Source organism: Paracoccus pantotrophus, assembly GCF_008824185.1.
Lineage (GTDB): Bacteria > Pseudomonadota > Alphaproteobacteria > Rhodobacterales > Rhodobacteraceae > Paracoccus > Paracoccus pantotrophus.
Map to the genome: position 1 here is coordinate 57,672 of NZ_CP044426.1, position 56,097 is coordinate 113,768.

The 56,097-nt window shown below is 69.2% G+C and carries 52 protein-coding genes (2 of these 52 running past the window's edge); 32 read left to right on the forward strand and 20 right to left on the reverse strand.

The genetic code is table 11. The features are described from left to right. On the reverse strand, positions 1-1,574 hold the 5' portion of the coding sequence (gene recQ, locus ESD82_RS10725; RefSeq protein ID WP_024842700.1) for a DNA helicase RecQ. The gene continues 460 nt to the left of window position 1, outside the view; the window shows 1,574 of its 2,034 coding nt (coding positions 1-1,574); its start codon is at positions 1,572-1,574; the stop codon falls past the left edge of the window. Beyond that, positions 1,575-1,868: a YggT family protein gene (locus ESD82_RS10730; RefSeq protein ID WP_024842699.1), complete on the reverse strand. Its 294-nt coding sequence runs from the start codon at positions 1,866-1,868 to the stop codon at positions 1,575-1,577. A gap of 146 nt (positions 1,869-2,014) precedes the next feature. On the opposite strand from ESD82_RS10730, the gene ESD82_RS10735 reads away from it, so the two are divergent. From ESD82_RS10735 to ESD82_RS10760, 6 genes are all read left to right on the forward strand, one after another. Then, complete coding sequence (locus ESD82_RS10735; RefSeq protein WP_024842698.1) at positions 2,015-2,587, forward strand: acyl-CoA thioesterase; 573 nt, start codon at positions 2,015-2,017, stop codon at positions 2,585-2,587. Between the two features lie 77 nt (positions 2,588-2,664). Next, positions 2,665-4,023 carry an MFS transporter gene (locus tag ESD82_RS10740; RefSeq protein ID WP_147427387.1) on the forward strand — a complete coding sequence of 453 codons (1,359 nt, stop codon included), beginning with the start codon at positions 2,665-2,667 and terminating at the stop codon, positions 4,021-4,023. 11 nt (positions 4,024-4,034) lie between these two features. Beyond that, positions 4,035-4,907, forward strand: a complete 873-nt coding sequence (gene mepA, locus ESD82_RS10745; RefSeq protein WP_024842696.1) for a penicillin-insensitive murein endopeptidase — start codon at positions 4,035-4,037, stop codon at positions 4,905-4,907. Beyond that, on the forward strand, positions 4,880-5,848 hold the full coding sequence (locus ESD82_RS10750; RefSeq protein ID WP_147427386.1) for an esterase-like activity of phytase family protein: 969 nt from the start codon (positions 4,880-4,882) through the stop codon (positions 5,846-5,848). The genes mepA and ESD82_RS10750 overlap by 28 nt, the downstream gene beginning before the upstream one ends. Then, a complete protein-coding gene (locus ESD82_RS10755) occupies positions 5,845-6,978 on the forward strand; it encodes a serine hydrolase domain-containing protein (protein WP_147427385.1) in 1,134 nt (377 codons plus the stop codon). The genes ESD82_RS10750 and ESD82_RS10755 overlap by 4 nt, the downstream gene beginning before the upstream one ends. A 99-nt stretch (positions 6,979-7,077) precedes the next feature. Then, complete coding sequence (locus ESD82_RS10760) at positions 7,078-7,692, forward strand: VUT family protein (RefSeq protein WP_147427384.1); 615 nt, start codon at positions 7,078-7,080, stop codon at positions 7,690-7,692. Positions 7,693-8,094: 402 nt separating this feature from the next. On the opposite strand, the gene ESD82_RS10765 is transcribed toward ESD82_RS10760, so the two are convergent. Next, the gene (locus ESD82_RS10765) at positions 8,095-9,276 is read right to left on the reverse strand and encodes an acetyl-CoA C-acyltransferase family protein (protein WP_151208817.1); all 1,182 of its coding nucleotides are present in this window, start codon (positions 9,274-9,276) and stop codon (positions 8,095-8,097) included. A gap of 106 nt (positions 9,277-9,382) precedes the next feature. On the opposite strand from ESD82_RS10765, the gene ESD82_RS10770 reads away from it, so the two are divergent. From ESD82_RS10770 to ESD82_RS10790, 5 genes are all read left to right on the forward strand, one after another. Beyond that, positions 9,383-9,739 carry a winged helix-turn-helix domain-containing protein gene (locus ESD82_RS10770; protein WP_024842691.1) on the forward strand — a complete coding sequence of 119 codons (357 nt, stop codon included), beginning with the start codon at positions 9,383-9,385 and terminating at the stop codon, positions 9,737-9,739. 66 nt (positions 9,740-9,805) lie between these two features. After that, a complete protein-coding gene (gene modA / locus ESD82_RS10775) occupies positions 9,806-10,546 on the forward strand; it encodes a molybdate ABC transporter substrate-binding protein (RefSeq protein ID WP_024842690.1) in 741 nt (246 codons plus the stop codon). Continuing rightward, entirely contained in the window at positions 10,543-11,259 is a 717-nt protein-coding gene (gene modB / locus ESD82_RS10780) for a molybdate ABC transporter permease subunit (protein WP_024842689.1), read from the forward strand. The genes modA and modB overlap by 4 nt, the downstream gene beginning before the upstream one ends. Next, entirely contained in the window at positions 11,259-12,314 is a 1,056-nt protein-coding gene (gene modC / locus ESD82_RS10785; RefSeq protein WP_036747101.1) for a molybdenum ABC transporter ATP-binding protein, read from the forward strand. Before modB ends, modC begins: the two co-directional genes overlap by 1 nt. Positions 12,315-12,388: 74 nt before the next feature. Then, positions 12,389-12,967: a transglycosylase SLT domain-containing protein gene (locus ESD82_RS10790; RefSeq protein ID WP_024842687.1), complete on the forward strand. Its 579-nt coding sequence runs from the start codon at positions 12,389-12,391 to the stop codon at positions 12,965-12,967. A 13-nt stretch (positions 12,968-12,980) separates the two neighbouring features. Here the strand turns inward: ESD82_RS10790 and ESD82_RS10795 are convergent, their stop codons facing one another. Both ESD82_RS10795 and ESD82_RS10800 read right to left on the reverse strand, forming a co-directional pair. Next, on the reverse strand, positions 12,981-13,577 hold the full coding sequence (locus tag ESD82_RS10795) for a LolA family protein (protein ID WP_024842686.1): 597 nt from the start codon (positions 13,575-13,577) through the stop codon (positions 12,981-12,983). A gap of 89 nt (positions 13,578-13,666) precedes the next feature. Continuing rightward, entirely contained in the window at positions 13,667-14,926 is a 1,260-nt protein-coding gene (locus ESD82_RS10800) for a UbiH/UbiF/VisC/COQ6 family ubiquinone biosynthesis hydroxylase (protein ID WP_114669232.1), read from the reverse strand. A 96-nt stretch (positions 14,927-15,022) separates the two neighbouring features. Between ESD82_RS10800 and ESD82_RS10805 the strand changes: the two genes are divergently transcribed. The 3 genes from ESD82_RS10805 (at position 15,023) to ESD82_RS10815 (ending at position 20,361) form a co-directional block, all read left to right on the forward strand. Further along, positions 15,023-16,348: an amidase gene (locus tag ESD82_RS10805; RefSeq protein ID WP_024842684.1), complete on the forward strand. Its 1,326-nt coding sequence runs from the start codon at positions 15,023-15,025 to the stop codon at positions 16,346-16,348. A gap of 128 nt (positions 16,349-16,476) precedes the next feature. After that, a complete protein-coding gene (locus ESD82_RS10810) occupies positions 16,477-17,670 on the forward strand; it encodes an aminotransferase class I/II-fold pyridoxal phosphate-dependent enzyme (protein ID WP_024842683.1) in 1,194 nt (397 codons plus the stop codon). 3 nt (positions 17,671-17,673) lie between these two features. Then, on the forward strand, positions 17,674-20,361 hold the full coding sequence (locus ESD82_RS10815; protein ID WP_024842682.1) for a DNA translocase FtsK: 2,688 nt from the start codon (positions 17,674-17,676) through the stop codon (positions 20,359-20,361). A 63-nt stretch (positions 20,362-20,424) separates the two neighbouring features. Here ESD82_RS10815 and ESD82_RS10820 read toward each other — a convergent pair whose 3' ends face one another. From ESD82_RS10820 to ESD82_RS10850, 7 genes are all read right to left on the reverse strand, one after another. Continuing rightward, positions 20,425-21,303, reverse strand: a complete 879-nt coding sequence (locus tag ESD82_RS10820) for an alpha/beta hydrolase (RefSeq protein WP_147428248.1) — start codon at positions 21,301-21,303, stop codon at positions 20,425-20,427. Positions 21,304-21,410: 107 nt separating this feature from the next. Then, the gene (locus tag ESD82_RS10825; protein ID WP_147428246.1) at positions 21,411-22,493 is read right to left on the reverse strand and encodes an HlyD family secretion protein; all 1,083 of its coding nucleotides are present in this window, start codon (positions 22,491-22,493) and stop codon (positions 21,411-21,413) included. Further along, entirely contained in the window at positions 22,490-24,154 is a 1,665-nt protein-coding gene (locus ESD82_RS10830; RefSeq protein WP_147428244.1) for an efflux MFS transporter permease, read from the reverse strand. Before ESD82_RS10830 ends, ESD82_RS10825 begins: the two co-directional genes overlap by 4 nt. Then, complete coding sequence (locus ESD82_RS10835; RefSeq protein ID WP_024842678.1) at positions 24,151-24,582, reverse strand: MarR family winged helix-turn-helix transcriptional regulator; 432 nt, start codon at positions 24,580-24,582, stop codon at positions 24,151-24,153. Before ESD82_RS10835 ends, ESD82_RS10830 begins: the two co-directional genes overlap by 4 nt. Positions 24,583-24,697: 115 nt before the next feature. Next, positions 24,698-29,203, reverse strand: coding sequence for a translocation/assembly module TamB domain-containing protein (locus ESD82_RS10840; RefSeq protein ID WP_147428243.1), 4,506 nt, complete (start codon positions 29,201-29,203; stop codon positions 24,698-24,700). Then, the gene (locus ESD82_RS10845) at positions 29,203-31,089 is read right to left on the reverse strand and encodes an autotransporter assembly complex protein TamA (protein WP_147428242.1); all 1,887 of its coding nucleotides are present in this window, start codon (positions 31,087-31,089) and stop codon (positions 29,203-29,205) included. The genes ESD82_RS10840 and ESD82_RS10845 overlap by 1 nt, the downstream gene beginning before the upstream one ends. A 91-nt stretch (positions 31,090-31,180) precedes the next feature. Continuing rightward, positions 31,181-32,104: a glucokinase gene (locus tag ESD82_RS10850; protein ID WP_024842675.1), complete on the reverse strand. Its 924-nt coding sequence runs from the start codon at positions 32,102-32,104 to the stop codon at positions 31,181-31,183. A 155-nt stretch (positions 32,105-32,259) separates the two neighbouring features. Between ESD82_RS10850 and ESD82_RS10855 the strand changes: the two genes are divergently transcribed. The 4 genes from ESD82_RS10855 to ESD82_RS10870 all read left to right on the forward strand — a co-directional run bounded on the left by ESD82_RS10855 (position 32,260) and on the right by ESD82_RS10870 (position 35,086). Continuing rightward, positions 32,260-32,697, forward strand: a complete 438-nt coding sequence (locus ESD82_RS10855) for a hypothetical protein (RefSeq protein WP_231486578.1) — start codon at positions 32,260-32,262, stop codon at positions 32,695-32,697. A 69-nt stretch (positions 32,698-32,766) separates the two neighbouring features. Next, positions 32,767-34,158, forward strand: a complete 1,392-nt coding sequence (gene ahcY / locus ESD82_RS10860) for an adenosylhomocysteinase (protein WP_024842673.1) — start codon at positions 32,767-32,769, stop codon at positions 34,156-34,158. A 54-nt stretch (positions 34,159-34,212) separates the two neighbouring features. Beyond that, positions 34,213-34,647, forward strand: a complete 435-nt coding sequence (locus ESD82_RS10865) for an HIT family protein (RefSeq protein WP_024842672.1) — start codon at positions 34,213-34,215, stop codon at positions 34,645-34,647. A gap of 97 nt (positions 34,648-34,744) precedes the next feature. Beyond that, positions 34,745-35,086, forward strand: a complete 342-nt coding sequence (locus ESD82_RS10870; protein WP_024842671.1) for a DUF2853 family protein — start codon at positions 34,745-34,747, stop codon at positions 35,084-35,086. Between the two features lie 60 nt (positions 35,087-35,146). Here the strand turns inward: ESD82_RS10870 and ESD82_RS10875 are convergent, their stop codons facing one another. Further along, positions 35,147-35,764, reverse strand: a complete 618-nt coding sequence (locus tag ESD82_RS10875) for an enoyl-CoA hydratase/isomerase family protein (protein ID WP_024842670.1) — start codon at positions 35,762-35,764, stop codon at positions 35,147-35,149. A gap of 86 nt (positions 35,765-35,850) precedes the next feature. Between ESD82_RS10875 and ESD82_RS10880 the strand changes: the two genes are divergently transcribed. The 4 genes from ESD82_RS10880 to ESD82_RS10895 all read left to right on the forward strand — a co-directional run bounded on the left by ESD82_RS10880 (position 35,851) and on the right by ESD82_RS10895 (position 40,275). Further along, a complete protein-coding gene (locus ESD82_RS10880; protein ID WP_024842669.1) occupies positions 35,851-37,413 on the forward strand; it encodes a DUF2125 domain-containing protein in 1,563 nt (520 codons plus the stop codon). Between the two features lie 97 nt (positions 37,414-37,510). Further along, entirely contained in the window at positions 37,511-38,863 is a 1,353-nt protein-coding gene (locus ESD82_RS10885) for a TldD/PmbA family protein (RefSeq protein ID WP_024842668.1), read from the forward strand. Then, positions 38,850-39,671 carry a 3'(2'),5'-bisphosphate nucleotidase CysQ gene (locus ESD82_RS10890; RefSeq protein ID WP_024842667.1) on the forward strand — a complete coding sequence of 274 codons (822 nt, stop codon included), beginning with the start codon at positions 38,850-38,852 and terminating at the stop codon, positions 39,669-39,671. Before ESD82_RS10885 ends, ESD82_RS10890 begins: the two co-directional genes overlap by 14 nt. A 58-nt stretch (positions 39,672-39,729) precedes the next feature. Next, positions 39,730-40,275 (forward strand): flavin reductase family protein, encoded by a 546-nt coding sequence (locus ESD82_RS10895; RefSeq protein WP_036747078.1) that lies wholly within the window; start codon positions 39,730-39,732, stop codon positions 40,273-40,275. Between the two features lie 6 nt (positions 40,276-40,281). Here the strand turns inward: ESD82_RS10895 and ESD82_RS10900 are convergent, their stop codons facing one another. From ESD82_RS10900 to ESD82_RS22190, 6 genes are all read right to left on the reverse strand, one after another. Further along, positions 40,282-40,758 carry a DUF2867 domain-containing protein gene (locus tag ESD82_RS10900; protein WP_024842665.1) on the reverse strand — a complete coding sequence of 159 codons (477 nt, stop codon included), beginning with the start codon at positions 40,756-40,758 and terminating at the stop codon, positions 40,282-40,284. A 78-nt stretch (positions 40,759-40,836) separates the two neighbouring features. Beyond that, positions 40,837-41,487, reverse strand: a complete 651-nt coding sequence (locus ESD82_RS10905) for a PqiC family protein (protein ID WP_024842664.1) — start codon at positions 41,485-41,487, stop codon at positions 40,837-40,839. Position 41,488: 1 nt separating this feature from the next. Next, the gene (locus tag ESD82_RS10910) at positions 41,489-43,555 is read right to left on the reverse strand and encodes a PqiB family protein (protein WP_024842663.1); all 2,067 of its coding nucleotides are present in this window, start codon (positions 43,553-43,555) and stop codon (positions 41,489-41,491) included. Beyond that, a complete protein-coding gene (locus tag ESD82_RS10915) occupies positions 43,552-44,211 on the reverse strand; it encodes a paraquat-inducible protein A (RefSeq protein WP_024842662.1) in 660 nt (219 codons plus the stop codon). Before ESD82_RS10915 ends, ESD82_RS10910 begins: the two co-directional genes overlap by 4 nt. After that, positions 44,208-44,648 carry a paraquat-inducible protein A gene (locus ESD82_RS22185; RefSeq protein ID WP_244314567.1) on the reverse strand — a complete coding sequence of 147 codons (441 nt, stop codon included), beginning with the start codon at positions 44,646-44,648 and terminating at the stop codon, positions 44,208-44,210. The genes ESD82_RS10915 and ESD82_RS22185 overlap by 4 nt, the downstream gene beginning before the upstream one ends. Beyond that, positions 44,585-44,893, reverse strand: a complete 309-nt coding sequence (locus ESD82_RS22190) for a paraquat-inducible protein A (RefSeq protein ID WP_244314568.1) — start codon at positions 44,891-44,893, stop codon at positions 44,585-44,587. The genes ESD82_RS22185 and ESD82_RS22190 overlap by 64 nt, the downstream gene beginning before the upstream one ends. Positions 44,894-45,052: 159 nt before the next feature. Here ESD82_RS22190 and ESD82_RS10925 point away from each other — a divergent pair, with 159 nt between their 5' ends. From ESD82_RS10925 to ESD82_RS10945, 5 genes are all read left to right on the forward strand, one after another. Further along, positions 45,053-45,853, forward strand: a complete 801-nt coding sequence (locus tag ESD82_RS10925) for a flagellar motor protein MotB (RefSeq protein WP_024842660.1) — start codon at positions 45,053-45,055, stop codon at positions 45,851-45,853. A gap of 86 nt (positions 45,854-45,939) precedes the next feature. Continuing rightward, complete coding sequence (locus ESD82_RS10930) at positions 45,940-47,280, forward strand: flagellar hook protein FlgE (RefSeq protein ID WP_024842659.1); 1,341 nt, start codon at positions 45,940-45,942, stop codon at positions 47,278-47,280. Between the two features lie 52 nt (positions 47,281-47,332). Continuing rightward, the gene (gene flgK, locus ESD82_RS10935) at positions 47,333-48,790 is read left to right on the forward strand and encodes a flagellar hook-associated protein FlgK (protein ID WP_028709776.1); all 1,458 of its coding nucleotides are present in this window, start codon (positions 47,333-47,335) and stop codon (positions 48,788-48,790) included. After that, complete coding sequence (locus ESD82_RS10940) at positions 48,787-49,806, forward strand: flagellin N-terminal helical domain-containing protein (RefSeq protein ID WP_024844048.1); 1,020 nt, start codon at positions 48,787-48,789, stop codon at positions 49,804-49,806. The genes flgK and ESD82_RS10940 overlap by 4 nt, the downstream gene beginning before the upstream one ends. Further along, a complete protein-coding gene (locus tag ESD82_RS10945) occupies positions 49,803-50,903 on the forward strand; it encodes a flagellar basal body P-ring protein FlgI (protein WP_028709775.1) in 1,101 nt (366 codons plus the stop codon). The genes ESD82_RS10940 and ESD82_RS10945 overlap by 4 nt, the downstream gene beginning before the upstream one ends. A 96-nt stretch (positions 50,904-50,999) precedes the next feature. On the opposite strand, the gene ESD82_RS10950 is transcribed toward ESD82_RS10945, so the two are convergent. Continuing rightward, positions 51,000-51,650, reverse strand: coding sequence for a carbonic anhydrase (locus tag ESD82_RS10950; protein WP_024844046.1), 651 nt, complete (start codon positions 51,648-51,650; stop codon positions 51,000-51,002). Positions 51,651-51,795: 145 nt separating this feature from the next. Here ESD82_RS10950 and ESD82_RS10955 point away from each other — a divergent pair, with 145 nt between their 5' ends. The 5 genes from ESD82_RS10955 to ESD82_RS10975 all read left to right on the forward strand — a co-directional run. Then, entirely contained in the window at positions 51,796-52,173 is a 378-nt protein-coding gene (locus ESD82_RS10955; RefSeq protein WP_024844045.1) for a hypothetical protein, read from the forward strand. Between the two features lie 72 nt (positions 52,174-52,245). Beyond that, positions 52,246-53,643 (forward strand): leucyl aminopeptidase family protein, encoded by a 1,398-nt coding sequence (locus ESD82_RS10960; protein ID WP_024844044.1) that lies wholly within the window; start codon positions 52,246-52,248, stop codon positions 53,641-53,643. Continuing rightward, complete coding sequence (locus ESD82_RS10965) at positions 53,640-54,491, forward strand: C40 family peptidase (RefSeq protein WP_024844043.1); 852 nt, start codon at positions 53,640-53,642, stop codon at positions 54,489-54,491. Before ESD82_RS10960 ends, ESD82_RS10965 begins: the two co-directional genes overlap by 4 nt. Positions 54,492-54,515: 24 nt before the next feature. After that, positions 54,516-55,571: a saccharopine dehydrogenase gene (locus tag ESD82_RS10970; RefSeq protein ID WP_147428241.1), complete on the forward strand. Its 1,056-nt coding sequence runs from the start codon at positions 54,516-54,518 to the stop codon at positions 55,569-55,571. Between the two features lie 68 nt (positions 55,572-55,639). Continuing rightward, a protein-coding gene (locus tag ESD82_RS10975) for a PQQ-dependent sugar dehydrogenase (RefSeq protein WP_024844041.1) crosses the window boundary here: on the forward strand, positions 55,640-56,097 show its beginning. 730 nt of this gene lie beyond the right edge of the window; 458 of the gene's 1,188 nt are visible here — the first part of the coding sequence; it begins with the start codon at positions 55,640-55,642; its stop codon lies beyond the right edge, outside the window.

Below are 56,097 nucleotides of genomic sequence, written 5' to 3' on the forward strand. Positions count from 1 at the left end.
AGCGGCGCGTCCTCCTCGTCGACCTGTGTGCGCACCACCACGGCGGGGCGGGCGCGGGTCATGGCATCGCGGCGCAGGGTGATCCGCTCCTCGCCGCGCAGCACCGGATGGGCGGCGGCGGTGATGGCCAGGCCGCCATGGCGTTCCGGGTCGGGGCGGATCAGGTCGCGGCCCAGCATCTGCCGGATCACCGCCTGCCATTGCGCCTTGGACAGGTCGCGGCCGCAGCCGAAGGTCGGCAGCCGGTCATGGCCGCGTTGGCGGATGCGGTCGGTCATGGTGCCGGTCAGCACGTCGATGACATGGCCGGCGCCATAGGTCTGGCCGGTGCGCAGCACCGCCGACAGCACCTTCTGCGCCGCCTCGGTCGCGTCGAAGCATTCGGGCGGGTTGTCGCAGATGTCGCAATTGCCGCAGGGCGCGGCCTTTTCGCCGAAATAGCCCAGCAGGGCGACGCGGCGGCAGGCGGTGGCCTCGGCCAGGCCCAGCAGCGCGTTCAGCCGGGCATGGTCGGCGGCCTTGCGCTCGGGCGGGGCCAGCCCCTCGTCGATCTGGCCGCGGCGCAGGCGGATGTCGTCGGGACCGTAAAGCGTCAGCGTCTCGGCCGGGGCGCCGTCGCGCCCGCCGCGGCCGATTTCCTGGTAATAGGCCTCGATGGATTTCGGCAGGTCGGCATGGGCGACCCAGCGGATGTCCGGCTTGTCGATGCCCATGCCGAAGGCCACGGTCGCGACCACGATCAGCCCGTCCTCGCGCTGGAAGCGCGCCTCGACCTCGCGGCGCAGGTCGGGCTCCATGCCGCCGTGATAGGCGACGGCGGCAAGGCCGGCCTCGTTCAGCGCGCCGGCCAGCGTCTCGGTCTTGGCGCGGGTGCCGCAATAGACGATGCCCGACTGGCCGCGGCGCGCGGCGGCGAAGTCGAGGATCTGCCGGCGCGGCCCGTCCTTGGGCTGGAAGGCCAGGTGGATGTTCGGCCGGTCGAAGCCACGCAGGAAGATCTGCGGCTGCGCGCCGTCGAACAGGCGCTTGACGATTTCCTCGCGCGTTTCGGCATCGGCGGTGGCGGTAAAGGCGGCCAGCGGCACCGACAGCGCCCGGCGCAATTCGCCCACGCGCAGGTAGTCGGGGCGGAAATCATGGCCCCATTGGCTGACGCAATGCGCCTCGTCCACGGCGATGGCCTGCACGCCGGCGCGGCGCAGCATGGGAATGGTCGCGCCCGAGGCCAGCCGTTCGGGCGCCATATACAAAAGCCGCAATTCGCGGGCATTGAGGGCCCGCAGAACCTCGGTGTTTTCCTCGTCCGAATTGCCGCTGGTCAGGGCGGCGGCGGCGACGCCCGCCTCGGTCAGCGCCCGGACCTGGTCGCGCATCAGGGCGATCAGCGGCGAGATCACCACCGTCAGCCCGTCCCGCATCAGCGCCGGCAGCTGGTAGCACAGCGACTTGCCCCCGCCGGTCGGCATGATCGCCAGCACGTCGCGGCCGGCAGCGACGGCATCGACGATCTCTTCCTGCCCCGGCCGGAAGGCGTCGAAGCCGAAGACCTGCCGCAGAAGGGGCGCGGCCGACATCTAGAAGCCGTAGAACCAGGCCGCGTTATTGGCGAGCGCGCGCTGCAGGATGATGATGCCGATGAAGACCACCAGCGGCGCCAGGTCCAGCCCGCCCGTATTCGGCAGGATCGAGCGGACGGGGCCGTAGATCGGCTCCAGCAGGCGGTTGAGCCCGTTCCAGACCTGCCAGATCAGCGGCTGGCGCAGGTTCAGCACCTGGAAGTTGATCAGCCATGACATGATGATATGGGCGATCATCACGAACCAGACCACGTCGAGTATCAGCATCAAGGCTTCGTAGAGCGTGCCCATTCCATCCCCTTCCGGCTGTTCCCCGGACAGGTAAGGCAGGCATCCGCATTGCGCAAGGCGCAGCATCGCCGCCGCAGCGTTCCGATTGACGCGTCCCGGTGCCGCGGCTAGCCCCGCAGCCGTCCGCCAGGCAGAAGAGGTCGCCGATGTATCCCATGCTCCGCTTTGCCAAGGAGATGCTGAAGTTCCGCAAAAGCGCCCGGATCGGAGTGCTGGACGCGCATGTCTCGACCCATCGCTGCTGGCCCTGGGATCTGGACCCCTGGATCGAGCTGAACAACGGCCGCACCCTGACGCTTTACGACCTGGGGCGGCTGCCCATGGCGGTGCGCACCGGCATCATCGGCACGATGCGGGAAAACGGCTGGGGCATCACCGTGGCCGGAAACACGGTGCGCTATCGGCGGCGAATCAAGGGGTTCCAGCGTTTCACCATGATCTCGCGCACGCTGGGCTGGGACGAACGCTTCCTTTACATGGAGCAAAGCATGTGGCGGCGGGGTGAGTGCTGCAACCACATGCTGCTGCGCGGCGCCATCACCTCGGACCAGGGCATCGTGGCGCCGGCGCGGCTGATGCAGGCGGCGGGGCGCGATCCGGTCAGCCCGGACCTGCCGGGCTGGGTGCAGGCCTGGATCGCGGCGGATGCCCAGCGGCCCTGGCCGCCGGTGCTGCCGCCGATTGCCCCCGCCGACCGGAATGCCGACTTGCCAGCCTGACCGCGCTGGGGCCTTATGCGCCCCGAAAGGCGGAACACAGGGTGCGCTTCAGCGCACCCCAAGGGCGGGGAACCATCATGGAACGCAGACGCATCTGGGGCTGGTGGTTCTTCGACTGGGCCAGCCAGCCCTTTGCGACGCTGCTGATGACCTTCATCTTCCCGGTCTATTACGCCGAGATCGCCCGCCGGCACTATGTCGCGCAGGGCATGACGCCCGAGGCGGCGGGGGCGGCGGCGCAGTCGCTCTGGGGCTATGGCCTGGGCATCTGCGGCGTCATCATCGCGGTTCTGGCCCCGGTGCTGGGCGCCATCGCCGACAATACCGGGCGGCGGCTGGTCTGGGTCTGGATCTTTTCCGCCTTCTACATGGCGGGCGCCTGGGGGCTGTGGTTCCTGATGCCCGGCCAGCCGAACCTGCATCTGGCCATCGTCAGCTTCGGCATCGGGCTGATCGGCATGGAATTCGCCACCATCTTCACCAATGCCCTGCTGCCCGGGCTGGCGCCGCATGACGAGATCGGCCGCATCTCGGGCTCGGGCTTCGCCTTCGGCTATCTGGGCGGCGTCATCGCGCTGGCCGCGGTGCTGCTGCTTCTGGCCGAGAACGCGCAGACCGGCCGCACCATGCTGGGCATCCCGCCGGTGCTGGGCCTTGACCCGGCACTGCGCGAGGGCACGCGGGCGGTGGGGCCGTTCACGGCGCTGTGGTATCTGGTCTTCATGATCCCCTTCGCGCTTTGGGTGCCCGAGGCGCCGGGGCCGCGCCGCCCCCTGCGCCTGGGCGCGGCCATGGCTGAACTGGGCCGGCTGCTTGCCAGCCTGCGGCACCGGCATTCGCTGGCGGCCTGGCTGGCCTCGTCCATGTTCTCGCGCGATGCGCTGAACGCGCTTTACGCCTTCGGCGGGGTCTATGCCGGCACGGTGCTGGGCTGGCCGGTGTTCCTGGCCGGGGTCTTTGGCGTGGTCAGCGCCGTCTCGGCCGCCGTGATCAGCTGGATCGGCGGCCGCGCCGACCGGCGCTGGGGGCCCAAGCCGGTGATCGTCGCCTGCACGCTGGTCCTGATCGCGGTCTGCATCCTGCTGACCGGCATGAGCCGCCAGCAGGTGCTGGGCCTGGCGCTGGCCGAGGGCTCGCGCCTGCCCGATGCGCTGTTCTTCCTCTGCGGCGCGCTGATCGGCGGCGCGGGGGGCGCGCTGCAATCGGCCAGCCGCACGATGATGGTGCGCCACACCACGCCGGAACGGGCCACCGAGGCTTTCGGGCTTTACGCGCTGTCGGGCAAGGCGACGGCTTTCCTGGCCCCCCTGCTGATCGCCACGGTGACGGATGTGACCGGAAGCCAACGGCTCGGCATCTCTCCGCTCATCGTGATGTTCCTTCTGGCGCTGGTTCTGCTAGTTTGGGTCAAAGCAAAAGGAGAGGGCGCGCAGTGATCGGCAAAGCAGTGATCCGCAAATTCCTGACCGCCGCCGTGCTGGCGCTGACCGGGCTCGGCATGGCGCAACCGGCAACGGCCGACCCGCTGGCCCGCAGCGTCTTCGGTGCCGTCCCCGGCCCGACCGGGGGCGCCCCGGTCTCGATCGGGTTCTATTCCAAGGGCTGCGTCTCGGGCGCCATGCAATTGCCCGAATCCGGCCCGACCTGGCAGGCGATGCGCCTGTCGCGGAATCGCAACTGGGGTCATCCCGAGCTGGTCAGCTTCCTGATCGGCCTGTCGCAGGCGGCGCGCCAGGTCGGCTGGCAGGGGCTGTACATCGGCGACATGGGCCAGCCGCGCGGCGGGCCGATGACCTCGGGCCATGCCAGCCACCAGTCGGGGCTCGATGCCGACATCTGGATGCTGCCGCCGCAAAGCCTGCGCCTGACTGCCGCGCAACGCGAGAAGATCTCGTCGCAATCGGTGGTGAACAAGGCCGGCACCGCGCCCTCGGGCCTGTGGAGCGGCGGGCACATGGCGATCATGCGCGCCGCCGCCCGCGACCCGCGGGTCGAGCGCATCTTCGTCGATCCCGTCGCCAAGCTGGCGATGTGCCAGGCCGAGACCGGCGACCGCAGCTATCTGCGCAAGATCCGGCCGCTGGGCGGCCACGACTATCACTTCCACGTCCGCCTGGCCTGCCCGGCGGGCTCGGTCTGCCAGCAGCAGGACGCGCCGCCGCCCGGCGACGGCTGCGCCGAGGCGGCGGAATGGATCAAGAACCGCATCGACCCCAGCCGGGTCAAGCCGGTGCCGCCCGATCCCAACTATCGCCACCCCCGCAGCTTCCGGCTGAGCGAGATGCCCCGTCAATGCCAGGTCGTCGCCACCGCCCGCTAAGGCGCGGCGGCACGGCCGGTGGCGCGGCAGGGCGGCCCCGCCGCCTGCCGGGCCTTGCGCTGGCGCTGCTGCTTGTCTCGGCCTCATCGGCCTGCGCGGCCGATCCCTCGCCTTCGCCCATGCCGAAGGTGGAATATGTCGCGACCTATGTCTGGCGGATGGAGGACGAAAGCTTCGGCGGCTTCTCGGGCATCGAGATCAGCGCCGACGGCAGCCGCTTCACCGTGCTGTCCGACCGCGCCACGATCCGCTGGGGCAGCGTCCAGCGCGACGCGCAGGGCCGCATCCGCGGGCTGGAACTGGCCGGCCGCGCCCAGCTGCGCGACAGCGCCGGCAAGCCGCTGAAGCCCGGCTGGCAGGGCGACAGCGAGGGGCTGGCCATCGCCCCCGACGGCACGATCTGGATCAGCTTCGAGGGGCTGACCCGCGTCGCCCGCCACGACACGCCCGACAGCCCGGCCCAGCCCCTGCCCCGGCCGCCCGAGTTCAAGGCGATGCAGCGCAATTCCTCGCTGGAGGCGCTGGCGGTCCTGCCCGACGGCACGCTCCTGACCCTGCCCGAGCGGTCGGGTTCCCTGACCCGGCCCTTTCCGGTCTGGCGCTGGCGGAACGGCGCCTGGGACCAGCCCTTCGCGATCCCGCGCTCGGGCGACTGGCTGGCGGTGGGCGCCGATATCGGCCCGGACGGGCGCTTCTACCTGCTGGAACGCGACTTCAAGGGCCTCCTGGGCTTTCGCACCCGCGTCAGGCGCTTCGACCTGTCGGAAAGCGGCGTCTCGAACGAGCGGGTGCTGCTGGAATCGCGGCCGCTGCAATATGACAACCTGGAGGGCATCTCGGTCTGGCATGACGGGCAGGGCATCCGCATCACCCTGATCTCGGACGACAATTTCGGCTGGCTGCAACGCACCGAATTGGTCGAATACCGGGTGGCGGAATGAGCCCTGCGGCCTGCATCGCCGCGCTGGACCGCGCGGTCGAAAGCGCGCTGGCCGAGCGGCGGATCGTCGGCTGCGTGGTGCTGCTGGCCGAGGATGGCCGGCTGGTCCATGCCCGCGCCGCGGGCCTGGCCGACCGCGAGGCCGACCGGCCGATGCGGCAGGCGACCTGGCTGCGCTATGCCTCGGTCTCGAAGCCCTTCACCACGGTCGCGGCGCTGCGGCTGATCCAGGCGGGGCGGCTGTCTCCCGAGGATCCGGTGACGCGCTGGCTGCCGGATTTTGCTCCGGCGCTGCCCGACGGCAGCCGCCCCGCGATCACCGTGGACCAGCTGATGTCGCATCTGGCGGGGCTGGACTACGGCTTCAACCAGCCGCCGGACGGCCCCTATGCCCGCGCCGGGGTCTCGGACGGGATCGGCGACAGCGGCATCTCGCTGGCCGAGAACCTGCGCCGCATCGCCTCGGTGCCGCTGGACCGGCCGCCGGGCACGCGCTGGCGTTATTCGGTGGCGACCGATGTGCTGGGCGCGGTGATCGAGGCCGCAGCCGACATGCCGCTGCCCGAGGCCATGGCCCGGCTGGTGACGGACCCCTTGGGCATCGAGGCCGGCTTCCAGGCCCCGGACGCCGTGGACCTGGCCGCGAATTACGCCGATGCCCGCCCCGAGCCGCAACGGATGCGCGGCCCGACCCGTGTCCGCAATCGGCTGCAACCTGAGCAAAGCTATGCCTACCTGCCCGAGCGCATCCGCGACCCCTCGGCCTTTCCCTCGGGCGGCGGCGGCATGGCAGGGACGGCCGAGGCGGCGCTGGCGCTGCTGGAAACCCTGCGCGACGGCCCTTTCCTGGCCGAGAACCTGCGCGCCGAGGTCCGCCGCAACCGCATCCGCCAGCGCCATCCGCTGCGCGGTGCCGGCTGGGGCCATGCCTGGGCGGGCGCGGTCGTCACCGACGCGGATGCGGCCGGCATCGGCTTGCCGCAAGGCTGCCTCGGCTGGGGCGGCATCTACGGCCACAGCTGGATCGTCGATCCCGCGCGCGGCCGCAGCCTGGTCGCGCTGACCAATACCGCGGTCGAGGGGATGAACGGTGCCTTTGCGGTGGAAATCGCCGCCGCGGCCGCGCAATAAGCCCGCGCAAGGCCGTTGACAGAATCTGCAGACGGCCTTATGCGGCCTTGCCCCGACGGGGCCGAGTCTCCGCGACCTTGCCAAAACGGAAAACCAGACATGTCCCGCATCCTTCCCGGCGTCATCGCCATGGCCGCCGTCGTGGTGGCCTCGAACATCCTGGTCCAGCACCTGCTGGGCGCCTGGCTGACCTGGGGGGCGCTGACCTATCCGGTCGCCTTCCTGGTGACCGACATCATGAACCGGGTCTATGGACCGGCCGCCGCGCGCAAGGTGGTTTATGCCGGCTTCGTGACCGGCGTGCTCTGCTCGGTCGTGGCCGCGGGGCTGGACAAGACCACGCTGCGCATCGCCATAGCCTCGGGCGCGGCCTTCCTTTCGGCGCAGCTGATGGACATCTCGGTCTTCAACCAGTTGCGAAAATACAACTGGTGGCTACCACCCCTGGCGGCCAGCGTCGCCGGCTCGATCCTCGACACTGCCGTTTTCTTCAGCATCGCCTTTGCCGCACAGCTGACGCCAATCTTCCCGGCGGACGATGTTTCCTGGGCAAATGAGCTGGTTCCGCTGCTGGGCCAGGGCCCCGTCCAGCCACTATGGGTTTCGCTGGCAGTCGCCGACTGCTCGGTGAAGCTTGCGCAGGCAGTGCTGGCGCTCGTGCCCTTCCGCATCGTCGTCGGAAATTTGATCCAGCGCCGCGCGCAAATTCATTGACTGTCAAGGGTTCTGTGGCAGGCTGGACCCCATAAGGCAACTTATTGAAAGGAGGTGGTCCAGTGTCGAGAGTGATATTGGAGAGAGGTGTCGGGACAGTCAGGGGGGTCGTGGCCTGAGGGCAGCCCCAAGGGTCGTAAACCCTGACTGGGACGGTGGGCACCAACCCTAACCGGACCATCTCCGTGGATCTCGCGGGCCGTTCTCCAGGGGGGCGGCCCGTTCCATTTTCTGCTGCTTCGGCATTCGTGCGTACAGGGCATGCGTGGCGAAGCGTGAAAGGCGGTTCGGGTATTTATGGAACGAAGAAGCCGGGCCTGCGCTTCTTCGTTCCCCAAATACCCATGCGGCAGCGCAGCCGAAGACCCGACCCCGGTTGGGGGCCGGGTGGTTGCAGCAGGCTCAGATCCGCTCGATGGCCAGCGCGATGCCCTGGCCGCCGCCGATGCACATGGTGATGAGGCCCTTGCTGCCGCCGGTGCGCATCAGCTCATACATTGCCTTCACGGTGATGAGGGCGCCGGTCGCGCCGACCGGGTGGCCGAGCGCGATGGCGCCGCCGTTCGGGTTCACCCTGGCGGGGTCGAGGCCCAGCCCCTTGTTCACTGCCAGCGCCTGCGCGGCAAAAGCCTCGTTCGATTCGATCACGTCGAAATCGCCGGCCGTCAGGCCGGTGCGCTTCAGCAGTGCCTCGACCGCCGGGACCGGGCCGATGCCCATCACCTCGGGGCGCACGCCGGCGACGGCATGGCCAAGGATGCGGAACAACGGCCTGGCGCCCGCCGCCTGCGCCGCATCGGCCCGTGCCAGCACCAGCGCCGCCGCACCGTCGTTGATCCCCGAGGCATTGCCTGCCGTCACCGTGCCGTCCTTCTGGAACACCGGCTTCAGCCCGGCCAGTTTCCCGGCATCGGTCGCCTTCGGATGCTCGTCCGTGTCGAAGGCGACCACGCCCTTGCGGGTCTTGATCTCGACCGGGACGATCTGCTCCCTGAAGCGGCCCTCGGCGATGGCGGCGGCGGCGCGTTTCTGGCTTTCCAGGGCGAATTCGTCCTGCGCCTGGCGCGAGATGTCATGTTCGCGCGCGACATTTTCCGCCGTCACCCCCATATGGCCGGTGCCCATCGGGCAGGTCAGCGCGCCGACCATCATGTCGAGCATCTGCACGTCGCCCATCTTGGCACCGAACCGCGCCGCGGGCACGGCATAGGGCGCGCGGCTCATCGATTCCGCGCCGCCCGCCACGGCGAAATCCGCATCGCCCAGCATCAGCGCCTGTGCGGTCGAGACGATGGCCTGCGCCCCCGAGCCGCAGAGCCGGTTCACGTTCATCGCCGGGGTGGTGTCGGGCACCCCGGCTTCCAGCATCGCCACGCGCGACAGATACATGTCGCGCGGCTCGGTGTTCAGGACATGGCCGAAGACCACGGTGCCGATGCGCTCGGGGCCGATGCCGGCGCGCTCGATCGCGGCGCGGGTCGCGGTCGCAGCCAGCTGGATCGGCGGCACGCCGGCCAGGCTGCCGCCGAAGGTGCCGATGGCCGTGCGCGCCCCGGACAGGATGACGATTTCATTCTCGGACATGATTTCCCCCGATTGCCGTTGGCATGATGTTATTGCTAGAGCCGCGATAGCCCATCGAAAAGACCCGCCCCCTTGCGACCTTGCGGAAAGACGGCAGAATATGGCCATGACCGAGGATCCCCGCATCAGCCTGCGCCTGCATTTCGAATCCGGCCTGACCTTTGGCCGCGGCAAGGCCGACCTGCTGCAAGCCATCGACGACGAGGGCTCGATCTCGGCCGCCGGGCGGCGCATGGGCATGAGCTATCGCCGCGCCTGGTCGCTGGTCGAGGAAATGAATGCGCATTTTGCCGCACCCCTGGTGGACAGCAGCCGCGGCGGCGCCCATGGCGGCGGCGCCCAGCTGACCGCGCGTGGCCGGCAGGTGCTGGCCGATTACCGCGCGCTGGAGGCGCTGCTGCGCGACCAGGGCGCCGGGGCTTTGGGGCGGCTGCGCGCGGGGCAGCGATCTGCACCGGCGTAAATAACGGTTGCCAGCGCGGGCAAGGGTTGGTTATGTCCGTCCAGACACAACGAATGGACCAGCCCGATGCGCCTGTCTTTCCTTGCCGCCGCCCTGATCGCGCTTGCCCCCGCAGCCCAGGCCGACGAGATCACCATCTTCGCCGCCGCCAGCCTCAAGGACGCGCTGGACGAGATCGCCGCCGACTGGCAAGCCAGCCATGGCGATACGGTGGTGATCTCCTATGCCGGCAGTTCGCAGCTTGCCAAGCAGATCCAGGAGGGCGCGCCGGCCGACCTGTTCATCTCGGCCTCGACCGCGTGGATGGATGCGGTGCAGGATTCGGGCGACATCGACCCGGCGACGCGCCGCGACCTGCTGGGCAATACGCTGGTGCTGGTCGGTACCGGCAAGCCGGCCGAGGCGGCCGTGACCGAATTGCCCGGCCTGCTGGGCGACGGCAAGCTGGCCATGGCGATGGTCGATTCCGTCCCTGCCGGGCAATACGGCAAGGCGGCGCTGACCGCGCTGGGCCTGTGGGAGCAGGTCGAGGGCCAGGTCGCGCAGGCCGACAACGTCCGCGCCGCGCTGAAGCTGGTCGCCACGGGCGAGGCGCCGCTGGGCATCGTCTATGGCAGCGACGCCGTGGCCGAGCCGGGCGTGGGCGTGGTGGCGACCTTCCCGGCCGACAGCCACGAGCAGATCACCTATCCCGCCGCCGTGACCAGGGCCGCCGATACGCCGCAGGCCGCCGCCTTCCTTGACAGCCTGTCGCAGGAGCCGGCAAGATCGGTCTTTGAATCGCAAGGCTTTACCGTCACGCAATGATCCCGACCGATTGGCTTGGCCCCCAGGAATGGCAGGCCGTGCGGCTGTCCCTGCGGGTCGCCGCCGTCGCCACGCTGGCCGGCCTGCCGCCGGCCGTCGCCGTGGCCTGGCTGCTGGCCCGGCGGCGCTTTCCGGGGCATGGGCTGCTGAGCGGCATCGTGCATCTGCCGCTGATCCTGCCGCCGGTCGTCACCGGCTACCTGCTGCTGATCACCTTCGGCACCCAGGGGCCGGTGGGCAGCCTGCTGAAACCGCTGGGCATCGTCTTCGCCTTTCGCTGGACCGGCGCGGCGCTGGCCTGCGGCATCATGAGCTTTCCGCTGATGGTGCGCGCCATACGCCTGGGCTTCGAGGCGGTGGACCCCAGGTTGGAACAGGCTGCCGCCACATTGGGCGCGCCGCGGGCCTGGATCTTCCTGACCGTGACGCTGCCCTTGATCCTGCCCGCGATCCTGGCCGGGGCCACGCTGGGCTTTGCCAAGGCAATGGGCGAGTTCGGCGCCACCATCACCTTCGTCTCGAACATTCCGGGCCAGACCCAGACCCTGCCCTCGGCCATCTATGCGCTGTTGCAGGTGCCCTCGGGCGAGGCGGCGGCGCTGCGGCTGGTGCTGGTCTCGGTGGTGATCGCCATGGCGGCGGTGCTGGTCTCGGAATGGCTGGCCTGGCGCATGGCCGCGCGCATGAACGGGCGCGCCGAGGGGCGGGCGTGATGCTGGAGGTCGCCTTTCGCCACAATTTCCGGGGGCTGGCGCTGGACGTGGCCTTTCAGGCGCCCGGCGGGGTGACGGCGCTGTTCGGCCCCTCGGGCTGCGGCAAAAGCACCACGATCAACGCCATCGCCGGGCTGATGCGCCCCGAACAGGGCCGCATCGCGCTGGACGGGCAGGTGCTGTTCGACGGCGCCACGAACCTTGCGCCGCAGGCCCGGCGCATCGGCTGCGTGTTCCAGGACGCGCGGCTGTTTCCGCATATGACGGTGGCGGCGAACCTGCGCTATCCTTCGCGTTGGCGGCGCGGGGCGGCGCGCGATTTCGACCGCATCACCGGGATGCTGGCGCTGGAGCCCTTGCTGCACCGCCGCCCCGGCACGCTGTCGGGGGGCGAGCGCCAGCGCGTGGCCATCGGGCGCGCGCTTCTGTCTGACCCGGCGCTCTTGGTGATGGACGAGCCGCTGGCGGCGCTGGACGAGGCGCGCAAGGCCGAGATCATGCCCTGGCTGGAGCGCCTGCGCGACGAGATCCGGCTGCCGATCCTTTATGTCAGCCATTCGGTGCCCGAGGTGCTGCGGCTGGCGACCACGGTGGTGCTGATGCGGCAGGGGCGGGTGGTCCATTCCGGCCCGCTGGCCGCGATCCTGGCCGATCCCGAACTGGCCCCGCAGCTGGGCGCGCGCGAGGCGGGGGCGCTGATCCGCGCCACGGTCGAGGCGCGCGAACCCGACGGCATGACCCGTGTGGCCACCGCCGGCGGGCCGATGCTGTTGCCCGGCATGGACCTGGCGCCGGGGCGGGCGCTGCGGCTGCGCATCCTGGCGCATGAGGTGATCCTGGCGCGCGAGGCGCCGCGGGGCCTGTCGGCGCTGAACGTGCTGCCGGTCGCGGTGACGCGCATCGAGGGCGGGCTGGTGCAGCTGGCGCTGGGGCAGGGCGCGCAGCATGAGCGGATGCTTGCGCAGGTCACGCCGCGCTCGGTCAAGGCGCTGGAATTGCAGCCGGGAACCGCCTGCCACGCCATCGTGAAATCGGTCTCGGTCCTGCCCAGCTAGGCCGGGTCGAGCCTTTGTCATTTGCGCCCTGTCCCGGATTCCGCTTATCCTGCCGGCAAAAACATGAGGGCAGTATGAACAGGTTTCTCAAGCTCGCCATCGTCGGGCTGGTGGCCTCTTGCGGAGGGGGCGGGAACTACAAGGCACCGCGCAATCTGGAAAGCGCCTGCGCCATCGCGGCAGAGCGGCCCGCCTACATGCGCGCGATGAAGGCGACCGAGCGGCGCTGGGGCGTGCCGGTGCATGTGCAGATGGCGACGATCCACCAGGAATCGAAATTCATCGGCAATGCCCGCACGCCGCATCAATATGCGCTGGGCATCATTCCGATCGGCCGGCAAAGCTCGGCCTATGGCTACAGCCAGGCGCTGGACAGCACCTGGGACGATTACCGCAAGCAGACCGGCAACCGCCGTGCCCGGCGCGACAATATCCGCGACGCCACCGACTTCATGGGCTGGTACATGAACGATTCGGCGCGGGTGCTGGGCATCTCGAAATGGGACGCCGCCTCGCAATACCTGGCCTATCACGAGGGCCGCTCGGGCTTTGCCAGGGGTTCGCACAATTCGAAGCCCTGGCTGCTGGGCGTGGCGGGCAAGGTCCAGGCCAGGGCCGAGGTCTATCGCAGCCAGCTTGCCTCCTGCCGCTGACCGTTTCGCCCGCCTATTGGCGGCGGGCGATCTCGTTCTGGATGGCGAAGGTCGAGGCGGGAAAGCTCATCCCGGTCTGCATGTCGCCCAGGATCACCGTGGTGCGCTTGCCGGTGTCGTCGGTCACGACCCATTGCCGCAGCTGGGTCGGGTTGGCGGTAAAGACCATCTGGATATTGCCGTATTCCGGGTGCTGGGGATCCTGCGCCGTGACCACGGTGGTGTTCTTCTTTTCGGCATAGCCGGTGACCATGCGCGCCCGGCTCAGGTCGATGTTCGGCGCCAGGATCAGCGACAGCGGCGTCTTGGACAGCGGATATTGCTGCGGCGCGCCGCGCGTCTTGCCGTCGAACACGGCGACGTTGCCGGCCGAGGCCATGACCAGCGTGCGGTCGCCCTTGTATTCGAAGCGCACCCGCTGCGGGCGCTGGATATAGACCACCCCGGTCGAGATCGAGCCGTCGGCATTCACCTGGGTGAAATCCGCCTTGGCGGTCTTGAGGCTGTTGAGATAGCGCGAGATCTCGTTCAGCGGAATCTTCTCGGCCAGGGCGGGAAAGGCCATGGCCAGGCACAGGACGGGCGCAAGGGCGAGCGTTTTCAGTTTCATGGGCGGAATGATACCGATCCTCCAAAGACTTGCACATCACGTTCGCTGGATGCGCGGTGCTTCAACGCTGACGGCGGCGTGAGCGTTCCCTAAAGCCGCCGCCCGGTCAGCAGGCGCGGCATCGGCTCAAGGCTCAGCCCCGCCGCCTGGCGCATGAAGCCGCGCCGCAGGGGCGGGATGGCATCGACCAGACCCATGCCGATTTCGCGCGCGGCGCGCAGCAGCGGATTGGCGTTGGAAAACAGCGCGTTCACCCCGTCCATGCCAAGCGCCAGCGCCGTCGCATCCGGTCGGCGCCAGTCCTGGTAGCGTGCCAGCACCAGCTCGGCGCCGATATCCTCGCCGCGGCGGCGGGCGGCGACGACGACCTCGGCCAGCGCGGCCACGTCGCGCAGGCCCAGGTTCAACCCCTGCCCGGCGATGGGATGCACGCCATGCGCCGCATCGCCCACCAGCGCCACGCGCGCATCGACGTAGCGTTCGGCCAGGGTCAGGTTCAGCGGATAGGAAAAGCGCGGCCCGGCCAGTTGGATTTCGCCCAGGAAATCGCCGAAGCGCGGGCGCAGCACCGCCAGGAACTCCGCGTCCGGCAGATCCATGATGGCGCGGGCCTGGGCCTCGGGCTCGGACCAGACGATCGAGCTGCGATTGCCCGGCAGCGGCAGGATCGCCAGCGGCCCGGTCGGCATGAAATACTGATGCGCGGTGCCTTCGTGCGGCAGTTCGTGATCGACCGCCGCGACCAGCGCGATCTGGCCGTAGTCATGGCCGATGCGCCGGATCCCGGCCCGCGCCGCCACGCCCGATTGCCGCCCGTCGGCGCCGACCAGCAGCCGGGCCTTGATGCTGCGCCCGTCCGAAAGGCTGGCGCGGATCCCTGCGCCCTCGGCCTCTTGCCCGGTGACGGACAGGCCGGGCAGATGCGTGACCCGGCCCCGCATCGCGGCCAGCAGCGCGCGGTAAAGGAAGCGGTCCTCGAGCATATAGCCCAGCCGGCCTTCCTCGATCTCGGCGCCGTCGAAATGCAGGCCGAAGGGGCCGGCGCCTTCGCCCGGCACGCCCTGCGTCGCCTCGACCTTGCGGATCTCCTGCGCGTTCGGGGCCAGGTCGTTCCACAGCCCCAGCGCGGCCAGCAGCCGTTGCGAGGCCAGCGCCAGCGCATAGGCGCGGCCGTCGAAGGCGTCGCCGGCGCGGGCATCGGCGGGGCGGGCATCGGCCACCGCCACCGACAGGCCGGCATCGGCCAGGGCCAGGGCCAGGGCCGGGCCGTTCAGCCCGCCGCCGGCAATCAGGATGTCGAAATCGGTCCTCATGGGACGCAATATGACCTTCGGCCGGGCAATGTCCATGCGTCACGGCGGCCGCCAAGCGCATTGCGAGCCAGCCCGCGCCGGGATAGCCTGTGTCTTATTTGGTATCTGGATATTGTCGGTCGGGGGAAGGGCATGGATTGGCTCAGGGCATCTGCGGCGGAACAGGGAAGGGCGATCCTGGCCGGGCTCATCAGCCCGGTCGAGCAGGCCGAGGCCTATCTGGACGCCGCGGCCCGCCATCCCTATGGCGACCGCATCTATGCCCGGCTGACCCCCGAGCGCGCGCGGGCCGAGGCCATCGCCGCCCATGACCGCGCCCGCGCCGGGCTGCGCCGCGGCTTGCTGGACGGGGTGGCGATCAGCTGGAAGGATAATATCGACAGCGCCGGCATCGCGACCGAGGCCGGCTCGCGCCTGCTGCAAGGCCGCGTGCCCCGCCAGGATGCCGCGATCCTGGCCGGGGCGACGCTGGACGGGCTGGTCTGCCTGGGCAAGACGCATATGACCGAGCTGGCCTTTTCCGGCCTGGGGGTGAATCCCCGCACGGCGACGCCGCCCAACAGCATCGACCAGGAACTGGCGCCGGGCGGGTCGAGTTCGGGCGCGGCCGTCTCGGTGGCGCTGGGGCTGGCGGCGGCGGCGGTGGGCTCGGATACCGGCGGCTCGATCCGGGTGCCGGCGGCCTGGAACGGGCTGGTGGGCTTCAAGCCGACCACGGGCGCGGTCAGCGGTGCTGGCATCGTGCCGCTGTGCCGCCGCTTCGACGTGGCCGGCCCCATCGCCCGCACGGTCGAGGATTGCGCCGAGCTTTTCGCCGTGCTGCGCGGCGAGCCGGCAGCCGACCTGGCCGATGCCAATCCGCGCGGACTGCGGCTGATGGTGCTGGACGGTGTGCCCTTCGAGGATGCGCGCAAGGAGCCGGTCGCCGGCTTCGAGGATGCGGTGGACCGCCTGGCCCGCGCCGGTGCCCGCATCACCCATGCCGCGCCGCCCTGCGTGGCCGAGGCCATGGTGCTGGCGCCGCTGCTGTTCGCGCCCGAGGCCTATGGCATCTGGCGCGAGCAGATCGAGGCGGCGCCCGAGTTGATGTATCCGCCGATCCTGGAGCGTTTTCGCGGCGGCCAGTTCGTGCTGGCGGCCGATTACGTCGCCGCCTGGGAGGAGCTGGCCCGGCTGCGCGCCGACTGGGCGCGGCTGGTCGCGGGCTTCGACGCGGTGATCCTGCCCACGGCGCCGATCCTGCCGCCGCCGGTGGACCGGCTGCTGGCCGAGGAAGAGTTCTTTGCCCGCGAGAACCTGCTGACGCTGCGCAATACCCGCATCGCCAACCTGCTGGACCTGCCGGCGGTCAGCCTGCCGACCGGCCATCCGGGTTGCGGCATCATGCTGATGGGCCGCGCCGGCCAGGACCGCGCGCTGCTGGTGGCGGCCGCCGCGGCCGAGGCGGCGCTGCGCTGAAGCGTGGTTTTTCCGGGCAAATCCGGCACGGACGGGGGCAATCTGGTGGTGAAACTCTGGACGCATGGGGGGATTGCCGGTAGTCTTGCGGCAAAACGGGGCGCGACGACCCCGACTGAGAGGCAGTCATGGCAATTCCCGAGCGGTTCTCGAACCTGCCGGATTACGCGTTTCCGCGCCTGCGGAAGCTTCTTTCGGGCATCGAGCCCGGCGGCGAGCCGCTGATCCTGACGATCGGCGAGCCGCGCCATGCCTTGCCGGATTTCGTCGGCCCGGTCATGGCCGAAAGCATCGCCGATTTCGGCAAATATCCCTCGAACGAGGGCACGGCCGAACTGCTGGCCGCGATCTCGGGCTGGCTTTCCCGCCGGCACGGGCTGGAGGTCGCGCCCGAGCGGATCATGGCGCTGAACGGCACGCGCGAGGGGCTGTTCAACGCCGCCCTGGCGCTGGCGCCGGAGCGCAAGAACGGCCAAAAGCCTGCTATTCTGGTGCCGAACCCGTTCTACCAGGTCTATGCCGTGGCCGCCGCCGCCGTGGGCGCCGAGCCCGTCTTCGTGCCCGCCACGCCGGAAACCGGCCACCTGCCGCGCTTTGCCGACCTGCCGGCCGCGGTGCTGGACCGCGCCGCCGTGGCCTATCTGTGCTCGCCCGCCAATCCGCAGGGCAGCATCGCCTCCGAGGATTATCTCGAGGAGCTGATCGCGCTGGCCGACCGGCACGATTTTCTGGTCTTCGCCGATGAATGCTATTCCGAGATCTGGCGCGACGCCCCGCCGCCCGGCGCGCTGGCGGTGGCTGCGCGCATGGGGCTGGCCGACCGGGTGGTGATGTTCAACTCGTTGTCGAAACGCTCGAACCTGCCGGGGCTGCGCTCGGGTTTCGCGGCGGGCGGCGCGGCGCAGATCGCGCAGTTGCGGCGGCTGCGCAGCTATGCGGGCGCGCCGCTGCCGCTGCCGGTGCAGCGGGTCAGCGCCATGGCCTGGGCGGATGAGGGCCATGTGGACGCAAGCCGCGCACTCTACCAGCAGAAATACGCCATCGCCGATCGGGTGCTGGGCAATGTGCCGGGCTACCAGCCGGTGCAGGGCGGCTTTTTCCTGTGGCTGCCGGTCCCGGAAAGCGTCGGCACCGGCGAGGACGCGGCGAAAAAGCTGTGGGCCGAGGCGGGTATCCAGGTGCTGCCCGGCGCCTATCTGGCCCGCGACGGCGAGGCCGGCAATCCGGGCCGGAATTTCATCCGCGTGGCGCTGGTTGCGCCGGCGGAGCAGACCGAGGCGGCGCTGAACCGCCTGAAAATGTGTTTGTATCAAGGGGGTTGACGCATGGCGAGCTGGCAGGCGAAACACCGCGATCCGCTGTTTGACCAAAACACGCAGGCGGCGCTGGAGCGGCGCGGCAAGGAATTGCTGGGCGCGGGGCTGGTCATCCTGGGCGTGCTGATCGCGATGATGCTGGTCAGCTATTCCCCCGACGATCCCAGCTTCCTCTCGGCGACCGACCAGCCGGCGCAGAACTATCTGGGCCGCTTCGGCGCCTATGTCGCCTCGGCGCTGTTCATGATCACCGGCTACGGCACCTGGGTGCTGGTGGTGGGCGCCGTGGCCTGGGGCCTGCGGCTGATGCTGCACCGGGGCGAGGAACGGCTGATGCGCGGCATCTTCCTGCCCATCGCCATGGTGCTGGTGTCGATCTATGCCACCTCGATGACCCCGCCGGCGGCCTGGACGCAAAGCTTCGGCCTGGGCGGGCATCTGGGCGACATGCTGATGGGCGGCATGCTGTCGGCCATGCCGATGAAGGCATCGGTCGCGATCAAGCTGCTGGCACTGTTGACCGCCATCGGCACCGTCGCCTTCCTGGCTTTCGTGCTGGGCTTCGACCGCAAGGAACTGACGACCATCGGCACCTTCCTGCGCGAGGGGCTGGCCACCGCCCGCGTCCTGGCGCTGCATGCGGTGGATCGCGGCGCAAGGCTGTCCTCGGGCGCGGCGCGCGGGCTCAAGAGCCGCAGCGAGGCCCGGCGCGAGCGGGTCGGCCGCGCCGCATCCGCCGCCCTGCCGCAGGCGCCCCGCGGCGGCCTGCCGGGCCTGCGCCCGGCGCCGGCGCCCCTGGGCGATGATCGCGACTTCGCCCCCGAGCCCGAGTTGATCGACCCCGAGACGCATTATGCCGAGGATGACGAGCCGCCCTCGAACGCCGCCGTCAGCGCCCGCATCACCGATGCGATCCGCAGCCGCGCGGAAGGCGCCCGGTCCGAGGGCAAGGGGCTGCTGTCGGCGGTGACGGCGCGGCTGACCGGCGCCCGCGCCGCGCCCGCCCGGCACGAGCCGCCGCTGCGCGCCGGCGAGGATGAGGACGGCGAGGATTTCGCCGAACCCGTCACCGCCGCGCCCTTCGGCGCCGAGACGCCGCGCGTGGTGGTGCCGCCCAAGAAGCCCGCCCCCTCGCGCCAGGCGCAATCCGAGGCGCAGCCGGCGCTGCGCTTCGACGACGCGGCCAGCCATTACGAGCATCCGCCGCTGTCGCTTCTGACCGCGCCGACCACCGTCGAGCGCCACCAGCTGTCGCAAGAGGCGCTGATGGAAAACGCCCGCATGCTGGAGGCGGTGCTGGACGATTACGGCGTCAAGGGCCAGATCACCGAGGTCCGCCCCGGTCCGGTGGTCACGCTTTACGAACTGGAGCCGGCGCCGGGGCTGAAGGCCAGCCGGGTGATCGGGCTGGCCGACGACATCGCGCGGTCGATGTCGGCGCTGTCGGCGCGGGTCTCGACCGTGCCCGGCCGCTCGGTGATCGGCATCGAGCTGCCCAATGCCCGGCGCGAAAAGGTGGTGCTGCGCGAGATCCTGGCCTCCAAGGCCTATGGCGACGGCACCCAGCCGCTGCCCTTGGCGCTGGGCAAGGATATCGGCGGCGGGCCGGTGGTGGCGAACCTGGCCAAGATGCCGCACCTCTTGATCGCCGGGACCACCGGCTCGGGCAAGTCGGTGGCGATCAACACCATGATCCTGTCGCTGCTCTACAAGCTGACGCCCGAGGAATGCCGGCTCATCATGATCGACCCCAAGATGCTGGAACTGTCGGTCTATGACGGCATCCCGCATCTGCTGTCCCCGGTCGTCACCGATCCCAAGAAGGCCGTGGTGGCGCTGAAATGGGTCGTGGGCGAGATGGAGGAACGCTATCGCCGCATGTCCAAGATGGGCGTGCGCAACATCGAGGGCTATAACGGCCGCGTGCGCGAGGCGCTGGACAAGGGCGAGCTGTTCAAGCGTACCGTGCAGACCGGCTTTGACGAGGATACCGGCGAGCCGGTCTTCGAGACCGAGGAATTCCTGCCCGAGACCTTCCCCTATATCGTCGTCATCGTCGACGAGATGGCCGACCTGATGATGGTGGCGGGCAAGGAGATCGAGGCCTGCATCCAGCGCCTTGCGCAGATGGCGCGGGCCTCGGGCATCCACCTGATCATGGCGACGCAGCGGCCCTCGGTCGATGTCATCACCGGCACGATCAAGGCCAACTTCCCGACCCGGATCAGCTTCCAGGTCACCTCCAAGATCGACAGCCGCACCATCCTGGGCGAACAGGGCGCCGAGCAATTGCTGGGCCAGGGCGACATGCTCTACATGGCCGGCGGCTCGCGCATCACCCGCGTCCACGGACCCTTCGTCAGCGACGAGGAGGTCGAGGAGGTGGTGAACCATCTGAAAAGCTTCGGCCCGCCCAGCTACATGTCCGGCGTGGTCGAGGGCCCGGACGAGGAGCGCGCCGACAGCATCGATCAGGTGCTGGGCCTGTCCTCGGGCGAGGGCGGCGATGCCGAGCTTTACGACATGGCCGTCGCCATCGTCGCCAAGGACCGCAAATGCTCGACCTCGTATATCCAGCGCAAGCTGGCCATCGGCTACAACAAGGCGGCGCGGCTGGTCGAACAGATGGAGGAACAGGGCGTCGTCACCCCGGCGAACCATGTCGGCAAGCGCGAGGTGCTGGTGCCGGAGGTGTAAGCCGGCCGCATCGGGATCGGGGCCGGGCCGCTGCGCCCGGCCTTTTTCATGCGGCAGCCTAGCCTAGCCCGCCCGCCGGCCCAGGTGCAGCGCCAGCGCCTGGCGCGCGGCGGGGCGGATGACCGAGCCGTGGTTTTCCTGGGGGTGCGGGCGGTGGACCAGCTCGAGCCCCGGAATCCCGGACAGCAGCGACAGGATCGGCGGCGGTTCGGTTCCCGAACTGGCAATCAGCAGCGGCACCGCCGGGTCCAGCCGGCCGCCCGCCGCCAGGATGCCGCCGCGAAAGGCGCGGGCCTCGCGCAGGGGTTCGCCGGCGTTCCACCAGGTCGAGGGATCGGCCGCGGCATAGCGGGCGAACAGGCGCGGGCGGGTGAACAGCGTATTCAGCACGAAAAGCCCGCCCAGCGAATGACCGAACAGTGTCAGGTCGCCTGTATCCAGCGGCAGGCGCCGGCCGAGTTCGGGCAGCAGCTGCGCCGCGATCATCCGAAGAAAGGCATCCTGCCCGCCGGTCGGCCGGTCGCCGGGACCGCGCAGCCCCTCTTGCGCCGGGACCGGCTGCTTGCCGGGCGAGGTCAGGTCGAACCAGCGGCGGGCCGGGTCGAAGCGGGTCTCGACCGGATAGCCGATGCCGACCAGCGCCACCGGCGCCTCGGGCGCCAGTTCCTCGCGCAGATGCCACAGGATCGGAAAGGTCGCGTTGCCGTCCAGCGCCAGGATCGCGGAATAGCCGCCCCGCGGCGCCGGAACCTGCGGCAGGCCCAGGAAGATGCGCCAGGGCGCCTCGGCCGGGCCAAGGTCGAAATGGCTGGCGCGCGGATGCTCGATCCGCTCGGCCGGCTCCAGCCCGCGCGGCCTGCCTTCCTGCGCCCGTGCCGCGCCGGCGGCCATGGCGACCAGCGATACCGCCAGAAAGCCGCGTCGGGAAAGGGGGATCTGCATCTTTGCCTCCGGTCCATCGGCGGGCTGGCGGAAGCGGGCTTGCCCTTGCCCGCATGGCCTAGCGGCCACCGGCCCGGGGCGCAAGCCCGGCGGCGCTGGCGCTTGGCTCAGCCCTCGTGTCCCATGATCGGCCGCGCCTGGGCCGAGCGATCGGCGTTCGAGCCCTCGTCCACCGTCACCACCACCGACAGGCCCGGCTCAAGATACTCGGCCATCTCTTGCCCCGGATCGATCGCGATGCGCACCGGCAGGCGCTGCGCCACCTTGGTGAAATTGCCGGTGGCGTTCGAGGCCGACAGCAGGCTGAACTCGGAAGCCGTGGCGGGCGAAAAGGCCTCGACCCGGCCGGTAAAGGCGCGGTGGCGCATGGCGTCCACGGTGAAGGTGGCGCGGTCGCCGATGCGGATGCCGTGCAGCTCGGTCTCGCGGAAATTGGCGATGATCCAGACTTCGGGGCCGACATGGCTGACCAGCGCGGTGCCCGCCGTGACATATTGGCCCAGCCGCACCCCGACCTGGCCCAGCCGCCCGTCCGAGGGCGCGCGGATCACCGTATTGTCCAGGTCGATCCGCGCCAGTTCCACCGCCGCCTGGGCCGAGGCGATCTCGGCGCGTTTCGCGGCCAGCCCGACCTCGGCGCCCTTGACGTTCTCGCGCGCCACCGCGATGGCGCTTTCGGCCTGGGTGACGGCGGCCTCGGCCTGGCGCAGCGCCAGCTCGGTCTGGTCGGCCGAGCTTTGCGCCGTCACGCCGCGCGATTGCAGGGCCTGCGCCCGGTCCCAGGTCGAGGCCGCCGTGTCCCGCGCCGCCCGCGCCGCGGAAAGCGCCGCTTCGGCCGATTGCAGGCTGGCCTGGGCGGAATGGACGCCTTGTTCCTGGATCTTCAGCGCCGCCTCGGCACCTTGCAGGGTGGCCTGGGCCTGGGCAAGCTTCTGCCGGTATTGCCGGTCGTCGATGCGGGCGATGACCTGACCCGCGGTCACGGGCTGGAAGTCCCGCACCTCGACCGCCGCGACATAGCCGGACAGCTGCGGCGCGACGGTGGTCAGCTGGCCGCGGATATAGGCGTTCTCGGTCTGCGGATGGGCCGGGCGAAACGGCGGCAGGTGCCAGGCGTAAAGCACGATCAGCAGGCCGGCCAGGCCGGCGGCCAGCGCGATCAGGGTCGGGATCAGGTGGTTTCTGGTCATGTCTCGGGCTCGGGATGGGTCTGGGCGCCGGCCGGCAGCGGCGCGCGGCGCGCCGCCAGCCAGTCGCGGAACAGATGCAGCAGCAGCGCGCAAAGCGCCGCCGCCGCCAGCAGGAAGGTCAGGAAATAGGCGTCGTTATAGGCCATCACATAGGCCTGGGCGCCGGCATCCTGGGCGATCTGCGCCACCGCCTGCGCCTGGCGCTGCGCGGCATCGGCGATCTGCGGCGTCAGGGCGGCGCTGCGCTGCGCGATCTCGGCCGCGACCAGTGGGTCGGTGGCGGTCAGTTCCTCGCGCAGCACTTGCAGATGCAGGGCCTGGCGGTGGTTGATCAGGGTCGAGAACAGGCCCGATCCCATGGCCCCGCCCAGGGATTGCGTGGACAGGAAGACGATGACAAAGGACAGGATGTAGTTCGGCCCGCGCGCCAGGGCCGAAAGCAGCCCGCGCATCATCGCCGGCGCCAGGAAGAACGAGCCGGCAAAGGCGATCATCGCCTGGCTCAGCATCATCTGCGCCGGCCGGGTGTCCAAGCTGGCATGGCTGTCCATGAAGGCGCCGGCGGCGATCAGCGTCAGCGCGATGATGTGGAACAGCGGCACCCGCTCGGGCTTCATGAAGGGAATCAGCGCCAGCCCGCCCAGCACCGAGGCCACCGAGATCATCGCGAACAGCGGCACCAGCTGGTCCTGGGTCACACCCAGCACCTGGAACATGCGCGGCGCGCCCGCGCTTTGCTCGGACAGCACCAGGCGAAAGATCAGCAGCGTCGCCGTCAGGTGCAGCATCGCGGGGCTGGCCAGCCAGCGGATGTCCAGCAGCGGCGCCTTGCGGTGCAGCTCGATCACCACGGCCAGGGTCAGCGCCACGATGGACAGCGCCAGCACCCAGCCCAGCCAGGCCACGTCGGTCCACCAATGGATCGAGCCCATGATGAAGCCCACCGTCAGCCCGCCGAAGCCGGTGGCGATCAGCAGCCAGCTGACCAGGTCCATGGCGGCGATCACCTTGACGCGCGGTGCCGAGGTCAGCGGCAGGGCATAGACCAGCCCCAGCGACACCGCCGCCAGTCCCAGCGCCATGTAATGCAGCCCGTCCCAGCCGTGATCGCCCATCAGCGCGGGCGAGATCACCCGTGCCAGCATCGGCCCGGTCGCAACCATGGCCAGCACCATGGGCAGGCCCAGCCGCATCTTCCATTGGGGCGGCAGCGGCTCCAGCATATACATGAAGGCCAGCGTGGACAGCGGCGCCGAGGCCATGCCGGCGACGAATTGCACCGCCACCGCCGAGCGCAGGTCCGAGATGGCAAAAGCCGCCAGCGATACCGCCAGATAGACCAGGATCGCCACCTCGGCAAAGCGGCGCAGGCCGAACTGGGTGCGGATCTTGATCAGCAGCAGCGGCATCGAGGCGCGCGGGATCATGAAGGCCGCCATCAGCCAGGTCGCCTGGGTGGTGGTGGCGCCCAGGTCTCCGGCGATCTGCGGGATGTTGGTGCTGACGAAGCCCTGCGCCAGCCCCTGCGTCAGGCCGATGGTGATCGAGGCGCCGATATAGCCCAGCGTGGCCGGCCAGGACATCGGCACGAAGGGCGGCGGCGCGGGCGCGGCCGCGGCGGGGGGCGCAGGCGCCGCGGGGGCGGCTGGGGATCGGCTCATGCCTGCCGCAGCCCTTCGGCATTCCGCGCCATCCGTGCCAGCGTCCGGCGCGTGACCGCCAGATCCTCGGGCGCGATGCCCTGGGCCAGCGTGGCATCGACCTCGGCGCGAAAGCCCAGCAGGGGCGCGATCCGCGCCGCCTCGGTCAGATAGACGGCGTGCTTGCGGCCATCCTCGGGGATCGGGCGGCGCTCGGCCAGGCCCTGATCCTCCAGCGCGTCCAGCAGGCGCTTCAGCGTCGGCGTCTCGATGCCCAGGATCGCGGCCAGCTGGGCCTGGCTGGCGCCCTCGTGGCGGCCGATGGTGGTCAGCAGCCGGGCGCGCGCAAAGGTCAGCCCGTATTGCTCGACGCGCTGCTCGAAGGCGGCGCGCAGGGTCCGGGTCAGTTCGATGAGCGATTCGACGAGCGTGAAGGGACGGTCTGGCATGGGTTTCCCGCTGTTCCGCGAATTTCATTAGCAAGCTAATGAATATGTCGCAGCTATGCAAGGGGCGCCCCGGCCGCCCCGCGCCACCGCGGCGGCGGGCGGGGCGGGGCCGGGGTCAGTAATCGCGTTCGTAGAACAGGCCGATGGTGCTTTCGCCTTCGCTGTCGACCGAGCCGCGCGCGGTCAGCGTCGGGGAAATGTCCAGGTTCAGGTTCAGCTTGGTCTTGCCGTCGCCGCCGACCTGCACGTCGGTATAGAGGTTCTCGGACAGGTATTTGCCCGCCCGGACCGAGACATTGCCCTCGTCGTCCGTCGCCAGGTCCAGGTCGTCGAGCCCGGTCGAGGCCCGCAGCCGCCCGACGATCCCCTCGCCGCCGCGCCCGGCCAGGGTCGCTACGGCGCTGGCCAGCTGCGCGGCCTGAAGCGCGCTGATATTGTCCAGCCCCCGGCCGAACAGCAGGTGCGACAGTACCTCTTCCTGCGGCATCTCGGGCGAGGATTCAAAGGTGATCTCGGGATCCTGCGCCTCGCCGTCGATGATGATGCGGGCGGTGATGTCGTTCTGCACAGTCTCGGCCACCAGCCGGATCACCGGGATCATGCTGCCCTGCAACTCGATCAGCCCCTCGGTCATGTCGAACCGCTTGCCCAGCAGGTCGACCCGGCCGCGGATCAGCTCCAGCTGGCCGATGGGGATGGGTTGGCGGGCATTGCCGGTCAGGCGCAGCTCGCCGCCCAGTTCGGCATCGACGCCGCGGCCGCGGATGAAGACCTGCGACGGGGCCGAGACCAGCAGGTCGAAGCGTGCCGGATTGGCCGGCGGCGTCGCCGGCGGCGCGGCCATGCCGGCCTGGCGCGAAGCCTCGCTGGGATATTCCAGCAGCCCGGCCTTGGCGCGGGTCTGGCGCTGCGGCGGGCGTTCCGAACGGTGGATGATGTCCGGGATCGCCTTCGCCCCGCCCAGCCCGGTCGAGGGGATGCGCAGTTCCGTATGGCCCATGTCGATGCGGCCCGAGACCAGCGGCCCCTGTCCCACCGTGCCGGCGACGTTGATCGCGCCGTTCACCAGCGTCTCATAAAGGTTGGGGTCGCGCAGCACCACGTCGGACAGCCGCACGTCCAGGTTCATCTGCCGGTCGCCGACCAGGCTGACCGGGCCGCTGACGGTAATGGTGCCGCCGGCCTCGACCGCGCCGCGCAGATCGACGGCGATGCGGCCGGCGTTGAAATCGGCGTTGGCGTTCAGGCTGCCCACGGCCAGGCCGAAGCGCGGCTCGGCCAGCCGGCCATTGGCCAGCGCCACCCGCCCGGACAGCGATTCCAGCGCCGGCCGGCCATTCAGGCGCAGGTCGAAGCTCAGCGGCCCCTCGACCGAGCGGGTGCGCAGGAAGGGGTTGGCGGCGGCGGCATTGGAGTTGCCGCTGACCGCGATGTCGGCCGTGGACAGGTCTGTCGCCGCCGTGCCGGTCACGCGGGCCTGGGTATTGCCGGGTCCGGTGGCGGTCAGGTTCACGTCGTAGCTTCTGCCCAGGTTGCGGATGGTGCCGGCGACCGTCGCCGGGCCGGGAAAGCCCGGCACCACCAGGGCCAGGTCGTTCAACCGGGCGTCGAGGTTCAGCCCCTCGGCCGGGCTGCCGTCGCCGGTGACGCTGAACTGGCCGTTGCCGGCGCGCAGCCGGCTGACGGTCAGGCCGCCGTCCGGACGCTGCGCGGCGGCAAGGTCGAAGCTGGTCTCGCCCGCCAGCACGGCATCGGCCTGCGGGTTGCCGATGCCCAGCCCGCGGGCCAAGCCGCTGGCGGTGATCTGCCGCCCGCCGCCCTGCTGGTCCACGACATGGCCCGAGGCATTGACCGCGCCCCGGAAACCGCGGCCCAGAAAGCGCAGGTCGTCGGCGCGCAGGGTCGCGGTCAGGTCGGTGGCGCCCTGGCCCAGCCGGCCCTCGGCGCCCAGGTTCAGGCGCGGGTTCTCGACGGTCGCGGTCTCGATGGTGAAGACGCCGTCGCGCTCGATCCCGTGCAGGGCCAGCCGGGTCTCGCCCGCCAGCGCGCCATCGACCTGCGCCTGGCCAAAGGACAGGTCGGTGCCGGTGCCGGTCACCTCCAGCCGCCGCCCGCCCGAGCCGTCGTCCTTGAAGCTGCCCTGCGCGTTCAGCGCCCCGCGCCAGCCGCGGCCGAAGCTGGCCAGCGAGCGGATCTCGACCCGGCCCTGCATGTCGGTGTCGCTGGGGGCGATGCGGCCCTGCGCGGTGGCCAGCATCTGCCGGTTGGTCAGGTCGAAGCCATGCACGATGATCTCGTCGCCGCGCTGTTCGGCTGAAAGCCGCAACTCGGTCACGCCGGTCAGCGCCCCGTCCACGTCCTGCTGGCCCAGGCGCAGGTCGGTGCCGCGCCCGGTCAACTCGATCCGGCGGGTGCCGTCCTGCTCCACCGCCGTCGCCTCGGCGGTCAGCCCGCCCGAGAAGCCGCGCCCCAGCACCGCCAGGTCGGGCATGGACAGGTTCAGCGTCGCATCCATCGCGCCTTGCGCGAAGCTGCCCCGGCCCTCGGCGTCGATCTGCGGGTTGGTCAGCCGGAAAGTCTGCACCTCGAACCCGTCCCGTGCCTGCGCCGCCTCGACCAGCAGGTCGGTTTCGCCCTTCAGCGCGCCGTCCAGTTCGGCGATGCCGGTGACCAGATCCTGCGCCTTGCCGGTCAGGGTCACGCGGCGCGCGCCGGCGGCGCCGGTGGCGCGAAGCGCGCTGCGGACCGAGCCCGACATGCCGGGATCGGCCACCGACAGGTCCGGCATCTCGATGGTCGCGGTCAGGGTGCTGGAATAGCTGTCCAGCCGGCCCTGCGCCTCGGCCGTCAGGTTTCGGGCGCTCACCACCAGCTTGCGCAGGTTGATGCCCGAGGTGTCGCGCCGGGCGCTGAGTTCGATGCGCGACTGGCCCGCCAGCATGCGGTCGGCATGGTCCTGGCCGACGCGGATGTCGTTGCCCAGCACCTCTGCCTCGACGTCGAAGCCCTTGCCCAGCAGCGCGTAGCGACCCTTGATACGGGCATCGGCGGTGCCGCCCAGCTCGCGCCCGGCCAGGGCCGAGAAGCGTGCCACATTGCGGTGCTGCGCGGTGATGTCGCCCGACAGCGTGATCCCGGTGCGCAGGCCAGAGACGGTGGTCTCGCCCTTGAAGCCGAAATCCTCGCCGTTGATGTTCATCCCCCAAAGCTGCAGCGCATTGCCGGGCGTGAAGGCAAAGTTCAGCCCGCCGTTCAGCACCCGGCCCAGGGCCTGCGCCAGGCCCGGATCGGCCGGCACCAGGTCGTCCATGCCGAAGGCGATCCAGCCGCGCACCTCTTCCAGGGCCTGCTCGGCGGTCAGGGCGACGCGGCCGCGCCCGTCGAGCCGCAGTTCCGACAGGGTGATGTCGTCGCGGGCGATGTCACCCACCACGCCCTTGAGCACCCAGCCCGAGCCCTGCGCCGCGTCGTAATCCAGCCGCAGGCTGCCCGAGCGCACCGTGGTCGGGCGGTCGGCCCAGGGCAGCCGCACCGGCAATTGCGCCGCCCCGGCGTCCTCGCCCAGCAGCAGCGTCAGATGCGCGCTTTCCGGTGCGCCGCGGCTGGTGGTGGCCAGGTTGCCGTCCAGCCGCAGCGCCTCGGTCGCCAGCCGCAGCGAGGGGACGACCAGCCGGCCGTCCTGCCCGCGCCAGCCCTCGGCCAGAAGCTGCGATTGCGTGCCGAAAAAGGCGCGGTGCTGCGGCGGCACCAGCGCGGCCACGTCGCCGCCCAGCTCGGCGCGGAAGGCGGTGCCGGGGGCGCCGTCGCGCTCGGCCGCATCGACCGAGACGGTGCCGGTCACGCGCGGCTGGCCGTCGGTCGCCAGCTGGATATTGGCGGTGAAATCCGACATCGGCCCTTCGCCCGCGATCTCGGCGGTAACGGCGGGGCGGTCGTGCAGCTTGATCGCGTTCGCGAACAGCCCGTTGCGGTCCTCGTCCAGCCTCAGGTCCAGGCGCAGCACGCGGGTCTCGTTGGAAAAGCCCGCGTCCAGCGCGAACTGGCCGCGCGGCCCGTCCACGCGGTCGATGGTCAGCCTGGTCTCGCCCTCGCCGCCCGACAGGTTCATCGAGCCGTCGATGGCGATCACCGCCTCTTGCCCCATCACCGGCTGGCCCAGTTCCACCCGGCCTACGGCGATGCGGGCGATGTTCACCCCCACCGGCAGCTGCGGCAGCGAGAACTCGCGCGCCTCGGCCTGGGGGGCGCTGTCGCCGGTGCCGGGCAGGCGCGGCAGGATGATGCGCTCGGCCGAAAGCTCGTTGATCTCGACCCGCCGCGCCAGCAGCGCCGAGCGGGTCCATTGCATGGCGCCGTTTTCCAGCGTGATCCAGACGCCGTCGTCGTCGGCGATGGTCATGCGCTCGAAGGTCGCGCGCGAGGACAGCGCGCCGCGGAAGCCCTCGATCACCACCTGCCGGCCGGCGCCGGACAGCTTTTCTTCCAGGAAACGGGTGATGAAACCGCGGTCGTCCTCGACCTCCTGCGAAATTTCGGCGGCGGTATCCTGCGCCAGCGCGGCCAGGGGCGCGGCCAGGGCCAGCCCGAATGCCAGAACGAGACGATAAGCCAGATCACGCATCAGAACGCCTGCCCCAGACCGATATAGACCTGCACCCCGCCGTCGTCGCCATCGCCGCCGCCGACCGGGGTGGCGATGTCGAAGCGCAGCGGCCCGACCGGGGTGCGATAGCGGATGCCCGCGCCGGCCCCGGCCTGCCAGCCGCTGGCGCCGGACCAGCCGCTGTCCTCCCAGACCCGGCCGGCATCGGCGAACAGCGCCAGGCCGATGCGTTCGCGGACCTGGATGCGGGTCTCGGCGGTCAGGGTGACGATGGACATGCCGCCGGTGCGCACCATGCCGCCGCTGTTGTCGGGGATCACCTCGACGCCCAGCGATTCATAGGAATGGCCGCGCACCGTGCCGCCGCCGCCGGACCAGAACAGGTAATCGCGCGGGGTTTCCCCGATCTCGGGGCCGACCACGGTGCCCAGCCGCGCCCGGCCGGCCAGGGTGAAGCGGTCATCGGTGCCGAAGCTGTAATAGGCCCGCCCCTCGGCCAGCACCTGTGCGCCCGAGCCGGTTTCGTCCTGCAAGCCGACAAAGGGCGTGACCCCGCCCGACAGCCAATAGCCGCGCTTGGCGTCGGTCGGCTCGTCGCGCTTGTCCCAGATCACGCTGGTAGGCAGCGCGAAAAGCCGGAAATCGGTGCGGCCGCTGTCGTCGTCGACGCGCAGCGCCCGGTATTGCAGGGCGATATCGGCGGTCAATTCGTCGCTGGGGATCCAGGTGAAGCCCAGGCCGAAGGTGCCGGACTTGAGGTCGTAATCCTCTTCCTGCAGGCTTTCGACCTTGGCCAGCACATAGCCGGTGGTGTCGGCGGTGATGGTGGCGGGCCGGTCGATGCGCAGCCCCAGGCTGTAGTCGCGCCCGCTATCGCCGCCGATATCCGAGACGCCGGCATCCACGCGCAGCCGCTCGCCGCCGCGGAACAGGTTGCGGTTGATCCAGTAGGCGGTCAGCGACAGCCCGTCGGTATTGGAATATTCGAAGCCGGCACCCAGCCGGCGCAGCTTCTGCTCGGCCACCAGCAGGTCCACGTCCAGCGTGTTGCCGGGGCCGATCCGGTCGGCCTCGGTCAGGGTGATGGCCGAGAACACGCCCGAGCGGCGCAGGCGCTTCCTCACATTCTCGAGCTTCTCGGGATCGAAGCGTTCGCCCTCGGGGAAGCCGGCGATCTTGCGCAGCCGGCGCGGGTCCATGCGCTGATGGCCGCGGATGGTCAGCTGGCCAAAGCGCAGCTCGGGGCCCGGCGCCAGGCGGATGCGGCTGTCGATCAGGTTGGTGGCGTGGTCGGCGATGATCTCGGTCTCGGCCACCTCGGCCTTGGCGTGGCCCACGTTGCGCCAGCCCGCCACGCCGGCGGTGGCGGCGTTCTTCATGTCGCCGGTGCGGGCGATCTCGCCCCGGCGATAGCTGCGCGGCAGTTCGGTGCCCGGCGCCACCGGCGCGATCTCGGCCCGGCTGTAGCGAAAGCGCGGGCCGGGCTGGACCGAGACCACCACCCGGTGCACCACCTTGGGCGCGTCGAGCGGCGCGATGCCGGCAGCCTCGACCCCGTCCAGGGTGATGTCGATGACGCCCGAGTAATAGCCCTGGTCGTAAAGCACCCCCAGGATGCGGGCGTAATCGCCGCGCGCGGCGGCCAGCATGTCCTGGCCCGTCACCCGCCCCTCGTCCTGGGCGCTGACCAGAAGCGAGGTCTGCCGGATCGCCGGAAGCAGGGCGTCGTCGCCGCCATCGACCTGGAAATCCAGGTTCACGGGCGAGCCGTCATTGCCGTCCCGGCCGAACCAGCCCGAAAAGGGCGAGGAGGAAGGCGAGCCCGAGGACTGCGCCCAGACCATGCCCGCGCCGGTTGCAAGCACGATTGCGGCAGCCGTCCCTGCCTTGATCCAGCTTTTCATTGCCTGATTGCCCTGCTTCTGGCGGTTTTCCCGCAAGCATTGCAGGGCACGTCAACAAAATCCAGCGCAGCTGCCCAAATTCGGGCGATTTTCAGCGGATTGCGGCCAGACAGCCATGCAGCGCCGCCATGTCGTCCCGGATCACGCCGATCGGAACCGCCTGCGGAATCCGCGCCATCAGCGGGTCGGAAAGGAAGGCGCGCTCGAAGATTTCGAACCGATCGGTGCAGGAACGCGCGACGCTGCCGGCCAGGAACATGCCCTCCATCGGCATGAAACGAAAGGCAAGTTCGCGGCAGAACAGCCCGAACAGCCGGGCATAGAGCGCCAGCGTTTCCTCGGCCGCCTGATCGCCCTGGGCCGCGTCTGCGACCACGGTTTCGGCCCGGCCCTGCGGCAGGCCCATGCGCAGCGCGTGCAGCCGGGCAAGGCCGCGGCCGGCGAACAGTTCCTCGACCGAATCAATCGCCCGGCCGGCTGCACCAAGCGCCTCGGCCAGCGGCTCGGCCACGGAAAGCGGCAGGCGGGTATGGCCCTCCTCGGCCTCAAGGCAGGCGATCCCGCCGTCCGGCAGCACCTTGACCGCGCAGACGTTGAAGCCGGTGCCGGCATTCACCACCAGCCGCTGCCCGTTCGACAGCGCGCCTTCGGGCGCCGCGCGCAGGAAGCCCGCCGCCTCGCCGTCCAGGGCCGGCGTGGCATAGCCCAGGGCGATCAGGTCGTTGATCAGCCGCGCGCGGGGGGCGCCGGACAGCGTGCAGAGCCGTGCCGTGGAAAAGCTCCAGTCGCGGTTGGTCAGCCGCGCCTCGTCTCCCCAGACCGGGCCGGCGACGGCGACGCAGACCGCCTCGATCTGCGGGCTGCCCTGCTGGGCGAGGAACTTGGCCACCACCTCGTCGAATGTCGCATGATCGTCGCCGCGAAACCGGGTGATGGTATCGGCGACCAGCGCGCCGTCCCGTGCCAGCGCCATCCGCGCATTGGTGCCGCCCACATCCGCCAACAGGATCGCCATGTCTTCCCCCTTTTCCGCGCAGCCTCGTCCCGATCCTTCTAAGCCATTCCAGAGAAAGCTGCTACCGCTCACATTTGCGACTGGATCGGAACCTTTCGCGAACCCCGGCGGTTTTCCCCGGTCACCCGCGCAAGCGAAAGGTTGAGGCAATGCACATGACCCCGGCTTCCCGCATCGCAGCCGCCCTGCTGGCGGTGCTTCTGGCCCTGCCGGGCCAGTCCGCGCAGGCGGCGATCCAGACCCGCGAGGAGAACCTGGCCCATCCGCGCGGCTGGTCCGCCATCGCCGGCATGGACCCGCGCGCCGTGCGCGAGGTCGCCCGCACCCTGCCGCTGTCCGAAGTGGCGGTGGAGGACCAGCCCTGGTGCGACCGCAAGGCGGAACTGGAGCAGACCCTGCGCCAGGATTTCGGCGAGGCGCGGATCGCCACCGGGACCGATGGCGTGACGCTGTGGGGCTCGGACCTGATGGGCACCTGGACGGTGGTGTTCGAGCGGCCGGATGCGACCAGCTGCGTCATCGCCTCGGGGATCGGCTTCAGCGACGCGACCAGCCCGCAGGTGTTCTTCGTCAAGGCGGGCTTCAACGGCTGACCGCTTGGGTTTGCAGGACCGCGCCGGGGATGCTAAGGCCGCGCCAACAGCACAAGGCGCGAGGGCCCCATGACCGATTACATCATCCGCGACATCGCCCTGGCCGAATACGGCCGCAAGGAGCTGGACATCGCCGAGACCGAGATGCCCGGCCTGATGGCCCTGCGCGCCGAATATGGCGAGACGAAGCCGCTGAAGGGCGCCCGCATCGCCGGCAGCCTGCACATGACCGTGCAGACCGCCGTGCTGATCGAGACGCTGGTGGCGCTGGGGGCCGAGGTGCGCTGGGCGTCCTGCAACATCTTCTCGACCCAGGACCATGCGGCGGCGGCGATTGCGAAAGCCGGCATCCCGGTCTTTGCCGTCAAGGGCGAGACGCTGCCGGAATACTGGTCCTATACCGACCAGATCTTCCAGTTCGCGGAAGGCACGGCGAACATGATCCTGGACGACGGCGGCGACGCGACCATGTATGTGCTGCTGGGCGCGCGGGTCGAGGCGGGCGAGACCGGGCTGATCGACGTGCCGACCAGCGAGGAGGAGGAGGCGCTGTTCGCCCAGATCCGCAAGCGGCTGGCGGCCTCGCCCGGCTGGTTCACCCGGCAGCGCGATGCGATCCGCGGCGTCAGCGAGGAGACGACGACCGGCGTGCATCGGCTTTACGACCTGCACAAGAAGGGGCTCTTGCCGTTCCCGGCGATCAACGTGAACGACAGCGTCACCAAGTCGAAATTCGACAACAAGTATGGCTGCAAGGAATCGCTGGTCGACGGCATCCGGCGGGCCACCGACGTGATGATGGCCGGCAAGGTCGCCGTGGTCTGCGGCTATGGCGACGTGGGCAAGGGCTCGGCCGCGTCGCTGCGCGGTGCCGGCGCCCGCGTGAAGGTGACCGAGGTCGATCCGATCTGCGCCCTGCAGGCCGCCATGGACGGCTTCGAGGTGGTGCTGCTGGAGGAGGTGGTCGCGACGGCCGACATCTTCGTCACCACCACCGGCAACAAGGACGTGATCCGCATCGAGCACATGCGCGAGATGAAGGACATGGCCATCGTCGGCAATATCGGCCATTTCGACAACGAGATCCAGGTCGCGGCGCTGAAAAACCACAAATGGACCAACGTCAAGGACCAGGTGGACATGATCGAGATGCCCTCGGGCAACCGGATCATCCTGCTGTCCGAGGGGCGGCTCTTGAACCTGGGCAATGCCACCGGCCACCCCAGCTTCGTGATGTCGGCCAGCTTCACCAACCAGGTGCTGGCGCAGATCGAGCTGTGGACCAAGAACGACGCATACGCGCCGGGCGTCTATATCCTGCCCAAGGCGCTGGACGAAAAGGTCGCCCGGCTGCATCTGGACAAGATCGGCGTCAAGCTGACCAAGCTGTCCAGCGAACAGGCCGCCTATATCGGCGTGACGCCCGAGGGCCCGTTCAAGTCCGAACATTACCGCTATTGAACGCGTGGGCGCGGCTCGACCGGGGCCGCGCCGCAAGCCGGGAAGGGGGACCGGATGTCCGACGATTGCCTGTTCTGTCGCATCGCGCGCGGCGAATTGCCGGCGCATCGGATCTATGAGGACGAGCATATCCTCGCCTTCCTGGACCTGCATCCCATCCGTCCCGGCCATTGCCTGGTCATTCCCAAGCGGCATTACCCCTGGTTCGAGGATCTGCCCGAGGATCTTGCCACCCGCATCACCGGTTGCGCGCAGCGCCTGGCCCGGCAGATGAAGGCGCTTTACGCGGTCGAGCGGGTCGCCCTGTTCTATACCGGCATCCATGTCGCCCATGCCCATGCGCATGTCGTGCCGATGCATCATGTGCATGACGTCTCGTCGCAGGCCTATCTGAAGGACGGCATCGACAGTTTCGCGGCGCCGCCGCAACTGTCGCCCGAGGAAGGCGCCCGGATCGCCCAGGCGCTGGCCCCCGCCTTCGCGGGATAGGCACGCCGCGCCGCAAGCGTGCGGTTTCAGTTGATATTTGCCCGCCCGGCGCTAGGCTCTCCCCTGGGATGAACCAATCCGAAGGGGGGACAGAGCAATGAGCAAGCGCGACGATCTGATCGCCAAATACGCCGCCGACATGAAGGACAAGCTGGGCGTCACGCCCGACATGGACCTGCTGACCAAGGTGGTCATCGGCTGCGGGCCTTCGATCTACAACGCCGACGGGGAAACCGTGGCCGGATCGGACAAGGCCGAACTGGAGCGTATCAGGACCAACTACCTGATGAAAAAGCTGGGCCTGCCCGACGGCCCCGAGCTTTCCGCCGCCATCGACAAGGTGATCGCGAAATACGGCAGTTCCAACCGCAACAAGTATCGCGCGGTGGTCTATTACATGCTCTGCATGCATTTCGGCAAACAGGCGGCCTATGCCTGACGGCGGTGACGCAACGTCACGAAAGGCCGCGGCCAGGCGCTGAACGCCGGGCGGGCGCCGTCAATCCAGCATCCGCTTGATCGCCGCGACATGGCCGGCATCGGCGGCGCAGGCGTCGGCGGCCAGCGCCGCGGCCTCGTCCAGCAGCGCCTCGGGCGCGACCAGCCGGTCGATCAGGCCCCAGGCCAGCGCCTCTTCGGCCGGGATCTTTTGCCCGGCCATCAGGATCATCTTGGCGCGCGCCGGCCCGACCAATGCGCGCAGGCGCAAGGGATCGCTGGGCTGGGGCAGGAAGCCCAGGCGCATGACCGGATAGAAGATTTTCGCACCCGGCACCGCCAGCCGCAGGTCGCAGGCCAGCACCATGCCCAGGGCGCCACCCGCCGCCGTGCCGTTCAGCGCGGCGATGGTCAGGCAAGGCATCGAGGCCACGCGGGACGACAGCCGCTCCCATTCCGGGGACAGGGCCAGCCCGGCGCGGGCCTCGTCCAGATCGGCCCCGGCGGAAAACACCGCGCCCTCGCCGGTCAGGATCACGGCGCGCAGGGCGGGCTCGGCGGCCAGCGCGTCGAAAGCGGCGGTCAGCCCGGCCAGCATGGCGCCGGTCAGCGAATTGGCCTTGGCCGGGCGCGCGATGGTGATGCGTCCGATCCCGCCGACGATTTCCCTGGTGATCATCATTCCCTCCTTGGACCCGCGCGCTGGCTGTGGCAAAAGCCGGATCGGTGTTTCTTATGCAATTCTCGCCGGAAAGGTGTTATGAAATGAACCTGCGACTGACAAGCTCGGCCCTGGCGCTGGCCGCGATGACGGCCCCGGCGCTTGCCGATGTGACTTCGGAACAGGTGTGGCAGTCCTGGGTCGATTACTACCAGTCGCTCGGTTACAGCGTGACCGAGGGCAAGCGCGACAAGGCCGGCGACACGCTGACGCTCAGCGACATCGCCATCAGCGGCGGCGTGCCCGACAGCCAGGTCAGCTTCAGCATTCCCCAGGTCACGCTGAGCGAGGGGGCCGACGGCACGGTCAAGACGGTCTTCGCCGACCGGATGACCGGCGAGGCGCATGGGACCGATCCCGACGGGCAAAGCTACAGCCTGCCCTTTACCGTGGACATGCCGGGCAATGCCATCGTCACCTCGGGCGCGCCCGAGGACATGACGCATGACTTCGACTATCCCGCGATGGACTTCACCTTGACCACGATCAAGAGGGGCGACAAGGAAACCCCGCTGCCGATCAAGGTGGGCGTGGCGGATTCGACCGGCACCTTCCACATCATTGCCGGTGCACCGGCGAAATACGACTATGCGATGAAATCGGGCGCGATCACCTTCTCGGGCGACGTGGACAGCGAGGAAGGCGACAAGGTCAAGTTCGGGGGCAGCCTCGCCGATCTGGAAACCACCGGCGAGATGGCCGTCCCCTCCGGCATCAAGCTGGAAGAGGACATGAACGCCGCGCTGAAGGCCGGGCTTGCCATGAATGGGGTGCTGAAATCCGGCGCCATGGCGGTCAGCTTCGACTTTGCCGGCACCGACGAAGGCGGCGAGGCCACCAGCGGCGCCGGCAAATACGACGGCAAGGGCTTCGAGCTGAGCTTCGGCCTGTCGCAGGACGGCATGACCTACCAGGCGGGCTCGGATGCCGGCAGCTTCGAGCTGACCAGCAGCGACATGCCCTTCCCGATCAATTACGCCATCGAAAGCGGCAGCTTCGACATGCAGATGCCGGTGATGCAGTCGGATCAGGCGCAGCCCTTCAAGTTCGCCTATTCGCTGGCCGGGCTGACGCTGGGCGATGCGATCTGGAACCTGTTCGACGCGCAGGGCCAGCTGCCGCGCGACCCGGCCTCGCTGGACATCGACGTGACCGGGCAGATGAAGGTGGCCAAGGACATCTTCGACCCGGCCGGCATGGCGCCTGCCGCGGACGAGGCCCCGGATGAGGCTGAGACCGACGGCGCCGAGGGCATGGAGGCTGCGGAAGCCGACCCGCAGCCCTTCGAGCCGGTCGAGGTCGCGATCAACCAGTTCGCGCTGGTCGCGCTTGGCGCCAAGGTGAATGCCGAGGGCGCGCTGAAGGCCCCGGAAAGCGGCGACATGACCACCCCGGTCGGCGAGGTCCATGCCCGTTACGAGGGCGTGAACGGCCTGATCGACAAGCTGGGCGCCATGGGCCTGATCCCCGAGGATCAGATCATGGGCGTGCGGATGATGATGGCCATGTTCGCCAAGCCGGTCGCTGAGGGTGAGGACAGGCTGGAAACCAGGCTCGAGTTCAAGGAAGACGGCTCGATCTTTGCCAACGGCCAGCAGATCAAGTAACCCCTCCGGGGCGCGGCGCCCGGCGCCCTGACGGATCGCATTGCGGGGGCCGGGCGTTGGTGCCGCGGCCCCCGTGTCCTATTCCAAGGTGAACCGCATGTCCGAATACCATCGACTCGAGGCTTTGGCGCAGCAGCTTCTGGCGGCGGCGCGCAAGGCGGGCGCCGACCAGGCCGATGCCGTGGCGCTGGAGGCCGCCGCCGTCTCGGTCGATGTGCGCGCCGGGCATCTGGAACATGCCGAGCGCGCCGAGGGCGTCGAGATCGGGCTGCGCGTGCTGGTCGGCGGGCGGCAGGCCTGCGTCTCGGCCTCGGACCGCTCGGCCCGGACCATCGAGGAAATGGCGGTCCGCGCCGTCGCCATGGCGCGCGAGGCGCCGGTGGACGACACGCTGGGCCTGGCCGAGCCCGAGCAGCTGGCCCGCGACACCGACAGCGCCCGGCTGGACCTTTACGACCACGCGGCCGAGCCCACGCCAGAGCATTTGCGGGATCTGGCCTTGCGTGCCGAGGCGGCGGCGCTGGCGGTCGAGGGCGTGTCGACGGTCGAATCCGCCGGTGCCAGCCATTCGCAGCGCCGCATGTGGCTGGCGGCGACGAACGGCTTCTCGGCCGGCTACGGGCGCAGCGGCCACAGCCTGTCCACCGTCGCGATCACCGGCGAGGGGCTGGGGATGGAGCGCGACTGGGCCGGCGAAAGCCGGGTCCATGCCGCCGACCTGCCCGCACCCGAAGAGATCGGCCGGCTGGCCGCCGAACGTACCGTCGCCCGGCGCGGCGCGCGCAAGCCGCCGACCGGCGCCTTCCCGATCCTCTATGACGAGCGCGTGGCCTCGGGGCTGATCGGCCACCTGGTCGCGGCGGTGAACGGCGCCTCGGTGGCGCGCGGCGCCAGCTGGCTGCGCGATGCGCTGGGGGAACAGGTGCTGCCCAGGGGGTTCGCGCTGCGCGAGGATCCGCACCGGCCGCGTTATGGCTCTTCGCGCCTGTTCGACGGCGAGGGGCTGGCGACCGCGCCGCGGCTGATCGTGGCCGATGGCGTGTTGCAGGGCTGGACGCTGGACCTGGCCACGGCGCGCAAGCTGGGCATGGACTCGACCGCCAATGCCATGCGCGGTGCCGGCAGCCCGCCCTCGCCCGGCGTGACCAACCTGGAGCTGACCCCGGGCGACAAGACGCGGGACGAGCTGATCCGCGAGATGGGGCGCGGCTTGGTCGTGACCTCGATGCTGGGCGCCTCGATCAACGGCACCACCGGGGATTATTCGCGCGGCGCCGGCGGCTTCTGGGTCGAGAACGGCGAGATCGCCCATGCCGTCAACGAATGCACCATCGCTGGCAACCTGCGCGACATGCTGCTGCGCCTGACCGCCGCCAATGACCTGCCCGACTGGCGCTCGATGCGCGTGCCCAGCCTTCTGGTCGAAGGGATGACCGTTGCCGGCGAGTGACCTTGCGCTTCTGGAACAGGCCGCGCATGAGGCGGGCGAGATCGCGCTGCGCTATTGGCGGCGCGAGCCGCGGGTCTGGGACAAGGGCGACGGCGCCGGCCCGGTGACCGAGGCCGACCTGGCCGTCAACGCGCATCTGGAGCGCCTGCTGCGCAGGGCTCGTCCCGATTACGGCTGGCTGAGCGAGGAAAGCGCCGACGACCCGGCCCGGCTTCAGGCCGAGCATTGCTTCATCATCGACCCGATCGACGGCACTCGCGCCTTCATCGACGGGCAGGTCGGATTTTCCCATGCGCTGGCGATCACCCGCGGCGACCGGGTGGTGGCGGGCGTGGTGCATCTGCCGGCGCAGCGCACCACCTATGCCGCCTCGGCCGATGGGCCGGCGCTGCGCGACGGCAAGCCCATTGCCCCCTCGGCGCAGGGGTTGCGCGGCGCCCGCGTGCTGACCAGCAAGGCGAGCCTCGATCCCGTGCATTGGCGGGGCGCGGCGCCGCCGGTCAAGCGCAGCTTCCGCCCCTCGCTGGCCTGGCGGCTGTGCCTGGTGGCGGACGGGCAGTTCGACGCCACGCTCTCCACACGCCCGGCCTGGGAATGGGACGTGGCGGCGGGCAGCCTGATCGCCGCCCGTGCCGGCTGCCTGGCCAGCGACCTGTCCGGCGCGCCGATGCGTTTCAACGCCGCCCGGCCGCTGACCGACGGGCTGGTGGTGGCGGCGCCGGCGCTGCACCGCCAGCTGATCGCCGCCATGACACCCCGGATGGCGATGCCCGGCGGTCGGGTTGATGCGCCGCCGCCCGCCGACTAAGAAGGGGAAAAAGGCCGGAACCGCTCTGGCCATGTCCCGCAGATGACAGGGCCCGCGCATGAGCCGTCTTCCCCCCGCGACCCGCGACCGGCTGGCCGACGAGATCACCTTTCATCCCGCCAATGCCGAGGCGCGGCTGCTGCGCGAGGCGCTGGGGCGTTTCGCCACCGGCGTCACCGTGGTGACCACCACCGGGCCCGAGGGACCGCTGGGCATGACGGTGAACAGCTTCTCCAGCGTTTCGCTGGAGCCGCCGCTGGTGCTGTGGTGCCCGGCCCGCGCCTCGGCCCGGCACGCGGCCTTTGCCGGGGCGGCGGCCTGGTCGGTGCATGTGCTGGGCGCGGAACAGCTGGAGACCTGCCTGCGCTTCACCCGCGGCGGCCGGCAGTTCGAGGGGCTGGAGAGCGTGCTGACCCCCGAGGGCGTGCCGGTCATTCCCGGCGTCGCGGCGCGCTTCGACTGCATGGCCCATGCCGCGCATGAAGCGGGCGACCATTCGGTGCTGATCGGGCGGGTGCTGCGGGTCACGGTGGCAGGCCCGGGCGATCATCCGCTGGTCTTCGCCGCCGGCCGCTTCGGCCAGTTCGAGCCGGATGCCGGCTAGGCCGGGCTAGCCGCGCATCAGCCGGCGCAGCATGGCGCGCACGATCAGCCGATGCGCCGGCCCCACCACCAGCATATAGGTCCGGCCGAAGCGATTATGCGTCACCACCGAGGAGGTGATCGCCAGCTCTGCCCCGTGGGTCGAGATGCAGGTCATCACGTCCAGATGCCGGTCGCGCTCGGCCAGCACCAGCAGGTTGGGCGCGGTATGCTCGACCAGAAAGAAGTCCAGCCGCTGACCGGCGCGCACGCTGTCGCTGGGCGCCTTGCCCAGCCCGCCGATGCGCCGCACGCCGAACCGCGCCGACACCGCGTCGCGAATGCGGAAGGCCAGGCCCAGCAGGGGCAAGGGGCGGCTGCGGATACGGTTCCATGCCTCCAGCGGGGTGATCGGCGCGGGCAGCAGCACCGTTTGCCGGTCGAGAAAGTCCAGCCGCCCGGGCGGCGCCAGCAGCGGCACCCCTTGGATCTGATCGGCCTGCATTTCACCTCCGCTGCCGGGATGGGCGCAGTCTAGGCGGGGGCGGGAAGGCGGAAAGCCGTCAAACTGTCGCAGCCGGGTTCAGCTGCCCTCCAGCGGCGGCAGCGGCTGCGAGAAGATGTCGTCGATCCGCGGCAGCGGTGCGGTGCTGGTGCGGATCGACCGGCCCGGCCCGGACAGCGTGGCGATCTGCCGGGCAAGCCGGGCGATGGCCTGCGACTGTGCGCGGGCGATGGCGGCGGGGTTCTGGTCGGCAAGCGGCACGGAAATGTCGAAGCCGCGCGCCTGGTTTGTGCCGCCCGCGCCCTCGTCAGCGACGAAATAGCGCCCGGTCAGGCGATAGCTGCCGTCGGCCTGGGCCAGCGCCTTTTCCACCCGCACCTCCAGCCGGCGACGCGGCGGTTCGGCCAGCGGCCATGGCTCGGCGATCACCGTGGCGCCCGAGAGATCCGAGATGCTGCGCGCCAGCGTCAGCGTGAAGGCGCGCTGCGGATCGTCGGCCCAGAGCTGTTTCGTGTTCGAGCGCACCGCCCCGTCCCCGGTCTGCCAGCTGACCTCACCGCCCGAGGCGTATTCCGGCAAGGACACGTCCTTCAGCTCCGCCGTGCCCAGCCGGTCGGGCACCCGTTCGCCCGTCATCGGCGGGTCGATCAGGTAGCGCGCGGTCTTTTCGCCGTTCGAGCAGGCGCCGAGCAGGGCGAGGCAGGCGGCGGAGGCAAGGATCAGGCGCATCTTATCGTCCCAGGATGAAGGCTTGCGGATTGCGTTCGATGGTCCGGGCCAGGCTGCCGAAGGCATTGGCGGCGCGGCGCATCTCGCGCATCAGGTTGATGGTCTCGTTGTTGAAGCTGGAGCGGTCGCCATAGGCGGCGATCACCGCATCGGCCCGCGCCGCCAGCGCCTCGAGCCGCGCGGAAAGCTGCGGCAGGCGTTTCGCCGCGTCCGAGACATCCTGCGCCGCCGTGCTGGCCGAGGCGAGCGCCGTGTTCAGGCTGCCCGCGGCATTGCCGTCGCGCAGGTCGTTGAGCAGGCCGGAGGCCGCCTTCAGCGTCTCGGACAGATCCCTGGGCAGCCGTTCGGCATCCTCGGTGCCCAGAAGCGCGCGCACGTCCCTGAGGATGCCCTCGGCCTCGGTGCCGATGGCGGCATAGTCCACCGCCTCGATCTTGACCGCGGCGGCGTCGATCTGGTCGACCATGGCCGGCACGTCGGCGGCGGCGAGCTTGACCGCCTCGGCCGCTGCCGCCGCCTCGTCCACCATGCGGCGCAGTTGGCCCACCGCGCCGGATTCGCGCAGCTCGGTGGTGACTTGCCGGATCTCGCCGGCGGCGGCCTGCGCGTCCTCCAGCGTGCCGCGCAGGGCGCCGGGGATGGCGCGGGTATCCTCGCTGCTGGCGATGGCGGTGACGCTGTTCATCATGTCGGTGACGGATTTCAGCGCCTCCTCGATCGGCAGGTTGCCGACGCGGGTCAGGAAGCCCTGTGCCGTCTCGGTGAAATCGGAGATCTCGCCGGGGACCGAGGGGATGAGCGGATAGGGATCGCCGGCGCGGTCCAGTTCGGCCGGCGTGGCATCGGGCAGTTCGACCAGCTCGACCTGCAGCGAAGTGCCGAAGAAACCGGCGCTGGCGACGCGCGCCCGCAGGCCGGCCCGGACCTGGCCGGCCAGGAAGTCCAGCGCCTGCTCGGGCGTGGTCTCGTCCGGCAGGCCCAGGCGGGCGGGGGTCAGGGCCAGCGTCACCTCTTGCTCGATATGCTCGCGCCCCTCGGCATCGGCGATCACGCGGGCGGCCAGATCGGTGACGCGGCCGACGGTCAAGCCCATGAACTGCACGTTGGCGCCGGTCTCCAGCCCCTTGACCGATTCGCCGATGCGCATGGTTAGCCGCAACGCCTGCGCCTCGTCGGCGAACAGGTTGGTGCGCGCCGTCGCCTCGTCGGGTTGCAGGGTAAAGACATGGCCGTCCTCGACCGGCCGCCCGCCCGAGGTCAGGGTGGCGAATTCCGCCCCGCCCTGCAGCACCGAGGCCAGCGAGTTCACGTTCAGCGACAGGCCCTGCGCCCCCAGCGATACCGAAAAGCCCGAGGTGTCCCAGAACACCGTGCTGGTGGTCAGCCGCGCGTCATGCGGCGCGGCGATGAAGACATCGGCCAGCACGCTTTCGTCGTCCTCGGACAGGCGCAGGTTCTGCATCTGCCCGACCGGCAGGCCGCGGAACATCACCGGCGCGCCCTCGGTCATGCCGCGCGAACGGTCGGTCGAAAGCACGATCCAGGTGCCCTTTTCGCCGAAGCTGGTCAGCGGCGGCCGGTCCAGCCCCTGGAAGCGGGTCTGCGGCTCGTCCGGCTTGTCGTCCCAGAAGCCCTCGACGAAGGCGCCGGTCAGCACGGTGTCCAGCCGCGAGATGCCCTGGGCCGAGACCTGGGGCCGCACGATCCAGAACTGCGATTCGCTGTCGATATAGGGGGCCAGATCCTTGTCCACCCGCATGTTCACCAGAACCTGCTGCAGATCCTCGGTGAAGCGCACCGATTCGACCTTGCCCACGGTGATCTCGCGGAATTTCAGCGCGGTTTCGCCCGGCGTGATCCCGGTCGCGTCCTTGAAGGCGACCGAGATCAGCGTGCCGCGTCCGGCGATCATGTTCCAGCCCACGCCCAGCGTCACCACCAGCGCCGCGATCGGCACCAGCCAGATCAGCGGCAGCCCGGTCCGCACGGCGCGGGCGGCGGGCTTGCGGACGGGTTCGGCGGGTTTCAGGGGGGCGTCGCTGCGCTCGGGCGAGGGCCTGTCGGTCATTCATGGTCCTTGCGGCTGCGCAGCGGAAGGCCGCGCCAGATCAATCTCGGGTCGAAGCTTTGCGCGGAAAGCATGGTGAAGGCAACCGACAGCGCAAAGGACACCGCGGCAGGCCCCGGATGGATCGAGGCGACGAAGCCCAGCTGCACCAGCGCCGACAGGATCGCCACCACGAAGACGTCGATCATCGACCAGCGGCCGATGAACTCGACCACCTCGTAAAGCGCCAGCCGCTTGTGCGCGGCCCTGACCGTCGCCGGCCGCCCCGCCACCAGCGCCAGCCAGGCGATGGCGACGAACTTGCCGACCGGCACCATGACCGAGGCGGCAAAGATCACCGCCGCGATGCCGTAATTGCCGTAATGCATCAGTTCGACCACGCCGCCCAGGATGGTGGATTCGCTGTTGCCGCGCAGCCCGCCGAAGGTCGAGGTCTTGAGCATCGGAAACAGGTTGGCCGGGATGTAGAAGATGAACCCCGCCGCCAGCCAGGCCCAGACCGCGTTCAGGCAGCGCCGGTCGGGCGGCACCAGCGCGCTGCCACAGCGGCGGCAGGTCGTCTCGGCCTCGGGCCAGGCCCGGCCGCAGCTGCGACAGCCGACCAGCCCGGCGCGATGCGCGGTCAGCACCGGGGCGTCTTGGGCGGGCGCGCTCATGCCCGCGGCTCCGGCACGATCTCGCGCCCGTCGGTGGCCATGCCGGCATCCTCGATGGCGTCCCAGATCGTCGCGGCGCTGGTAAAGGCGTTGCTGGCGGCGTTGACCAGGATCAGCCCGCAAAAGGCCCAGAAGGCCGGGCCGAAGCTGATGTTGGCCAAGCCCCCCACCTTGACCAGCGCGATGGCGGTGCCGATGACGAAGATCTCGGCCATAGACCAGGGCCGCAGCGCCTCGGACAGGCGAAAGGCCGGCACGGCATGGGCAAAGGGCCGGCGTTTCCGCGCCAGCGGCAGCAGCGTATAGACCAGAAGCAGCGCCCGCAGCACCGGCAGCCCCACGATCATGCCCAGCACCGCCACGGTCAGCGGCATCAGGGCGCCGTGCGAAAAGGCCAGCGCCACGCCGAAAAGCGAGGTCTGGTTGCCGAACCCCATGCGCGAGATTTCCAGGAACGGAAAGAACACCGCCCCACCATCAGCACCAGCGAGGCAAAGGACAGCGCGATGATCCGGGTGAAGGCGCCGGCGCGCGGGCTGGCCAGCAAGGTGTTGCAGCGCAGGCAGCGCGCGGTCTCGCCCGGCTCCAGCTCGCGCTCGACATGCAGCGCGTCGCAGCGCGGGCAGGCGGTCAGCCCGGCGCCGGTGGAGAGGTCGTATTCGCCTTCGGTCTGCATCGGCACAGAATATCCGCGCGCGGGGCCGGCGCAAGATGGCGCGGCTGCTCGCGGCTAGCCGGTCCCCGGCGGCGCCTGGGGGAAATAGGCGGCATTTGAGCGGTTAACTGGTATTTGGCGGCGCGGCGCGAGACCTTTCCCGGCAGGCAACGAAAGGAATGGTTCATGGCCGGGAACGGTGGCGGCGCCCCGATCATCATCAAGAAGGTTCAGGGCGTGTGCGAAGCCGGGCATCACGGCGGCGCCTGGAAGGTCGCCTATGCCGATTTCGTCACGGCGATGATGGCGTTTTTCCTGCTCATGTGGCTGCTGAACGCCACCACCGAAAAGCAGCGGCAGGGGCTGGCGGAGTATTTCAACCCGACGCTGATCCATTCGACCCGCAGCGGCCATGACGGGCCCTTCGGGGGCGAGGTGCAGGATGCCGAAACCGATTCGGGCCAGGGCGCCGGCGCCTCGCGCGACACGCTGGCCGCGCAGGCGCGCGAAGGCCGGGAAGCGGGTTTCGAGGAGATGGCCCGCCACGTCCAGGACCAGCTGACCGGCAGCGGCGCGGAATCCATGCAAAAGGTCAATCTGCTGCGCCATGTCGTGACCCGCATGACGGACGAGGGGCTGGTGATCGAGTTGACCGACCTGATGGACGAGCCGCTTTTCGTCGGCGACAGCGCCCAGCCGACCCCGGCGATGAAGGAACTGGCCGGCATCCTTGCGGGTGTGTTGGGGCGCATCAGGAACGAGGTCGCGCTGACCGGCCATGTCCGCGCCTATCCCGAGATGCTGATCCAGTCGCCGGTCTGGGCGCTGTCGGACGCCCGTGCCCATGCCCTGCGCAACCTGCTCGAGGGCTCGGGCTTCGACAGCGCGCGCATCCAGCGCGTCACCGCCTTCGCCGACCGGCGCAACCGGTCGGTGAACCCGATGGACCCCAACAACAACCGGATCGAAGTGATTTTACTGAGATGACCGGCCGGGCCGGGATGCCGTTAGCGGCATGTTAACCCCCGGCCGGCAAACTCCACGCAGAACGACTCAGACAGGGTGACAACAGAATGTCGATTTCATCTGCCCTCAGTGCCGGGGTGTCCGGGCTTGCCGCCAATTCCACGCGCCTGGCCAATATTTCCGACAATATCGCGAATTCCGGCACCTATGGCTACAAGCGGGTGGATACCAGTTTCGAAAGCATGGTGATCAACCAGGGCCGCGGCGGCGGGCTTTATACGGCCGGCGGCGTCCGCGCCTCGACCAGCCGGCTGGTGGACCAGCGCGGCAACCTGGTTCCCACCGCGCATCCGATGGACATCGCGATTTCCGGGCGCGGCATGCTGCCCGTGATCCATGCCGCCGCCCTGGCCTCGGGACCGGGCACGCAGCGCGAACTGGTGATGACGACGACCGGTTCGTTCCGCACCGACGATCAGGGGTATCTTCGCACCGGTTCGGGGCTGGTGCTGATGGGCTGGCCGGCCAATGCCGACGGCACGATTTCCAGCCAGCCGCGCGATTCTGCGACCGGCTTGCAGCCGATCCTGATCAATCCCAGCCAGACCGCGGCCGACCCGACGACGCGGATCAACCTGCGCGTGAACCTACCCGCCGACGACGCGGTCGCCGGCGCGGCCGGCGATGCCTGGGAAATGGAGGTCGAATATTTCGGCAACCTCGGCAATTCCGAAAGGATGGCGGTCAGCTTCACGCCCGAGGTGGCGGGCGCGGCCGGGACTCGCACGAACCGCTGGACGATGGAGATCCGCGATTCGGCCATCATCGACGATCCGGCTACCCCCGCCGACGACTCGCTGATCGGCGTCTACACGCTGGAGTTCCAGGGCGGCCAGTCCGGCGGCGGCACGCTTGCGGGCGTGACGACGGTCACGGGCGGCGCCTACAGCGCGGCAACCGGGCTTCTCACCGTCCCCGGCGCGAACGGACCGATGACCATCAACCTGGGCCGATATGGCGACAGCCAGGGGATCACCCAGCTCAGCGCCGGCTTCTCGCCGGCCAATGTGACCAAGAACGGCTCGCCTGTCGGGAACCTGACCGCGCTGGAGATCGACGAAAGTGGCCATCTTCGCGCCACCTATGACACCGGTTTCACGCGGACCCTGTATCAGGTGCCGCTGGTGGATGTTCCCAATCCGAACGGTCTGATCGCGATGGACAACCAGACCTACAAGATCTCGCCCCAATCCGGTGCGTTCTACCTGTGGGATGCCGGCGACGGTCCGACTGGCGCGATCGCCGGCTATGCGCGTGAGGCATCGACCACCGATGTCGCGGCCGAGTTGACCGATCTGATCCAGACCCAGCGCGCCTATACCTCGAACGCCAAGGTCATCCAGACCGTCGACGAGATGCTGCAGGAAACCGCCAATCTCAAGCGCTGACATTGGCCGGCGTGCTTCAGCCTGTCCCGCGCTCGGAAAACGGAGTTTGTAAATGAGCCTTTCATCCGCCATCTCCAATGCCGTTTCAGGGCTGACCGCGGCTTCGCGGGGCACGGAAGTCGTGTCCTCCAACATTGCGAACGCGCTGACGCCCGGCTACGGGCGCAGAGAGCTCGACCTGTCCTCGCGCCTGGCAGAACGCGGTGGCGGCGTGAGCATCGATGGCGTCAGCCGAACGGTCACGGCGGGGCTGATCGCCGACAATCGCCTGGCTCTGGCGGATGTCGGTTCAACCCGGACCGTGGCGGCCTTCCACGCCACCATGGAACAGGCCTTCGGCACCGGGACCGAGGCATCCTCGCTGGTCCAAACTCTCACCGACTTCGAATCCGCGCTGACCCGTGCGGCCGCAAGGCCCGACAGCGAAGCACGGCTGGCGACGGTGCTGGATACGGCCACGGTCCTGGCAAACAAGGTCAACGGCATTTCCGCCACCATCCAGGCCGAGCGTGGCAAGGCGGAACAGGCCATCAAGAATGACGTTTCGCGGTTGAACACCGCGCTTGAACAGGTGGCGAAACTGAATGCGCAGATCGTCACCGTAACCGCGCAGGGCAAGGATGCCTCGTCGCTGATGGATGCGCGACAGGCGATCATAGACAGCGTATCGGATATCGTGCCTATCAAGGAGGTACCGCGTGAAAATGGCCGGGTTGCCCTGTTCACATCCGGCGGCGCCATCCTGCTGGACGGCACCGAGCCGGCCAGGATCGGCTTCGACGCCGTCTCCGGCATCACTGTCGATATGACCGCGGCCAGCGGCGCGCTTTCTGCGCTGACGCTGAACGGCAAGCCACTTGGCGACCCGCAGAAAACCATGTGGAACGGCGGCAGTCTGGAAGCGAATTTTGTCATTCGCGACCAGATTGCCCCGGCTTACCAGCAGCAGATCGACGCTTTCGCCCGCGATCTATACGACAGGTTGTCCGATCCGGCGATCGACCCTTCCCTGAATCCAGGCGACCCAGGGCTGTTCACGGATTCCCAGGGCGCTTTCAGCTCTGCCGATGAAACCGGCTTCGCCAGCCGCATTGCGGTTAACCGGGCGGCAAACCCCGAAACGGGCGGACAACTTTGGCGGATCCGCGCGGGTATAAATGCGATCGACCCCGGCAGTTCGGGAGAAAGCGCGCTGCTTGATCGGCTCGGTATGGCAATTTCGACCACGCGTTCGCCGGCTTCGGCCAGCTTGTCCGACGCACCACGCGGCCTGCAGGGCCTTTCGGCAGACCTGTCTTCGGCTGTTGCAACGAATCGTATCCGAGCCGAAGCCAGCGCCATGCAAAGCAGCTCGCGTCAATCTGGTCTCCAATCGGCCCTTCTGGCGGAGGGGGTGGACAGCGACAAGGAAATGGAAAGCCTGCTCGCTTTGGAGCGTGCCTACGCCGCCAATGCCAAGGTCTTTCAGACCGCAAATGACATGCTGGATACTATCCTGAGGCTGACATGACCGCTTTTCATTCCATCGGCGATCTTTCCCGTTCCTATCAACTCCGCCTTGGGCAGCAGGGGCTGAAAGCCAGGCTGGACCGGCTGACCCAGGAAATGATGACCGGGGACAAATCGGATATTCCCAAGACGCTGGGCGGGGATCTGTCGGGGATCTCGCATATCGAATCCCGACTGAAGCTGCTGACCACGTTCCAGCAAAACGCATCGGAAGCGCAAACCCGGCTGGCCGGCATGCAGGCCGCGCTCGGGCAGATCCACGATGTCGTGGACGATCTCGGCCCCCGGTTGCTGACGGAGCCCAATATTCTGGACGAGCATGACCTGAGGGCGCGTGCCGACAGCATCAACCGGGATTTCCAGTCTATGCTTGCTACCCTGAACACCACCAGCGCCGGGCAACATCTTTTTGCAGGCAACCGGACCGACGGTCCGGCACTGACCGGTTTTGAAACGATCCTCGCGGAGCTGAATACCGCGGTCTCTGGCGCGACCACGGCGGCGGCTATCGCAAACCGTATCGACGCATGGTTCGCTGCGCCACAGGGGGCTGGGGGCTTTTCCGACACGGTCTACCGGGGTAGCGATAACGGCAGTACCCGGTTCTTGATTTCGCCCGATCATCGGATCGACAGCAATCTTTCGGCCAATTCGGTGGAACTGCGCGACACGCTCAAGGGAATGGCCATGATCGCCTATGCTTCGGAAGCCGGGCCGGCAATGGACGCAAAGACCTTGCGCGATCTTTTCTCCGAAGCCGGGGTCCGACTGGCCAAGGCAACGATCGGATTGACTGCTGCCCGCGCCGATCTGGGCCAACAACAAGCCGCCGTCACCCAGGCGCAGGCCAGAAACTCGGCCGAAACAACAACGCTATCCATCGCGCGCACGAACATGATCGGTGCCGACCCCGCTGAGACCGCCACTGCCTTGGAGGAAACAGAAGCAAAGATTCAAAGTCTCTATGCCATCACGGTTCGGCTTTCCCGTCTCAGCCTCGCGGACTACCTGTCATGAGGTTTTTATGCCTTCTGCTGATCCTGTTCGGCCTTGCCGCTCCCGGACTCGCAGCGCCGGTCCGGATCAAGGATCTGGCCAATATCGACGGCGTCCGGGGCAACGATCTGGTCGGTTATGGCCTTGTCGTCGGTCTGAGCGGTTCGGGCGACAGCTTGCGAAACTCGCCTTTTACCGAAGAGATCATGGCCGGATTGCTGGAACGACTGGGCGTTAATGTCACTGACGAAGCATTCCGGCCCAAGAACGTGGCGGCGGTGATCGTCACAGCGACCCTGCCGCCCTTTGCGCGTGCCGGTTCGCAGATCGATGTCAGCGTGGCCGCGATAGGCGATGCGAAAAGCCTGCTGGGTGGCACATTGGTCATGACGCCGCTGAGCGCGGCAGACGGCGAAATATACGCCGTAGCGCAAGGCTCGGTTCTGGCTGGAGGAACGGAAGCCTCCGGTGCAGCCGCCTCGGTCGTCCAAGGCGTGCCGACAACAGGAACCATCCCCTCGGGCGCGCGGGTGGAGCGGGAGGTGGCCTTCGATTTCTCGCAGATGACAAACCTGCGCCTGGCGTTGAGGAATCCCGATTTCACCACAGCAGCCCGCGTGGAGGCTGCGATCAATCGCACGCTGGGACGTGGACTGGCCGAGCTTGTCGATTCGGGAACCATCGTGATCGACTCGACCGTTTTGGGCCGGGTCAACCCGGCGCGGCTTATGGGACAGATCGAGAATATCACCGTCGAGCCCGAGACAGCCGCTCGCGTCGTCATCGATCACAAATCTGGCACTATTGTCATGGGCGAGGATGTGCGCATCTCGCGGGTGGCGGTTTCCCAGGGCAACTTGACCCTGCGGGTGCGGGAAACACCTGTCGTGTCGCAACCGAATCCCTTCTCTCCGGGAGAAACCGTGGTTCTGCCCAGGACGCAGGCCGAAATCACCCAGGAACCGGGGATCGGCTTTGCCGAAATATCCGGTGAATCATCCTTGTCCGAGGTGGTCGCGGGGCTCAACGCCCTGGGCATCAGGCCCCGCGACATGATTGATATCTTGAAGGCGGTTCATGCCGCTGGGGCGCTGCATGCCGAATTCATCGTGAACTGAACCGGAACAACCACTCGGCGCAGGGCCTTTGCGCTTCCGAGGCCGGACTTTCCCGGCCGCATCTGCAACCGGCCGATGTCGGTGCGACGGGCGGACTCAGATGACCGGCGTGAATCCCCCAGCCTGATGATCGTATTGTTCCAGCGTTCCCTCGGCGATGTCGTGCAAGACTCCGTGCAAGGACAGGTTCCCTGATTCGACTGCGGTTTTCACAAAGGGAAAGGTCATCAGGTTTTCAAGCGAAACCAGGACGGCCTGCCGTTCGAGCCCGCGAATCTGCTGTTCGGGCGGCAGCGTCGCCACGCGCTCGTAACCCGGTCGCAGGATGTCCATCCAGCGGCCGACAAAGCTGGATTTTTCCTCGAGCTCGGGCGCATGGCCGGAACACATGGCATGGCATCCCTGCACGCCGCCGCAATTGGTATGTCCCACCACGACCACATGGGCGACCTTGAGCGTGTTCACCGCATATTCGACCGCGGCCGAGGTTCCATGCTGCTCACCGTCCGGCGCATAGGGCGGAACCAGATTCGCGATGTTGCGGTGAATGAAGAACTCACCTGTATCCGCCCCGAAGATCGAGGTCACATGAACGCGCGAATCGCAACAGGCGATGACCATGGCGCGGGGATGCTGGCCGTCCTCGGCCAGGCGGCGATACCAGACACGATTTTCGACAAAGGCTGTGGCGCGCCAGCCGTGGTAGCGCTGGACCAGATACAGCGGCAGTGGACGTGCTTCTTTCATTCCTATCCTCATCTACCGATCGCAAGAGTGATAGCGGCTGAACCGATAAAGTTCGAGTGGTTTAGCGCGCGCTGTATAACCTTTTCTTGATGGATTGGTGCCAGCTTGCGCCTCGGCGCGACAGAAAGCCCAGATGGGAGCGGGAATGACGAAGATTGCAGTTCTGAGCATGGACGAGACCGTTCGGATCGACGTGCAAAGGCTTGAACAGATCGTTCGTGAACTGGGGGAACCCGCGGCGGGCCGGATTATCGGTGCGGCGCTGGAACAGCTTGCGCTTGCGCTCGGCCGCACGGTGGCAGCCTCGCAGCGGGGCGACCTGGGGGTCGTCGTCGCCAACGCCGACCAGCTTTCGCGATTGGCTTGGCAGGTCGGGCTCGTCACCCTGGCCGGTGTCGCCATAGATGTCGGCGCTTGCGCGGAACGCCAGGACGATCCGGCGCTTGCTGCCACCACCCGCAGGCTTGAGCGGATCGGCAACCGGTCGTTGACCCAGCTGTGGGATTCGCCGGAATCCCCTTGAACGAACGCGCCCTTGCAGCCCTTGGCCGGGGCGTTAGGGTGCCGCAAAGGACAGAAGGTCACGAAAATGCCGATGATACCCCGATTTGCCGATCCCGATGCCCCCTCGCTTCCGCTTTGGCTGGTCCGGTCGGGCGATGCCGGGCCGGATCTGCCCCCCGACATCGGCCCCCTGGCCGCGACCTGGGCCAAGGCGCAGGGTTTTGCGGCCAAGCCCGGCCAGGTTTGCCTGCTTCCCTTGCCGGATGGCGGGCTTGGCGGCGCGCTGTTCGGCCTTGGCCCCCAGCCCGCGGATCGCCCCGCGCGCGAACGCTTTGCGCTGGCGCGGGCGGCCGAGGTGCTGCCTGCCGGCAATTGGCATCTGGCGAATTTCCCCCAGGATTTCGATCTGGGCCTGGGCGCCCTGGGCTGGCTTTTCGCGCAGTATCGCTTTGACCGCTACAAGCGGATCGAGGCGCCCGGCGCCCGCCTTGTCTGTCCCGAGGGGCTGGACCGCGACCGGCTGATCGCCATGGCCGCGGGCGAGTATCTGGCGCGCGACCTGATCAACACCCCGGCCTCGGACATGGGGCCGGGCGAGCTGGAACAGGCGGCCCGCGACCTGGCCCTGCGGCATGGCGCCGGGATCGAGGTGATTGGCGGCGACGATCTGATCACTCGCAACTTTCCCATGATCCACGCCGTCGGCCGGGCCGGCGCGCAGCCCCCGCGGCTGATCGACATCCGCTTTCCGGGCGAGGGGCCGCGGCTGACGCTGGTCGGCAAGGGGGTCTGTTTCGATACCGGCGGGCTGGACATCAAGCCGGCCGCCTCGATGGCGCTGATGAAGAAGGACATGGGCGGCGCGGCCAATGTGCTGGGCCTGGCCGAGACCCTGGCCCGGCTGGGCCTGCATCGCGACATGCGGCTGCGCATTCTGATCCCGGCGGTGGAAAACGCCATTTCTGCCAATGCTTTCCGCCCCGGCGACATCCTGATCAGCCGCAAGGGCCTGACGGTCGAGGTCAACAATACCGATGCCGAGGGCCGGCTGGTGCTGGCCGATGCGCTGGCGCTGGCGGAGGAGGAGGCGCCGGAGTTGCTGGTGTCGATGGCGACGCTGACCGGCGCCGCCCGCGTGGCGCTTGGCCCCGAACTGCCGCCCTTCTTCTGCGACGACGACGCGCTGGCGGCCGCGATCCAGGGCGCTGGCCGGGCCCATGGCGACCCGGTCTGGCGCCTGCCCTTCTGGGAACCCTATGAGGCGATGATCGAGCCGGCCATCGCTGATCTGGACAATGCACCCTCGGGCGGGTTTGCCGGGGCGATCACTGCGGCGCTGTTCCTGCGCCGCTTTGCCGGTCGGGCGCGGGCCTATGCGCATTTCGACATCTATGGCTGGCAGCCAAGCGCCGCGCCTGGCCGGCCCAAGGGCGGGGCGGGCCAGGCCATGCGCGCCATCCTGCACGCCCTGCCGGAAATCCTGCGATGACCGCGCCTGCCGACCGCCGGCTGACCCCGGCGACCGAGCGGGTCGCGCTGGAATCCCTGCGCGGCATCCTGGAGCGTCCGGCCTATACCCCCGGGCAGCCGATGCGGTTGGCCGCGCCGCTGGCCGATCTGTGCCGCGCGCCCTGCGGCGCCCGCGACCGCCAGCTGAATTTCGGCGCCGACCTGGTGCAGCTGGAACAGGCCGAGGGCTGGGCCTTCGTGCAGGCGGCGGCCGACGGCTATTGTGGCTGGGTCCGGGCCGAGGGGTTGAGCCGGCAGATGCCGGCCATCACCCACCGGGTCAGCGCCCCGGCCACCCATGTCTATGCCGAGCCGGACATGAAAACCCCCGAGCAGATGCGGCTGTCGCTGGGCGCGCGGCTGACGGTCGTCGCCATGCGGGACGGTTTCGCCCGGCTGGCGCAGGGCGGCTGGGTGCCGGCGCAGCATATCTCGGACCGGGCCGAGCGCGACCCCGCCGCGGTGGCCGAGCGTTTCCTGGGCACGCCCTATCTGTGGGGGGGCAACAGCCGCTGCGGCATCGACTGCTCGGGCCTGGCGCAGGCTGCGCTGGCGGCCTGCGCCGTGCCCTGTCCGGGCGACAGCGACATGCAGGAAGCCGCTTTTCCCCCGGCCGACGGCGCGATCCGCCGCAACGACCTGCTGTTCTGGCCCGGCCACGTCGCCCTGGCGCTGGACGGCGAGCGCATGATCCATGCCACCGCCTTCGCCATGGCGGTGATCGTCGAGCCCATAGCCCAGGCCGTCACCCGCATCGACGCGGCCGGACAGGGACCGTTCCGCGGCGCCAGGCGGCCCTCGCTTGCCGTGCAGGCGCCATTTCCCTAGCCTCGACCGGAAAGGAGGGTGCGTATGGTTCATCTCTGGGTCCGCGCGGAAAGCCGCGCCAATGAACAGCGGGTCGGCATCACCCCGGCAGGCGTGGGCGAGTTGATCGCGCAGGGCTTTCGCGTCACGGTCGAGGAAAGCCCGCATCGTGTCCTGCCCGTCGCCGATTATGCCGCGGCCGGGGCCGAGATCGCGCCCGCGGCTTCATGGCCCGGCGCCCCGGCCGAGGCCATCGTCTTTGGCCTCAAGGAACTGCCCGAGGACGGCACGCCCCTGGCGCATCGCCACATCATGTTCGGCCATGCCTACAAGGGCCAGCCGGCCGGGCTGGCGCTGCTGCGCCGGTTTCGCGACGGCGGCGGCGCGCTCTATGACCTGGAATACCTGACCGACGAAAGCGGCCGGCGGCTGGCGGCCTTCGGCTATTGGGCCGGTTTCGCCGGGGCAGCGGTCTCGCTGAAGGCTTGGGCGGCGCAGCGGCGCGGCAGCCTCTGCGGGCCGGTCGCCGCCTGGCCCTCGCAAGAGGCGATGCTGGACGAGCTGCGGGCCGAGCTGGACGCGACCGGCGCGCCGCGGCCGCATGCCATCGTGGTGGGCGCGCTGGGGAGGGTGGGCAGCGGCGCTTCGGACCTGCTGGGCCGCATGGGGGTGCGGGTCACGAAATGGGACATGGCCGAGACGGCCGGCGGCGGCCCCTTCCCCGAGATCCTGGCGCATGAGCTGTTCGTCAATTGCATCCTGGCCGGGCCGCAGACCCCGGTTCTGGTGCCGCCCGAGGCGGTCGGGCCCGGCCGGGCGCTGACGGTGATCGGTGACGTCGCCTGCGATCCCTCCAGCGATTTCAACCCGGTCAAGGTCTATGATCGCGCGACCGACTGGCACCGGCCGGTGGTCCGTGTCGCCGCGCACCCGCCGCTGGACGTGATGGCGATCGACAACCTGCCCTCGCTCTTGCCGCGCGAAAGCGCGCTGGATTATGCCGGGCAGCTGTTGCCGGTTCTGAAGCGCCTCGACCGCATCGACGAGGGGGCTTGGGGCAGGGCAGTGGCGCTGTTCCGGGACCATCTGACCGCGCCTTGACCCCCGGCCGGGAACGCAAGCGGCGGCCGGGACGTTGGGCCGCAAACCCCAGTCAGACGGATGCGACCATGATGACGCGACCCGCCGCCATTGCCGCCAGCCTTGCCCTGTGCCTTGCCGCCCCGCCGGCGCTGGCCGAGCTGAACGACCGCCCGCCGAATGCCAGCGGGCAGAGCCCGGCCTTTCCGGGCCAGACCCGCGCCCCCGAGATCCGCCAGCAGATCCCCATGGCCCGGACCCCCTTGATCCGTGGGCTCAGCAATCCCTGGGGCATGGCGCTTTTGCCCGATGGCGGCCTGCTGATCACCGAACGCACCGGCACGCTGCGGCTGTACCGTGATGGCCAGCTGTCCCAGCCGATCCAGGGCATGCCCGAGGCCGATGCCCGCGGCCAGGGCGGGCTTCTGGACGTGGCGGTGGCCCCGGATTTTGACCGGACGCGGCAGGTCTGGTTCAGCTTTTCCGAGCCGCGCGGCAATGGCCGCAACGCCACCGCGGTCGGCACCGGTCGGCTGTCGGCCGATGG

Coding starts and splice junctions, on each gene's coding strand:
- ESD82_RS10730 (WP_024842699.1), bottom strand. CDS start 1,868: ATGGGCACGCTCTACGAAGCCTTGATGCTGATACTCGACGTGGTCTGG.
- ESD82_RS10735 (WP_024842698.1), top strand. CDS start 2,015: ATGTATCCCATGCTCCGCTTTGCCAAGGAGATGCTGAAGTTCCGCAAA.
- ESD82_RS10740 (WP_147427387.1), top strand. CDS start 2,665: ATGGAACGCAGACGCATCTGGGGCTGGTGGTTCTTCGACTGGGCCAGC.
- ESD82_RS10750 (WP_147427386.1), top strand. CDS start 4,880: ATGCCAGGTCGTCGCCACCGCCCGCTAAGGCGCGGCGGCACGGCCGGT.
- ESD82_RS10755 (WP_147427385.1), top strand. CDS start 5,845: ATGAGCCCTGCGGCCTGCATCGCCGCGCTGGACCGCGCGGTCGAAAGC.
- ESD82_RS10760 (WP_147427384.1), top strand. CDS start 7,078: ATGTCCCGCATCCTTCCCGGCGTCATCGCCATGGCCGCCGTCGTGGTG.
- ESD82_RS10765 (WP_151208817.1), bottom strand. CDS start 9,276: ATGTCCGAGAATGAAATCGTCATCCTGTCCGGGGCGCGCACGGCCATC.
- ESD82_RS10770 (WP_024842691.1), top strand. CDS start 9,383: ATGACCGAGGATCCCCGCATCAGCCTGCGCCTGCATTTCGAATCCGGC.
- modA (WP_024842690.1), top strand. CDS start 9,806: ATGCGCCTGTCTTTCCTTGCCGCCGCCCTGATCGCGCTTGCCCCCGCA.
- modB (WP_024842689.1), top strand. CDS start 10,543: ATGATCCCGACCGATTGGCTTGGCCCCCAGGAATGGCAGGCCGTGCGG.
- modC (WP_036747101.1), top strand. CDS start 11,259: ATGCTGGAGGTCGCCTTTCGCCACAATTTCCGGGGGCTGGCGCTGGAC.
- ESD82_RS10790 (WP_024842687.1), top strand. CDS start 12,389: ATGAACAGGTTTCTCAAGCTCGCCATCGTCGGGCTGGTGGCCTCTTGC.
- ESD82_RS10795 (WP_024842686.1), bottom strand. CDS start 13,577: ATGAAACTGAAAACGCTCGCCCTTGCGCCCGTCCTGTGCCTGGCCATG.
- ESD82_RS10800 (WP_114669232.1), bottom strand. CDS start 14,926: ATGGACATTGCCCGGCCGAAGGTCATATTGCGTCCCATGAGGACCGAT.
- ESD82_RS10805 (WP_024842684.1), top strand. CDS start 15,023: ATGGATTGGCTCAGGGCATCTGCGGCGGAACAGGGAAGGGCGATCCTG.
- ESD82_RS10810 (WP_024842683.1), top strand. CDS start 16,477: ATGGCAATTCCCGAGCGGTTCTCGAACCTGCCGGATTACGCGTTTCCG.
- ESD82_RS10815 (WP_024842682.1), top strand. CDS start 17,674: ATGGCGAGCTGGCAGGCGAAACACCGCGATCCGCTGTTTGACCAAAAC.
- ESD82_RS10820 (WP_147428248.1), bottom strand. CDS start 21,303: ATGCAGATCCCCCTTTCCCGACGCGGCTTTCTGGCGGTATCGCTGGTC.
- ESD82_RS10825 (WP_147428246.1), bottom strand. CDS start 22,493: ATGACCAGAAACCACCTGATCCCGACCCTGATCGCGCTGGCCGCCGGC.
- ESD82_RS10830 (WP_147428244.1), bottom strand. CDS start 24,154: ATGAGCCGATCCCCAGCCGCCCCCGCGGCGCCTGCGCCCCCCGCCGCG.
- ESD82_RS10835 (WP_024842678.1), bottom strand. CDS start 24,582: ATGCCAGACCGTCCCTTCACGCTCGTCGAATCGCTCATCGAACTGACC.
- ESD82_RS10840 (WP_147428243.1), bottom strand. CDS start 29,203: ATGCGTGATCTGGCTTATCGTCTCGTTCTGGCATTCGGGCTGGCCCTG.
- ESD82_RS10845 (WP_147428242.1), bottom strand. CDS start 31,089: ATGAAAAGCTGGATCAAGGCAGGGACGGCTGCCGCAATCGTGCTTGCA.
- ESD82_RS10850 (WP_024842675.1), bottom strand. CDS start 32,104: ATGGCGATCCTGTTGGCGGATGTGGGCGGCACCAATGCGCGGATGGCG.
- ESD82_RS10855 (WP_231486578.1), top strand. CDS start 32,260: ATGACCCCGGCTTCCCGCATCGCAGCCGCCCTGCTGGCGGTGCTTCTG.
- ahcY (WP_024842673.1), top strand. CDS start 32,767: ATGACCGATTACATCATCCGCGACATCGCCCTGGCCGAATACGGCCGC.
- ESD82_RS10865 (WP_024842672.1), top strand. CDS start 34,213: ATGTCCGACGATTGCCTGTTCTGTCGCATCGCGCGCGGCGAATTGCCG.
- ESD82_RS10870 (WP_024842671.1), top strand. CDS start 34,745: ATGAGCAAGCGCGACGATCTGATCGCCAAATACGCCGCCGACATGAAG.
- ESD82_RS10875 (WP_024842670.1), bottom strand. CDS start 35,764: ATGATCACCAGGGAAATCGTCGGCGGGATCGGACGCATCACCATCGCG.
- ESD82_RS10880 (WP_024842669.1), top strand. CDS start 35,851: ATGAACCTGCGACTGACAAGCTCGGCCCTGGCGCTGGCCGCGATGACG.
- ESD82_RS10885 (WP_024842668.1), top strand. CDS start 37,511: ATGTCCGAATACCATCGACTCGAGGCTTTGGCGCAGCAGCTTCTGGCG.
- ESD82_RS10895 (WP_036747078.1), top strand. CDS start 39,730: ATGAGCCGTCTTCCCCCCGCGACCCGCGACCGGCTGGCCGACGAGATC.
- ESD82_RS10900 (WP_024842665.1), bottom strand. CDS start 40,758: ATGCAGGCCGATCAGATCCAAGGGGTGCCGCTGCTGGCGCCGCCCGGG.
- ESD82_RS10905 (WP_024842664.1), bottom strand. CDS start 41,487: ATGCGCCTGATCCTTGCCTCCGCCGCCTGCCTCGCCCTGCTCGGCGCC.
- ESD82_RS10910 (WP_024842663.1), bottom strand. CDS start 43,555: ATGACCGACAGGCCCTCGCCCGAGCGCAGCGACGCCCCCCTGAAACCC.
- ESD82_RS10915 (WP_024842662.1), bottom strand. CDS start 44,211: ATGAGCGCGCCCGCCCAAGACGCCCCGGTGCTGACCGCGCATCGCGCC.
- ESD82_RS22185 (WP_244314567.1), bottom strand. CDS start 44,648: ATGGGGTTCGGCAACCAGACCTCGCTTTTCGGCGTGGCGCTGGCCTTT.
- ESD82_RS10925 (WP_024842660.1), top strand. CDS start 45,053: ATGGCCGGGAACGGTGGCGGCGCCCCGATCATCATCAAGAAGGTTCAG.
- ESD82_RS10930 (WP_024842659.1), top strand. CDS start 45,940: ATGTCGATTTCATCTGCCCTCAGTGCCGGGGTGTCCGGGCTTGCCGCC.
- flgK (WP_028709776.1), top strand. CDS start 47,333: ATGAGCCTTTCATCCGCCATCTCCAATGCCGTTTCAGGGCTGACCGCG.
- ESD82_RS10940 (WP_024844048.1), top strand. CDS start 48,787: ATGACCGCTTTTCATTCCATCGGCGATCTTTCCCGTTCCTATCAACTC.
- ESD82_RS10945 (WP_028709775.1), top strand. CDS start 49,803: ATGAGGTTTTTATGCCTTCTGCTGATCCTGTTCGGCCTTGCCGCTCCC.
- ESD82_RS10950 (WP_024844046.1), bottom strand. CDS start 51,650: ATGAAAGAAGCACGTCCACTGCCGCTGTATCTGGTCCAGCGCTACCAC.
- ESD82_RS10955 (WP_024844045.1), top strand. CDS start 51,796: ATGACGAAGATTGCAGTTCTGAGCATGGACGAGACCGTTCGGATCGAC.
- ESD82_RS10960 (WP_024844044.1), top strand. CDS start 52,246: ATGATACCCCGATTTGCCGATCCCGATGCCCCCTCGCTTCCGCTTTGG.
- ESD82_RS10965 (WP_024844043.1), top strand. CDS start 53,640: ATGACCGCGCCTGCCGACCGCCGGCTGACCCCGGCGACCGAGCGGGTC.
- ESD82_RS10970 (WP_147428241.1), top strand. CDS start 54,516: ATGGTTCATCTCTGGGTCCGCGCGGAAAGCCGCGCCAATGAACAGCGG.